The sequence below is a fragment of the Modestobacter lapidis genome (assembly GCF_054780755.1).
On the sequence record NZ_BAAGVS010000031.1, the window covers coordinates 1 to 44,751 of the forward strand.

The following is a 44,751-nucleotide window of genomic DNA, read 5'->3' on the forward strand; positions in this document are numbered from 1 at the left end:
GATCGTGACCCCGAGAGCCCGCGCCTACATCCGGAACACCCGCGACGACCAGCGACGACGTCCTTCAGGCCGCCGAACCTGGTGAGAAAACCTCACTACACCAAGCAGAGCGGCAGCGGCATCGAGCTGCGCGGCCCGCAGCGCTGGCGGGTCAAGGCCAACTGGAAGATCGGAGCGGAGAACTTCGCCGGCGACATGTACCACACGCCGCAGACCCACACCTCGGTGGTGGAGATCGGGCTGTTCCGGGAGCCCAAGGCCGAGAAGCGCAAGGACGGGGCCACCTACTGGGCGGGCGCCGGGGGCGGGACGACCTACAAGCTCCCCGAGGGCGACCTCGACGAGCGGCTGCGCTACGTCGGGTATCCGCAGGAAATGGTGGACCGGATGAAGCAGCATTTGTCGTCCGATCAGCTCAAGGTCATCGGCGACGACGGCTTCATGATCAGCGCGGCGTCCATCTACCCGAACCTCTCCCTCGTGCACAACTGGCCGCGGGTGGCCGACTCCGAGGACGTGCTGCCCTTCATCTCCATCCGGCAATGGCAGCCGATCAGCGAGGATGAGACCGAGGTGCTGTCGTGGTTCGCCGTCGACGCCGAGGCGCCGGAGGAATTCAAGGCGTTGTCCTACAAGGCGTACCTGATGTGCTTCGGCTCGACCGGCATGTTCGAGCAGGACGACGTCGAGAACTGGGTCTCGCTGACCAACACCGCGGCCGGCTCCATGGCCCGCCGGCTGCGGTTGAACAGCCGGATGGGCATCCTCGAGGACGACACTGAGGTGATCCCGCAGCTCACCCCCGAGCAGTTTCACGGCCCGGGGTCGGCGCACACCGGCTACAGCGAGTACAACCAGCGGGCCCTGCTCAACCGCTGGGCCGACGACCTGGAAAAGCCGATGTCCATCGCGGCCACGGTCGAGGTGGGTGGACCGGGGGAGGGCGCCCGGGACGCCTCCGCGAAAATCCCGGCCCCGGCCGGCGAGGTCACCGCCGCGTCGTACGGGACGGCGGCGCAGGCATGACCGACACTCATTCCGCGAGTTCTGTGCTCGGCCGGAACGCCTCCCGTGTTCAGCGGACCGGGCGGTCGCTGCCCTTCGGTGACGAGCGGCACCTGATGGCCCACCAGTGGCTGGTCGACGAGACGTGGATGCTCGACGCACAGTCGTACTCCGACTGGCTGGACCTCCTCACCGACGACATCCACTACCTGATGCCGGTGCGGGTCACGACCGCGCTGGGCGCCGGCTTCGACACCTCTCCGGGGATGGCCCACTTCGACGAGGACAAGTACTCACTGTCCCGCCGGGTCGCACGGTTCCTCACCGAGCACGCCTGGACCGAGGACCCGCCGTCCCGGCTGCGCCACCACCTCAGCAACGTGCGCACCTTCGCCGCCGATCTGGACGGGCAGCTGGTGGAGGACCACCTGGTGGTCGAGTCGGCGACCCTGCTGTTCCGCAGCCGCGGCGACGTCCGCGAGGGCTCGTTCGTCTCCGCCGGGCGCGAGGATCTCCTACGCCGGACTCCCGGGGGATGGAAACTGGCCCGTCGCACGATCCTCGTGGACGACTCGGTCATGCGGATGCAGAACCTGGCGATCTTCCTGTGACGCTGCACTGGGAGGGCGAGGAGGTCGATGCCCGGGCTGCGCGGCGCGCCGCAGCCGAGCGCGACGCGTTGCTAGCGGGCGTCCGCGGCGACGCGATCACCATCGCGAACGAGTTCGCCGAGGTGCGGGTGGTCCGCGTCGATACCCGCAACGGCTCCCGGCTCCTGGTCGAGTCACCGAAGTCCGGGCAGTGGGTAGCGCTGGACCCCCTGGAGCTCGAGGCCCTGACCTGGCAGAGCACCGCCACCTTCTCGGCGATGATCGGCAACCCCTTCGGGTCGCTGGTCGCCGACGGGACCGCAGGCATCCTCGAGGACGGCGCGGTCCTCGAGGGCGACAACGAGCCGGCGCAGCACCTGCCCGAGGGTGGCAGCCAGTGACCGCGGGCTGGCTCGAGGGGCGGCGAGCGCTGGTCGTGGGCGCGGGCTCGGGCATCGGCCGGGCGGTCGTGGACGCCTTCCTCGCCGAAGGAGCGCGGGTCGCGGTCCTGGAGCGCGATCCGGACAAGAGCGCGGAGATCGAGGCAGCCTTGCCCGACGTCCCGGTCACCGTCGGCGACGCGGTCACCCGTCAGGCCAACCACGCCGCGGTCGCCTCGGCAGTCGAGGCCTTCGGCGGGCTGGACGTTCTGGTCAACTGCGTGGGGGTGTTCGACTTCTACCGCAGTCTCCTCGACCTCGACGCCGACGTGCTCGAGGCCGCTTTCGACGAGATGTTCCGCACCAACGTGCTTTCCCACTTGCAGTCCGTGAAGGCGGCACTGCCCCATCTGCAGGCGTCGGGACGCGGAGTGGTGCTCCTCACAGAGTCGACGTCCTCCTACTTCCCGGGCCGAGGCGGCGTTCTGTACCTGTCCTCGAAGTTCGCCGTCCGCGGGATCGTCACGGCCCTCGCCCACGACCTGGCGCCGGAGGTGCGGGTCAACGGGGTCGCACCGGGCGGCACGCTGGGCACCGACCTGCGCGGGTTGCCCAGCCTGGGAACTGCGGGGCGCAGCCTGGGCGACATCCCGGGCCGCGCCGAGGAACTGGCGTCCCGGGTACCGCTGCAGGTCGCGTTGACGGCTGCGGACCACGCGTGTAGCTACGTGTTCCTGGCCTCCGACCGGTCCCGTGGCATCACCGGCGGGGTGGTCCACCCCGACGGCGGGATCGGTGTCTCCGCCTCCCCCAGAAAACGTTCCTGATCCACCCACCATCGAACAGGAGAGCTCATGCCCCGGTTGATGGCCGACGTCGAGGCCTGTCAGGGATACGGCAACTGCATCACCGGCGCATCCGACGCCTACGACATCGACGACGACGGCAAGGTTGTGCTCCTGACTGAGGAGATCAGCGACGCCGACCGGCCGCGGGTCGAGGAAGCCGCGCGCAGTTGTCCGGTCAACGCGCTGAGCATCGAGGACTGATGACGGATCCCCGGACCGTGGTCGTCGTCGGCGCGTCGGTCGCCGGCGTGCGGACGGCGCAGGCCCTGCGCACCGAGGGCTTCGGCGGTCGCATCGTCCTCGTGGGCGACGAGCCGGACCTGCCCTACGACAAGCCGCCGCTGTCTAAGCAACTCCTGGCCGGCAGTTGGTCCGAAGAGCGGATCGCGCTGCTGACCGCCGAGGCGGCGGCAGCAGTCGGGATCGAGCTGCGTCTGGGGGTCGCGGCGCAGCGTCTGGACGTCGCCGACCGGCAGGTGCTGCTCATCGATGGGAGCACGGTCGACTACGACGCTGCGGTGCTCGCCACCGGTGCCGCCGCGCGCCCCTCCCCGTGGTCGGCCACATCCGGGGTGCACGTCCTGCGCTCGATGGCCGACGCGCGCAGGCTGCGGAACGACCTGGAGGTCGACCGGCCAGTCGTGGTCATCGGCGGTGGCTTCATCGGCGCGGAGGTGGCCGCCACCGCGCACGCCCTGGGCCGGGAGGTCACCGTCGTCGATCCCCTTGCCGCTCCGATCGGACGCGTCGTCGGCCGAGAGGTTGGAGAGTTGTTCGTCGACCTGCACACCCGGCACGGCGTGAACACGAAGTTCGGGTTGGGTGTCGAGTCGGTCGAGGGCGGAGCCGGTGACCTAACGGTGCAGTTGACCGACGGTTCGCAGCTGACGGCGGGGACCGTCGTGGTCGGGATCGGGGCCGTTCCCAACGACGGCTGGCTGGCTTCCTCGGGCCTCCTCGTGGACAACGGCGTCGTCTGCGACCAGCACTGCCGAGCGGTCGACGCCGCGGAGGTGTACGCCGTCGGTGACGTGCTGCGGTGGTTCCACCCGGGACACGGAGAGCATGTGCGAGTCGAGCACTGGACCAACGCGGTTGAGTCCGCTGCCGTGGTGGCACACAACATCGCCCACCCCGAGGACCTGCGGTCCCACCGCCCGGTCGAGTACGTGTGGAGCGACCAGTACGACTGGAAGATCCAGATCGTCGGCCGGCCGGTCGGGGCGACCCGGCACGCGCTGGTGGGGGATTTGACTAGTGCCGATCGCCGCGGAGCCGCGGTCTACACCGACGACAGCGGGGTCCTGCGAGGAGCGGTCGCGGTCAACTGGCCCAAGGCGTTGCTGCTCTGCCGGAGGGCGGTGGGTGCGGGCGCGTCGTTCGACGACGTCGTCGCGCAACTCGACCGGCTGCCGGCCGCGGTGGCGGCGCCGGCATGAGCGGCGGCATCAGGGGCGACTACGCCGCTGAGCGGCAGCTCGTCGCGGATGCGTGTCGGGTCGCCGCAGCCCGTGGGCTGTCCGACGGGTTCCTGGGCCACGTCAGCCTGCGGATCGACGAGGAACGCTTGTTGATCCGCTGCCGCGGCCCTCAGGAGCGGGGCTTGGGCTGGACGACGGCCGCCGACGTCCACCTCGTCGACCAGGGGGGTGCCCCCGGAGCTCCGGGCGAGCTCGATGGGTGGTCCCCACCGAACGAATTGCCGCTGCACGTGGAGGTGCTGCGTGCCCGGCCGGAGGCCGCCGCCGTCGTCCACGTGCATCCGCCGGCGGTGGTCGCAGCAGACCTGGCCGGCCTCGCGATCCGCCCCATCGTCGGTGCGTTCGACATCCCGGGCGCCAAGCTGGCTGCCGGCGGGGTGCCCGTCTACCGGCGTGGCGTGCTGGTACGGAACCGGGGTCTGGCCCTGGAGATGGTGGCGGCCATGGGTGAGCGGCCGGTCGTCGTGCTCCGCGGGCACGGCCTGACCAGCAGCGGCGGATCGGTCCAGGAAGCGGTCCTGCGGGCGATCAGCGTGGACTCCCTGGCCCGGCTGTCCCTCCAGATCGCCTCGGCGGGAGGCACCCAGGCGGACCTGCCGGCCGAGGACCTGGCGGCGCTGCCCGACCTCGGACCGGGCTTCAACGAGGGCGTGGCGTGGCGGCATGAAGTCACCCGGATGGGGTGACCGCCGGGGCGGAGGCCGTCGGCATCGCTCTCTGCACAGCAGACACCCCGTAGCCTCAGACCCATGAGCGCGGTGTCGAACCTGCCCCCAACACCGGAGTTCGGCTCCGCGCCGCAGTACCCGATCGAGTCGGTCGACAACGCACTCCGGGTGGTGCTGCTGCTGGGGGAGCACCCCACCCTGCGGCTGACGGACGTCAGCCAGTACCTCGGCGTGGCATCGTCCACCGCGCACCGGCTGCTGGCCATGCTCCAGTACCGCGGCTACGTCCGGCAGGACGCCGCGACGCGCAGTTACGTCCCGGGGCCGACCCTGGACTCGCTGGCGTTCGGTCTGCTGCGCCGACTCGACGTCCGGAACCGGGCACGCCCGGTGCTCGAGCGGCTCAACAGCGACCTGGGGGAGACGGTGCACCTGGGCCGGCTCGAGGGGAACGAGGTCCACTTTATCGACTCCATCGAGAGCGAACGGGCCCTGCGGGTGGCCAACCGGCTCGGGCGCAGCATGCCCGCCCACTGCACTTCCACCGGCAAGGCGCTGCTGGCCATGCTGACTGACGACGAGCTGCGTCTGCTTTATCCCGACGAGCAGCTCGTCCAGCTGACCCCACATTCGCTCGGCACCCGGACCGAGCTTCTCGACGCGGTGCGCACGATCCGTTCCCGGGGGTTTGCGACGAGCAAGGAGGAGAGCGAGGAGGGTGTCGCCTCCCTCGCCGTCGCACTGGCCTCGACCAGCTCCCCGCGGTTGGCGGTTAACGCCTCCCTGCCGCTCAGTCGGATGAGCCCGGCGACCGAGCAGGACGTCCTCACTCGGCTGGCAGCTGCGGCGGAGGAGATCGACCACCTCCTGCTCTGACCAGCGTGGTCAGCCCGAGGTCGGCTGGGCCTCAGCCCGGACTGCGCTGGCCGCCGTCCCGGTCCAGCCGGTCGCCGGATCCCTGGACGTGGCGCACGAAGGACCGCACCGCCGGGGCGATGCCTCGTTCGCGTGACCAGTAGATCCACAGCGGGGCGCTCATCGGGGTGTGCTCGTCGACGAGCGCTGGCCAGCTGGCCGAGTCGTTGGCACCGAGGTTGTCGTCGGCGATGACGGCCACCCCCAGCCTGGCCCGGGCGAGCGCAACGAGTGTGGTGGCGTTGCCGCTCTCCAACGTGATGTCGAGCCCAAAGCCCCCTGCCCGCAGCGCCGGCTCCAGCAGGCGCCGGGTGAGGCTGCCGGCGTGCCCGGTCAGCACCGGCTGGCCGCGCAATTCAGCGGTCGAGACGTGGCGCCGGCCCCGCCACGGGTGGTCGTCGGAGGTCACCACCGCCAGCCGCACGTCGCCGAGCTGGTGGCCCGCTAGACGCTGTTCGGCCTGCGGGAGGCCTGTAACGAGATCGACGTCACCGTTGAGCACCTGTTCGATCGCGGGCAGGCCCGAGTACTCGTGGACGGCGACGTGGATGCCGGGATGCGTCGACCGGAAGGTGCCGATCAGGGGCGCGAGGAACCGTGGCACGTGCGGATGGGCGCACGCCACCGTGACGACGCCCGCCCGACCGTGAGCGAGTTCGCTGGCCAAGAGGGAGACCGCCTCCGCTCGATCCAGCAGGTGCTCGGCGCGGGGCAGCAACTGGTGCCCGGCACCGGTCAGCTGTACTCCGCGGCCGGACCTCTCGAAGAGGGCGATGCCCAGCTCCGCCTCCAGCGCCTTGACCGAACGCCACAGCGAGGGCTGCGGCACGTCGAGGGTGGCGGCGGCGCCGAGGAACGACCCCACGCGGGCAACCGCAACGAGATACCTGAGTTGACGCAGCTCCATGTGCGGCTCCTTGTTCCACCAGTGAATAGCAGGACTCCAGAACAATCTATAGACAGGGTGTGATGAGGGCCATACGTTCCTTCCAACGCGCACTGCAGCGCAGACAGCTGTCCTGCTATGAGGAGAATGAGATGTCAGAGTCTGGTGGAGGAGCCGCAGCCACTGCGCGGCAGCGTCAACTGGTGGAGCGGGCACTCGGTGAGTGGCAGGGCGAGGTGGCGGGTCGAGTCGTCGTTGTCACCGGTGGAGCCCGCGGCATCGGCCGCTCCCTCTGCGAGGGACTGCTCCGCGCCGGCGCCAAGGTCGTTGCCGCGGACCTGACGTGGGACGACGCTGACGACTTCCGCAAGCAGCTGGAGTCGGACGGCAGTGGCATGGCCGTCGACATGGACATCACCGACGACGCCGCCCTCGACGCCGCCCGAGACGCTGTAATCGACCGGTTCGGGACCGTCGACGTCCTGGTCAACAACGCGTCTCTGGTCTCCGAAACCCTCTTCGCCCCGACCGGCCACCGGAACACCCTCGACACGACCGACCGCGACTGGGAGGTGATGTTCGGCGTCAACGTGTTCGGCACGCTGAAGGCCATCCGCCGGTTCATCGAGCCGATGCGGGCCCAGCAGCGGGGCAGCATCGTCAACGTCGTCAGCAGCGGCGTCCTGCCCGTCGCCGCCGGCGGCGGCTACCACGGGCTGCGCCCGTGGACGGTCGAGATGCCCTACCAGGCCACCAAGGCCGCCGTGATGGCGCTGACCTTCTACCTCGCCGAGGAGGTGCGCGGCGACGGTGTCGCGGTCAACGCGATCATGCCGGGGCACACCCGCGCGTCGTGGTTCGACGCCACCGCCCGGGCCTTCAACGAGCAGGGCATCGCCTACTTCATGCGCCCGGCGATTCCCGAGCACCTGCTGCCGATCTCGCTCTTCCTCGCCGCGCAGGACAGCGCGGGGGCGTCCGGGCGCCTCTACTACGTGCCGGAGTGGAACTACGACCACGGCTACGGGGACTACGCCGCGTGGCAGGACCACGAGCTGCCGCCGGACATGGAGGAGATCTACAGCCGGCTGGAAGCCGCGACCCCCGTCTACGAGCGGGCCGGCGTGGCACATCTCCCCTTCGACGCGCAGGGCGCCCTGTACACGGCGGGCATGGCCAACCTCGGGGCCCAGAACAGCTGGGCCAGCACCGACAGCGCTCAGTGATCCCGGAGGGGGCCCGCTTGCAGGTGGGCCGCTCCGGTCCGCCCTCCCACCTCACCCCACGCAACCCGTCCGGCCCCGAGAGGACCCGACCATGACCAGCATCAGCGAACGCCCCGTTGACGTGGCCGCCGCAGGACTGCACGACCTGGTGAAGCCCGACGAGGGCGCCGTCAGCCGAACGGTCTTCGTCGACGAGGCGATCTACCGCACGGAGTTGGACCGGGTCTTCACCAAGACCTGGTTGTTCATCGGGCACGAGTCGCAGCTGAGCGAGCCGGGCGACTACCTGACGAACTTCATGGGCGAGGACCCGGTGATCGCCACCCGCGGTGCGGACGGAGCGATCCGGGTGATGCTCAACTCCTGCGCCCACCGGGGCATGGCCGTCTGCAGCACCGACGCCGGGACGTCGAAGTTCTTCCGCTGCCCGTACCACGGCTGGACCTACAGCAACAACGGCGACCTGATCGGCGTGCCCCGCGCGGACACCGTCTACAACGGCGAGCTGGACAAGTCCCGGCTGGGCCTGAAGGCCGTTCCGCGGGTGGAGACCTACAAGGGCTTCGTCTTCGCCAACTGGGACGAGAACGCCATCCCGCTGGTGGACTACCTCGGCGCCGACCAGCTCTGGTACCTGGACCTGGCCTTCGAGGCGCCGCTCGGCGGGCTCGAGGTGATCGGCCCCACGATGAAGTTTCGGATCAAGGCCAACTGGAAGCTGGCGGCGGAGAACTTCGCCGGCGATGACTACCACGTGCTGTACACCCACGGGTCGGCCTTCCAGATCGGCTTCCTCCCCGACTACGACATGCTCGCCGACTACATCGCGCACTTCGACCACGGCCACGGGATGGGCGACATCAGCAAGCCCGGCCGGGCCTACCAGAACGACGTCGGGATGGCCCAGTTCCTCGGGCCGGAGGCGATCGAGTACGTCACCGCCGTCCACGAGCGGCTGCAGGCCCGGGTCTCCCCGTTACAGGCGGAGATGCACGGTCTGGGCGAGGGCAACATCTTCCCGAACCTGTCCTGGATCAAGTTCGGCGTCTTCCACGTCTTCGGGCTCTTCCAATGGCACCCGAAGGGGCCGGGTGAGATCGAGGTCTGGCAGACGGCGCTCTTCGACCGCGGCGCGCCGCAGTCGGTCAAGGACTTCGCCCGCACCCAGATGTCCCAGGAGAACGCGGCGGCCGGGATCTTCGGCCAGGACGACGGCGAGAACTTCGAGCAGATCACCGAATCCGCCCGCGGGGTCGTCTCCCAGACTCGGGACTTCAACTACGCGATGGGCCTGGGGCACGAGGGCGAGGTCCACGAGGAGGGGTACCCCGGCCACCTGGGGCCGCACTACTCGGAGCAGAACCACCGCAACTTCTACCGCTACTGGCTCGAGCTCATGACCACCCCGGGAGAGCAGAAGTGACCAGTTCCCTCACCGATCTGCGCCGCGACGTCGAGGACTTCCTCTACCGCGAGGCCAAGATGCTCGACGAGCAGCGCTACGACGAGTGGCTCGGCCTGTTCACCGAGGACGTCCGCTACTGGATGCCGATCACCGAGACCCGTGAGGTGCGGCAGCACCGGGACCACGTCCCCGGCGAGTGGTCGCTCATGGAGGAGGACGCCCGCTTCCTCGCCAAGCGGATGGAGCGTTTGGCCGGCGGCCTTGCCCACTCCGAGCAGCCGCGGTCGCGGACGCGTCGGTTCATCAGCAACGTCCTGGTCACCCCCGGGCCGAACGGCGACCTGGTAGTGGAGTGCAACTTCATCGTCTTCCAGTCCCGGCGGGCCAACTCCGAGCAGTTCTTCGTCGGCTCCCGTCGCGACCGGATAGTGACCTCCGGTGAGAGCTGGAAGATCGCCGAACGGACCGTGCTCCTCGACCACCGGGTGCTGCCCCGTGCCATCTCCATCTTCTTCTGAGGTCCCGGCGGCCGATCCCGTCGGCAGCCGGGACGTCGGGGCCGGTGACGCACCGGAGCCGGGTTCGTGGCTGCGTACCGGGTCTGCCGACGGCGAGCTCGTGGTCAGCAACGAGTTCGCCCGGGTACGGGTACGCGCCGACCGCGACGGCAACGACCTTCGCCTGGCCATCCGGAGCCTGCGCACCGGCCGCGAGGTCTTCCTCGACGCACTGCAGCTGGAGAGCCTCACCTGGCTCGACGAGAGGGCGTTCACCGCGCTGCTCACCGAGCCGTTCGGACCAGAGTGACCGACCATCCCGCGCCTCCGCGCGGCCGAACGGAGAGGAGCTCGACGTGACGAGCGTCGACGGGGGGACGACCCCGCCGCAGGGGAACTCGTTCTGGGTGGACCTGCTGGGCACCGAGGTCCGGTACCGCCAGGCCGGCCCGTACCGCACCCGCAGCGTCGAGGCAGGCACCGGTGAGCCGGTAGTCCTGCTGCACGGGATCAGCGGGCACGCCGAGACCTGGGTGCGCAACGTCGCCATCCTCGGCCGGGACTTCCGCGTGCACGCCATCGACATGCTGGGCCACGGCTTCACCGACAAGCCGCAGATCGAGTACTCGATCCGCGCGCTCGCCCAGCACGTGCTTGGCTTCCTCGACGAGATCGGCGCCCCGCGAGCCCACCTCGTCGGTCAGTCCCTCGGCGGCTGGGTCGCGGCGTTTCTCGCCGTCCACCACCCCGAGCGGGTCGCCTCGCTCGTCAGCGTCACCGGGGCGGGCCTGCAGCTGGACGCCGACGGCGCCGCGCTGACCGAACAGGTCGGCCAGAAGGTTGCGGCCGCCACCACCAAGGCCCTGGATACCCCGACCCGGGAGAAGGTCCGGGCCCGGCTGGAATGGCTGGTCCATGACCCGTCCGTGGTCACCGACGAGCTGGTGGAGACCCGGTACCGGATCTACACCAGACCGGACTTCGCCGCCATCGCCGGTGACATGGTCGCCGGGTTCACCGCCCGGGTCCGGCCGGAGGAGATGCTGACCGCCGAGCGGCTGGCGACGATCAGCTGCCCGACGCTCGTGCTGTGGACCCGGCAGAACCCGACCATGCCGTGGCCGGTGGGGGAGGCGGCCAGCCGGATCATCCCCGATGCAGCGTTCCACCTGATGGAGGACGCCGGCCACTGGCCGCAGTTCGAGAAGCCGTCGGAGTTCCAGGCTGTCGTCGGCGGTTTCCTGCGCTCACTCACCGAGCAGTACCCGGCTGGCCGGACCGTCGGCGACGGTCGCCCTGACGATCGGGCCTCCGACCCCCTGCGAGCCGGCTGATGGGCAGGTTGGTGGGGGCGTACGCGACGTCCCACACGGCAATGATCATCCGCAAGTTCCAGCCGGACAACGACGTGCACGCCGCGGTCCACGAAGCCTTCGACCAGGTGCGCGCGGAGGTGGACCGGCTGGCCCCCGACGTGCTCGTCGTCATCGGCAGCGAGCACCTGAACTCATTCGGCTACGACAGCTTCCCGCAGATCTGCGTCGGCATCGGGGAGACGGCCACCGGCTGGGGTGACGGAGGCGTGGCCAGCGCCGAACTCCCGCTGGCCGGCGCCTTCGCCGCCCAGCTCCTCGCCGACGGCGTGGCCGCCGGCTTCGACCTCGCATTCTCCGCGAACCCCAAGATCGACCACGCCTTCATGGCGCCCCTGACGCTCATCCGACCGGAGATGGACATCCCGGTCGTGCCGGTGTTCCAGAACGCCAGCACCGAGCCGCTGCCGCCGCTGTGGCGCTGTGCCCAGCTCGGGGAACTGCTGCGCGACGTCATCGGCCGGCGCCCCGCGGTCGAACGGGTGGTCGTGCTGGGCACCGGTGGACTCTCCCACTGGGTCGGCACGCCGGAGATGGGCCAGATCAACGTCGACTTCGACGAGGCGTTCCTGGAAGACGTCCAGGCGGGTGACCTCGACTCGATCCTCGCCATGAAGACGGCCGACGTCCTCGCCGAGGCCGGCAACGGCGCCCCGGAGATCCGCAACTGGGTCACCGCGATGGCCGCCGCGACCGCCGGCGAGAGCCGGGCAGCGTCCGAGTCCGGGCAGGGGCCCGGCCAGGCAGCAGGACGGACGTCGCGCACGCCCCGCGGTGTAGTGCTGGCGTACCGGTCTGTGCCGGACTGGGCCACCGGGATCGCACTGGCCCGGTTGTTCCCCGAGCAGGAGCCGTGAACCTGCCGCTGGACCAGGTCATCCGCCAGGTCGTCCAGGATCCGGGGTTCCGTTCCGCTGCCGAGCAGGCGGGTCAGCGGGCGGCCGACCTCGCGGGTGTACCGCTGACCGATCTGACGGCCGTCCTCGAGGGCGACCTGGTCACCCTCCACTACCGGGGCGCCCACCCGCTGCTGGTGATGCAGCTGGCGGGTGCCCTTGGGATCGATCCGATGCAGCGCTTCGGTGCCGACCATCCGGCCCATGACCTGACCGAGAGAGAGACGATGAAGATCACGGTGGACCTCGAGCGGTGTGAGGGCTTTGCCTCGTGCGTCGTGTCCGCGCCCGAGCTCTTCGACCTCGACGACGAGCGCAACGTCGCCGTCGTTCTGGAGCCCGTTGCCGGTGACGCCCGCGCCCTGGCGCTCGAGGCCGCCGCGAGCTGCCCGGTGCGGGCCATCACCGTCCTCGACCCCCCGGTGGACGAGCCACAGCTGCCCGCGGCGCGGCCGGTGACCGACGGAGTGTCCCCGGACGCGGTGGCGACCGCGGTCGAACGACTCCACCAGGCGGCGGTGACCGGTACGCCCTGTGCCCCGGTTCGTGACGTGCTGCCACCGACGTTGGCGGCCGGCTACGCCGTTCAGCAGGTGCTCTCCGCTCGCGCCGTCGCCGTCGGCCGGAAGGTCGTCGGCCGGAAGGTGGGCCTGACGAACCCCGTGGTGCAACGTCAGCTAGGCGTCGACCAGCCCGACCTGGGCGTGCTGTTCGAGGACATGGCCGTGGCCGACGGTGGGACGGTCGACGCCGGCCGGCTGATCCAACCGCGGATCGAGGCCGAAGTGGCCCTGATCCTCGGCGCTGACCTGGCTGGGCCCGACCTCACCAGCGGACACGTCCGTGCGGCCGTGGCCGAGGTAGCGGCCGCCCTGGAGATCGTGGACAGCCGCATTGCCGGCTGGGACATCAGTTTCGTGGACACGGTTGCCGACAACGCCTCCAGCGGGCTGTTCGTGCTCGGCTCGCGGCGCCGGCCGTTGGACGACCTCGACCTGCGAGCGGTGCGGATGACGCTGTGCGAGGACGACGACGAGGTGTCCACCGGCACCGGTGCCGACTGCCTGGGGGACCCGCTCGCGGCCTTGGCATGGCTCGCCGCGGCCGCCCGCGACCTGGGCCAGCCGCTACGGGCAGGCGACGTTGTTCTCTCCGGAGCCCTCGGACCCATGGTGCCGGTCCGGGCGGGTGCCACGTATACCGCCGAGGTGAGCGGACTGGGGCCCGTCGCCGTCACGTTCGGCGCCGGGGAACCGGCGTGACGGAAGGAACAGCCACTCGACGACGACGGCCGGGACCCGGCTGGCGACCGGGGAAGTAGAACCGATTGTTCGCGCGCGCCAGCGCCCTTGATGGGCTGCCGCGGGCACCCACGACCGCTACCGGCCGAGAGCGCCGGCACACGAAGGAGGAGACATGGCAGGCAGAGTCGAGGGCAAGGTGGCATTCATCTCGGGGGCGGCGCGAGGTCAGGGTCGCGCGCACGCCGTTCGGCTCGCCGAAGAGGGCGCGGACATCATCGCGTTCGACGTTGCGGGCCCGGTGCCCGCTCAGGGCGCGCCGGCGGCAACGCCCGAGGACCTCGCCGAAACGATCCGGCTCGTCGAGAAGTTCGACCGGAGGATCATCGCCACACGGGCCGACGCCCGTGAGCCCGAAGCTGTCACCGCGTTGCTGGCCGACGGTGTGGCCCAGCTCGGCCGACTCGACATCGTCGTCGCCAACGCCGGGATCCAGGGCATTCCGGGCTCGGTCGCGGAAACGTCGGCGTCGGACTGGCAGGCGGTGCTGGACACCAACCTCAGTGGTGTCTACAACACGGTCAAGCCGGCGATCCCGCACCTCATCGCCGGTGGCGGCGGAGGTTCCATCACGATCATCAGTTCGTCGATCGCACTGAAGCTGGTACCGGGTCTGGCGCCGTACGGCGCCGCCAAGAGCGGCCTCGTCGGGTTGATGAAGACACTCGCTCTCGAGTTGGCCGCGCACTCCATCCGGGTCAACTCGATCCACCCGACGACGGTGCAGACGCCGATGCTGATCAACGACGTCAACTTCCGGTTGTTCCGGCCCGACCTGGACGACCCCACGCTCGAAGACGTCGAGCCGGTCTACCGCTCGCTCAACGCCCTTCCCGTGCCCTGGGTGGAACCGTCCGATATCGCCAACGCCCTACTGTTCCTGGCCTCCGACGAGGCGCGGTACATCACCGGTATCACGCTGCCGGTCGACGCTGGGTACGCGCTGAAATAGCACCGTCTCCGCCGAGGTGACCTGCCTGGGTTCGGTTTCCGTCACATTCACCGAGAGGAGCGCGCAGTGACCACGAAGGTGGCCATCATCGGTTCGGGCAACATCGGCACCGACCTGATGATCAAGATCCAGCGGTTTTCGGAGGTACTCGAGGTCGCGGCGATGGTCGGGATCGACCCGGACTCCGATGGTCTGGCCCGCGCGCAGCGGATGGGCGTGCCGACGACCGCCGACGGCGTGGCCGGGCTGATCGCGATGCTGGCCTTCGACGGTATCGAGATCGTCTTGGATGCCACGTCGGCCCGCGCGCATATGGCCAACGCCAACGCCCTGGCCCCGTACGGGAAGCGGTTGATCGACCTGACCCCGGCCGCGATCGGGCCCTACGTCGTGCCGACAGTCAACCTCGACGACCACCTGGCCACCGGCAACGTGAACATGGTGACCTGCGGTGGGCAGGCCACCATCCCGATCGTGGCGGCGGTCGCTGCGGTCGCCCCGGTGCACTGGGCGGAGATCGTCGCCTCCATCTCCTCGCGCTCGGCCGGTCCCGGCACCCGGGCCAACATCGACGAGTTCACGGAGACCACCGCGCGGGCGATCGAGGCCGTCGGTGGGGCGACCAGGGGCAAGGCGATCATCGTGCTGAACCCCGCCGACCCGCCGCTGATCATGCGGGACACGGTGCTGTGCATCGTCGACGACTGTGACCGCGACGCGGTCACCGCGTCGGTGGAGCAGATGGTGGCGCGGGTACAGGAGTACGTGCCCGGCTACCGGCTCAAGCAGCAGGTCCAGTTCACCCCGCTGCCGGCGTCGGAATCGTTGCGCGTGCTGCTCGGCGACGACGCGGCCGACATCGACCGGGTGCAGGTGACGGTGTTCCTCGAGGTCGAGGGTGCCGCGCACTACCTCCCGGCTTACGCGGGCAACCTCGACATCATGACCTCGGCGGCCGTGCGGGTGGCCGAGCGGATCGCCGATCGGACGGCCTCCCGTTCCGCCGAGCTCGTGGAGACCCCCCGATGACCGCCGTCTACATCCAAGACGTCACCCTCCGGGACGGCATGCACGCCGTCCGGCACCGCCTCTCCGTCGACCAGGTGCGGGCGATCGCCGCCGCGCTGGACGCCGCCGGCGTAGACGCCATCGAGGTCGCGCATGGTGACGGTCTCGCCGGCGCCAGCCTCACCTACGGGCCGGGCAGCAACACCGACGACGAGTGGATCTCCGCCGCCGCCGACGTGGTGAAGAACGCGCGGCTGACCACGCTGCTCCTTCCCGGCATCGGCACGATCGAGAACCTCGAGCGCGCGCACGGCTTGGGCGTCACCTCCGTGCGGGTGGCCACCCACGCGACAGAGGGCGACGTCGCCGCCCAGCACATCGGCAAGGCCCGCGACCTCGGCATGGACGTGTCGGGGTTTCTGATGATGAGCCACATGACGCCGGCGGCGGAGCTGGCCCGGCAGGCGAAGCTGATGGAGTCCTACGGAGCGCACTGCGTCTACGTCACCGACTCCGGCGGCCGGCTCACGATGGACGGCGTCCGCGAGCGCGTGCGCGCCTACCGCGACGTCCTCGACGAAGGCACCCAGATCGGCATCCACGCCCACCAGAACCTGTCGCTGTCGGTGGCCAACTCCGTCGTCGCCGTCGAGGAGGGCGCCTACCGGGTCGACGCCTCGCTCGCCGGCATGGGCGCCGGAGCCGGGAACTGCCCCATCGAGCCGTTAATCGCCGTCGCCAACATTCACGGTTGGCAGCACCACTGCGACCTGTTCGAGCTGCAGGACGCCGCCGACGACCTCGTCCGGCCGCTGCAAGACCGGCCCGTCCAGGTCGACCGGGAGACGCTGACCCTCGGGTACGCCGGGGTCTACTCCAGCTTTCTGCGTCACGCGGAAAAGGCCGCCGTGCAGTACGGGCTGGATACCCGCGACATCCTCGTCGAGGTAGGCCGCCGTCGACTCGTCGGGGGCCAAGAAGACATGATCATCGACGTGGCCCTCGACCTTCTCTCTACTCGGGCCACTACGGTCGCCAACCGGGACAGGACTTCCACCAGAGCCGGCTGATTCCGTCCTCCGGCCCTCTCGTAGCCCCGCGGCATGGCCGGCCGGCTGCCAGCCGGGAAGCATCATCGGCCCCTGGCCCCAGCGAAGCGGCCCAGCCAGCCTGTGCGTTCCGCGATCGGGAGCGCCCCCGAATCTCTAGCCTCGATCTTTCGTGCGCCCAGCAGAACAGGGAGGTGACCTCGTGATGAGGTGATCTCGCTGTCCGTGCTCGTCGTCGCTTGCCGGTGGAAGTCCGGTCCGGGTAGCTGCCAGGAGGCCCGGTAGCAGACTGGCGGCTCGGTCTGGAAACGGGCCGGGTCGAAGCCCAGTGTCGAGAGCCCTGCAAGGGGGAGCGACTGGACGGGTCCGCAGCATCACGCGAAGTCTGCAGCGTCGTTAGAGGTCCCGCTCGTGAGGGTGGGAGCACGCTCAGGGCAGGCTGGATCATCACCCAGCGCGACCTCCTCCACTGGGTGAGGCAACCCTCGACACCGATCTTCGGTCTGCTGTTCTCGCTCATGCTGCTGCTGATCTTCGCCCTGTTGTTCGGCGGCGCCATCGGGGTGCCGGGAGGCGGCGACTACCTCGGTTTCCTGGTCCCCGGGATGCTGACGATGGCGATGATGTTCGGGGTCGAGGCGACCACCTCGGCCATGGCGCGCGATGCCAGGAAGGGCATCACCGACCGCTTCCGCTCGATGCCCATCGGCAGTGCATCGGTCTCGCTCGGGCGGGTCGGCGCCGACATGGCCAACTCGGTGGTCGAGCTCGTTGTGCTCATCGCCGCCGGGCTGCTGATCGGATGGAGCGTCGACGCGGATCCCGGTTCGGCTGTGCTGGCCGTGGTGCTGTTGCTGGCGCTGCGCTTCGCCGTGCTCTGGGTGGGGATCTTTCTCGGGCTCAGCTTCCGCGGAGAAGGCGCGACCACCGCCGTCCAGGTGCTGGTCTGGCCTTTCGGGTTCTTGTCCGCCGCGATCATCCCGGTGGAGACGATGCCCGACTGGCTCGGTGCGGTCGCGGCGTGGAATCCGATCTCGGCAACAGCTACCGCCGTCCGGCAGCTGCTCGGCAATCCGACCGGGTTTTCCGAGGGGCCGCTGGTCGACGGGGCCGTCCTGTTGGCCGTGGGGTGGCCGCTGCTCATCACCGCGATCTTCCTGCCGCTGTCGTCCCACGCGTACCGGAAGCTGCGCCGCTAGTGGTCCTGCTTCTCGTTCGGCGTCTAACGGGCTGCCGCCAGGCGTTGCGGTCGTCGTTGAGGTAGAGGCCGCAGTGCAGTCGAGGGCTTCCTCGGGGCTGCCGGTGGTGACGCCGCTGGGCAGGAAGTTGTCCTGGTCGTCGTCGTGGCTGGCGCGGTAGATGACGAAGCCCCGGCGGCTGACGACCGCCGTAGCGCAGTGCTCGAGCGCTTCACCGCCGCCCAGCGCTGACTGCCCATGTCAGAGGGAGCGCCGTCGGAACGCCTGCCGACGCCACGACTGCTGCGGTCCGGACACTGTTGCCGTCCGCGCGTCGGCACGAGCGAACCGAGCCGGCGCTGCCGGACGGTATCCGGCGCTCCTCGTTCTGAGGGCGGGTGGGCGTCCGATGGCCGCCGACCACAGTGGCGCCGAACTGCAGCGTTCACCCGGCTCCTGGCAGAGACCACCGCGAGTACAGGATTCGCCGCCGTTGCGACGGCGGTCAGTCACCTGGCCCGGCTGATCCGGGCCCCTTGAGGATCGTTGACAGCTGATTCAGTGGACATCTGACCTGGCTCGGCTTCTTCACGTGGACGTCCGTCAGTCAACCGGAGGGAACCGCCGCGGAGAGGTCTTCGTCGGCTGACGGCGTGGCCATCGTGGTGTTGTGCTCGTGGATGAGCTCGAGCGCTCGATCGCTGTCCTTCTCGGTGATCGCCTCAACCAGGGCCGCGTGCAACTCGTAGCGGCTGCGGATGTAGTCGGGAAGGGGTTGTCCGTCCACCGGCTGGACCGACAGCACGTGTGACTCGATGAGGTCCAGCAGACTCGTGTAAAAGGAGCGGAGCATCGCGTTCGGACTGATCGCGGCGATGCGGGCGTGCAGCGCCCAGTTGGCATGGATGAACGCCGTTCCGTCGAGCTCCTCGGCAGCGGCGTGCATCTGCTGGAGTTCGACGCGCATGGCCGTGATATCCAGGCGGGAGGCATGCTGGAGGGCATCCTCGACCAACAGCGGGTCGAGCGCGTCGCGTAGCCGGATGGCGTCGGCAACCGAGGCGGTGTCCTCATCGAGGGCCAGCACAGAGTTGCCCAACCTCACCATGGGCGACTGCCGGCTGGCGAACAGACCGCCTCCGGGACCGGGCCGTACCGTCACCACCCCCCGGGCCTGGGCGAGCCGCAGGGCCTCGTTGAAGGTGCCGACCGATACGCCGCACTCAGCGCGGAGCTCGTCCTTCGTGCCGAGGCGGTCGCCGGGTTCGGTGGCGGCGGCCAGCGCGGCGATCCGTTCGGCTGCCCGCTCCGGCCGGGTCTGTGCCGAGGACCGGCCGGCCGGCCGTGGCTCCCAGTCAGCTCGCCGCAGGGCAGGAGCATCCGCAACCATCAGCGCCTCCGTTTCCACGGTCGACCCGAGGGCACCGCAGCTCGCTCCAAATCCAGCATGCTGAATTGTGCCAGACCCCTTGACAGGTGACCACCGTCATGCCCAACCTGGACGCAGCAATTCACCATGATGGATTGGGGCGACGATGCTGGATCAAGAGTTCCGCGACCTCATGACGGGGGTATGCGCGCCGGTCACCGTCATCACCACCGCCGACCAGGACGGCCCCCACGGCGCGACGGTGAGTTCGTTCGCGTCGCTGTCCCTTCGGCCGCCGTTGATCTCCATCGCGCTCGACCGCACCTCCAGCCTGCTGGCCCGAATCCAGCGGGCGGGCCGCTTCGGCGTCAACGTTCTCGGATCGGCCCAGGACGAGTTGGCGCTCCTGTTCGCCCGGCGGGGCGCGGACCGCTTCGCCCAGGTCTCCTGGTCCTCCTCACGCGGCCTGCCGCGGCTCGACGAGGCGGCCAGCTGGGCGGTCTGCGACCTCTGGCAGGTCATCGAGGCGGGCGACCACTTGCTGCTCGTCGGTCTGGTCACCCGAGCGGTGCCCGGTCAGCAGCCACCGCTCGTTTACGGCCACCGCACCTTCGGCACCCACTCGCGCTTCTCGGAGCGCCCCCGTAAGCCCATCGTCGACCACATCGCTGCCTGCGCACGCTGAGCGGCGCTTCCACCCAACCTCACGAAAGAGACCGAGATGACCACCGTCCAGGACATGCCCGTCAGCACAGAGGCAGCCCCCAGCGCCGCCGAGCTCGTCGCCCGCGTCAAGGAACTGCACCCGCTGCTGAAGAAGAACGCCGCTCAGGGTGAGCAGGACCGGCGCGTGGTGGAGGAGAGCATCCAGGCGCTCACCGACGCGGGACTGTTCAAGGTGGCCGTGCCCAAGCGCTACGGCGGCTATGAGACCTCGATGCGGACGATGCTCGACGTCGCGGCCGCCGCGGGCGCGGCCGACGGGGGCACCGCCTGGGTACTCACCCTCACCAACGTCTGCGCCTGGCTCGCCAGCCTCTTCCCGGAGCAGGCCCAGGACGAGGTGTTCGGGGCCGATCCGGACGCCAAGGTGTCCGGGGTCCTCGCCCCCACCGCGGAGACGCAGAAGGTGGACGGCGGCTGGCGGGTGAGCGGCAAGTGGTACTACAACTCCGGCTCCTGGCACGCCACCTGGGCCGTCCTCGGCATGCCGATCACCGACGAGGCCGGCGAAGTCGTCAACCAGGGCCTGGCTTTGATCCCGCGCGGGGACATGGACCTCGAGGACACCTGGTTCGTGGCGGGCATGAGGTCGTCGGGGAGTAACTGCCTGGTGGCCGAGGACGTCTTCGTCCCCGAGCACCGGGTCATGCTCGTCCCGCCGGCGATCGGCGGGGAGTACCCCAACGAGCACACCGGCACCGAATCCTTCTACCGCTCGGCGTTCGTCCCGATCCTCGCGCTCGTCCTGGTCGGTCCCCAGCTGGGCATGGGCACGGCGGCGCTCGAGTACGTCATCAGCAAGGCTGCGAAGAAGCCGATCTCCTACACCTTCTTCACGCGCAGACCGATTCCGTGGCCTTCCAGCTGCAGATCGCCGAGGCTGCCCGACTCATCGACACGGCGTACCTGCACGCCTATCGGGCCGCCGCGGACATCGACGAGGCCGCCGGCCGAGGCGGCTACCCCGACTACGTGACCCGCGCCCGGGTGCGCTCGGACACCGGTTACGTGGCCGAGAGCATCACCCGCGCCATCGACATCCTGCTCTCCGCCCACGGTGCCGCGTCCTTTGCCGAGTTCAGTCCCCTGCAGCGCCTGTGGCGGGACTCGGCGACCGCCGCCCGGCACGCCATCGTCTCCCCGGCCGTGAGCTACGAGGTGTACGGCAAGGCCCTGCTCGGGGTCGAGGAGCGCATCACCCCACTGGTCTGACCGGGCTGCGGCCGTCATCCCATTCATCCGAGGAGTTCCACCCCATGCGTATCGCCAACCTCTCCGGCCGACTGATCCTGGTCACCGCTGACGGCACCGGTGCCGTAGATGTCGAGGCGGCCAGCAGTGGCCGGTTCGGATCCAACCCGCAGGCGGTCTACGACCGGTGGGACGAGTTCCGATCGTGGGCCGCCGACGCGGACCTCTCGACGGCCACGCCGTTCGCTGTCGAGGAGCTGGGGCCGCCGACTCCGGCCCCGCGGCAGGTGCTGGCCATCGGCCTGAACTACAGCGAGCACGCCGCCGAGTCCGGGTTCACCGTGCCCCACGCGCCCACGGTGATGTTCACCAAGTGGGTGTCGTGCCTGACGGGTCCCGTGACCGAGGTGGCGCTGCCCGAGGGCGGCCACACCGACTGGGAGGTCGAGCTGGTCGCGGTCATCGGGAAGACGGCACGCGACGTCAGCGAGGCCGATGCGTGGGACCACGTCGCCGGGCTGACCGTCGGCCAGGACCTGTCGGAGCGGATAACGCAGTCGGCGGGTCCGTCCCCGCAGTTCAGCCTCGGGAAATCGCTGCCGGGCTTCGGCCCGACGGGGCCGTGGCTGGTCACCCCCGACGAGGTCGCGGATCGGGACGACCTGGAGCTCGGCTGTTCGATCAACGGCGAGCAGATGCAGAAGGGCCGGACCCGCGACCTGATCTTCTCGGTGCCGGCCATGATCTCGAGGCTCTCGCAGAAGCTGCCGCTGCTGCCAGGTGACGTGCTGTTCACCGGCACCCCGGCCGGCGTCGGGGTCGGGCGCGAGCCGCAGCGGTTCCTGGCCCCCGGTGACGAGCTCGTCAGCTACGTCACCGGCATCGGTGAACTCCGGCAGCGCTTCGTCGCCACCCCCACCACCTGACATCCCCTGATTCCCGCAGACCCCTGAAGGAGGCCACCGACATGGCCCTGCACCGACTCACGTCCGTCACCATCGGCGTGCCCAACGTCGAGGAGACCGTCGCCTACTACACCGAGTTCGGTCTCAGCCCGCAGGAGGACGGCTGGTTCACCACGCGCGACGGTGGCCGCCAGATGCGCATCGTGCACTCACCCACCCGCCGGCTGGTGGAACTGCACGTCGGGGCCGACGACGCCGACGACATCGGCCGGGTCGCCGACAACCTGCACCGGCTGGGCATCGACGCCGCACGGGGGCCGCAGAGCGTGACCGCGGTGGAGAAGGCCACCGGGGTCCGGGCGACGGTGGAGGTGGCCCCGCGGGTCACCCAGGCGCCGGTACCGGCCACCACCTACAACGGTCCCGGCCGGGTAGAACGCACGGGCGCCCGCGCCCCGGGCGTGCTCCGCACCGAGCGGATCCAGCCACGCAAGCTCGGCCACACCGTTCTCGGGACGACGGATTTCGGCGTCACCCGGGCCTTCTTCGTCGACGGCCTCGGCTTCAAGGTCAGCGACATGGTCAAGGACGCCGGGGTGTTCCTGCGCTGCTCCACCGACCACCACAACGTGCTCGTGCTCAAGGCGCCGGTGAGCTTCCTGCACCACACCTCCTGGCAGGTCGACGATGTCGACGACGTCGGCCGCGGCGCGATGGCGATGCTCGAGAACAATCCCGAGCGGCACGTGTGGGGCCTGGGCCGGCACCACGCCGGCTCGAACTTCTTCTGGTACCTGAAGGATCCTGCAGGCAACTTCAGTGAGTACTACTCCGACATGGACTGCGTCGTGGACGACCAGCTGTGGACCCCGGAAACCCTCGAGGGCGCCAAGGGGCTCTTCAGCTGGGGCCCGCCGCCGCCCCCGTCCTTCCTCGCCCCCGACGACCTCGCCGCGCTGATGACCGGCGCCCACAGCCAGGGCTGAGTCTCGCCATGGGGGTAGGCGCGCACGGTGCCCCACTGCGCCAGACCAGGAAAACGGCCCAGTGATCGGCCCCTTGACCGCGGGATGGCGCACCCGTGCGCTACCGAGCACTCAGCCGGCCAGGTCGTCGATGGCCAGCGCCAGCACGGGTGCGGTGTGCCGGTCGGCGGGGAGATGTCGCCGATCAGCTCCTCGATCCGCTGCAGCCGGCCGTAGAGTGTCTGGCGCCGCAGCCGCAGGGCCTCCGACGTCCGCACCTTTGACGACGAGTGCGCCAAGTAGACCCGCAGCGTCCGCACCAGGTCGCTGCCGTGCGCCGCGTCGTGGTCGGTCAAGCAACCGATCTCCTCGCGGACCAGTTGGCGGGCCAGCGATGAGTCGCGGAGGCCGGCCAGCAGTATCGAGGCGGTCATGCCGGCCGCCGAGACCACCCGCTCGCCGCCGACGGTCAACGCCAGCGCAGCCCGGGCCCGGGTGATTGACCGGTCGACGTCCTCCAGCCGGTCGGCCACCGGGCCGGCGACCACCCGTGGGGAGGTGGTCGTACCCAGCTCGTCGACGGCACGGAGGACGGCGTGCGCGGCGGCCATCACCGCCGACGTACGGACCACCGCCACCACATCCTCGCCCACGTCCGCCACCAGCGCCGTTTCCGGCGCCACCGCGCCCACGGCCGCCCGGAGACGGCGTCGGGATCGGCCGCCCCGAGGTCGGTGACCACCAGGGCCGCGTAGCGGCGGGCGGTGAACGACAGCCCGAGCACGCGCGCCCGGGCGACCAGCTCGCCCGGCGAGCGCCAGCGCGGCTCGGTGAGGTCGTCGACCAACTGCCGGCGCTGCACCTCGAGGTCACCACCGGCGGCCGAACGCAGCAGCGCCAGACCGAGGGCCTCCGCGCCGTAGGTGCACGCTGCATGGACGAGTGGGTCGTCGGCGCGGGCCGGCGGCAGGACGGCGACATGGCCCCAGTGCCGGTCCAGCAGGACGACGTCCCGGCGGGCAACGGGGCATCCTCGTCGCGCCGACCCGTCGCCAGGCAACCCCGTCCGACCAGCGTCCCGGAGGCGCTCGACTGCCTGCGCGAGTACGGCGACGACGCGAAGGTGCTCGCCGGTGGCCAGAGTCTGGTGCCGATGCTCAACTTCCGGCTCGCCCGGCCGGCCCAGCTCGTCGACATCAACCACGTTGCCGGCCTCGACGGGATCGGGGTCGATGTCGGCACGCTCCGCATCGGTGCGATGACCCGGCACCGAGCCTTGGAGACGCACCGTCGGCCGCCGAGGGCGCGTGTGGGGCCCGTTGCACGAGGCGGTCGGGCACGTGCACATCCGCCCGCGGGACCGTCGGCGGCAGCCTGGCCCACGCCGAACCGGCCGCGGAGCTCCCCGCGGCGGTCAGTGTTCTGGGCGCCACCCTGGTGGTGCAGAGCGCCGACGGCACCCGGGAGGTGGCCCCGGAGGAGTTCTTCGAGGGGTTCTTCACCACCTCCCTGGCCGCCGACGAACTGCTCACCGAGATCCGGGTGCCCGCCTGGCCGGCCGGCACCCCCGCAGTTCCTTCCTCGAGGTCAGCCGCCGACGCGGCGACTTCGCCCAGGTCGCGGTGGCCGCGGTGGTGGCCCTGACCGACGGGCGAGTCACCCGGGCCGGGATCGCCCTCGCCGGCGCTGCGGCCGGCACCGTGCAGGCGCACGGTGTCGTCGAGGATCTGCTCGGCCAGGAGCCCGATGCGGGCACCATCGCCGAGCTTGCCGGGAACTTCGCGGCCGACCTCGACCCGCCGCCGGACACCCACGCCCTCGCCGGGTACCGGCGTCACTTGGCCCGGCACCTCCTGCAGCGGGCGCTCACCGAGGCGACCGGGCCGGTCGGCTCGGCCCAGGTGTCGGCGGCCTGACGACGCCTGGACCACCGCCCAGACCTGACGACGACACGACGATCAGGCCGGACCACGACCGGCCGGGAGAGCGAGACACCGATGGAGGTCCAGGAGCGCGCAGCGGCCGACAACGTCGGCCTCCACGAGCGAGGAATCACGGTCACGGTCAACGGGACCGTCCACGAGCGGACGGAGTCGGTCCGGCGCTCGCTGGTGGAGTTCATCCGGGAAGACCTCGAGCTCACCGGGTCGCGGCCGAACTGCCGCCGAAGCAGTGCTCGACGATCGCCTGCACCCTGACCGATGAGTAGATCCGCCTCTACCAGGACGCCGTGGACAGCGCCTCTCCGACGGGCTGGGGCGTGGCATCGAGCGCAGTGGCCGGGTGCTGGCCCTGTTCACCTCGCTCAAGCAGATCTGCAACCACCCCGCTCAGTGCCTTCGCTCCCATCGCGCGGAGTGCGGTCGGTCCGGCAAGTTCGACCGCGCGACCGAGATGCTGGCCGAGATCGTCGACGATGGCGATCGGGCGCTGGTCTTCACCCAGTACCGGCGATGGGCGAGCTGCTGTCAGACCATCTCGGCGTCGCGCTGGGCACCAGCTCGGTCCCGTTCCTGGACGGTGGCCTCTCCGCTGAGCGACGCGACCGGCTCGTGCGTGCGTTCCAGGAGGACGACGACGCGTCGCCCATCCTGTTGCTGAGCCTGCGCGCGGCCGGGTTCGGGCTGAACCTGACCCGCGCGGCCCACGTCATGCACTACGACCGCTGGTGGAACTCCGCCGTGGAGGAGCAGGCGACCGATCGTGCGCACCGGATCGGTCAGCAGCGCACGCTCAGCGTGTACACACTCGTCACCGGCGTCATTATCGAGGACCACATCGCCCAGATGCACGACACCAAGCGTCAGGTTGCCAGGATCGTCGCCGGCGAGACCGGACCTGCACTGGCCGCGTTGTCCGACGACGAGCTGCACACCGTGCTGGATCTGGACCTCGGAGTCGGGTGACGCCGGAGGAGTTCGGGGCCACCCCGTGGGGCCACCCCGTGGGGGCGCGCCTGGGTGCGGACGATCGAATCGATGAGGACGGCGTGGCCGAACCGGCTGCTGCCGCGGGCACGCAGCCTCGCGCGGAACCACGCCGTCACCCTGACCATCAGGACGCACCGCCTCGATGCCGATGTGGTGGACTCCGGCGCCGTCCACCGGGTCCGGATCGACCTGCCGATCTGGCCCGAGAAGACCCAGACCGATGCGGGGCGGCTCATCGCCCGCGCGAGGGCGGTCACTCGGGGATTGGGCCCGGGGGATCTCCCCGACGCGCTCGACGCAGAGTTCCGGCAGCACGGGATCCGCGTCGCAGTCGCACTCGACCAGCAGACAGCCGCCTGCGACTGCCGGAGCCGACGGCGACCCTGCGTCCACGTCCTGGCCACCGTCTACGCCCTGACGCAGCTCATCGACGAACGTCCCGTCCTGACCATCGAGCTGCGCTCTTCCCGCGCGGAGGTCGCCGAGCCGACGGGCGCCGGCTGGATCGCCTTGAGCGACCTCGACCCGGCGGGCTTATACGGGTAGTGAGCGATCGCGTGCAACCGGCTCGCCGTCATCGAGACGAGGACATCCGAGGACCAGCCGTCGCTTCGAGTCGAAGCCAGGCACCCGCTGCGCGTCGAACTGGACGTGATCGCAACGAGAGAGGCCGACGCCTCGGCGGCGGGCCAGGGTGATTCGCCGCTGCCGTGCCTGGCGGTTCAACTGCCTGGTGACGCCATCAGCACCCGCAGACGGGTGATCTGAAGCGATCGCCGTACGGTGCGGGACCCACCGCGCAACTCGAGATGGATGCCGTCGGCGGCGGCCCGGTGGTGAGCCTCGGCCAGGACGGTCAGGCCGGCGGAGTTCAGGAACGTGACTGCGGCGAGATCGACGACGATCTGCGTGCAGCCGGACGTCAGGCACTGCAGCAGCACGGAGCGCAGCACCGGGGCGGTGACGCAGTCGATCTCTCCGGTGGGCGACACGGCGACCATGCCGTCTGCGCTACCTGGGGCGACGTCAACGGACAGGAGGTCATCGGCCACGATCCGCCGACTGGCGGCCCCACGAGTGGCGAGAAAGGGGTCCCTTACCGACTCCACGAGGAGTTACCTTTCGACCGGCGCCTGCTCGAGGAGCGCTGCGCGGGCCTGGCGGAAGAAAAGCCTCGCGGTGACCTAGCGCACCCGGTGGCAGTTGCGTCTGATCACGGCTGTCGGCCCAACCGCTGGCGCGACGTTACCGCCGCGGTGGTCTACGGCGCCAGTGCGGATTGCACACGGCAGAAGGCAGATCTCGTGCAGCGCAGTCCGTCCCGAGAGACCGTGTGCACCTCGCTCCTACTGGCGGGCGTTCCCGGTGTGCCCCCCGCTGCCGACGGCTTCGACGATGTCGGCGGCGATGGTGCGGAGCTTGACGTTGCGGCCCTGGGAGGCGGCGCGGAGGACGTCGAAGGCGGCATCGGCAGAGCAGCGCTGCTGCGCCATGAGGATGCCGATTGCTTGGTCGATGACCGAGCGAGAGGTCAGCGCCTCCGACATCTGCTGGCCGTAGCGGGTTCGCTCGGCCAGGCGCACGGCGACTCCGACCGCGCCCGAGGCCTGCTGGGCCCAGCGGGCGGCAGCCGTCCGGGCCGTGTCGTCGAAGGCGTGTGGCGAGGTGGCGTAGAGGTTCAGCGCACCAAAGTGTTCACCGTTGACGCCCATCGGGGTGGAGAGCACCGACTGCAATCCCTGCGCGAGAGCGTAGGAGCGGTAGCTGTCCCACCGATCATCTGCGGCCAGGTCGGGCACGTCGACCACTTCGCCGGTGCGCATGGCTTCCAGGCAGGGCCCCTCGCCCCGGGCGTACTGGATCTCATCAGCCCGAGCGGCCAGAGCGTCGCTGCTGGCAACGGTTCGAGCCTTGTCGTCCAGTCGCACGGTGATCCCGCAGGACCGGTGCCCGGCCGCAGCCAGCTGCACCAGCTCGTCGAGAAACTCCGTCATGCCCGCGGTGCTGAGAATCAGTTCCTGCAGTGCCGCCTGATCGACGAGGGAATCCATCCCTGTGCTGACGGTCCTGGTCGCGCCGTTGCCTGGGTCGGACATGAGTCCGTCCCTCTCTGCAGCACCGAAGAGCGCTGCTCACCGTTGTTCACCAAGGGCGGCGAGCCACGGTCTGGCGCACGCGAGTAGGCCCCGACAGCTCTCACGCTACGCGTCTTCGCAGTGCCGACGGGAACTCCGTTCGCACCGGTTTTCCGCCAGCGAGGCCCACAGCCGTGCAGTGGGCCTCGGCTCTGGTTGGCACCGTTACCGCCGTCTCGACAACCTGGTTCAGCGACGAACGAGGTGGGCGTCCCGGGTGCCGGACACACCCGGGACGCCCTTCGTTCAGCTGCCGGTCTCGTCGAGCAGGTTCCACCGGCCGTCGGCGTACTCCTGCAGGCGGTATCCGTGGATCGGCGGCTCGGAGGACGACGTCCCGTCCAGCGTCACACCGGGCAGCAGCATGGGGATCTCGCCCTCGAGCTGGTGGATGGAGTCCATCAGCCCCTGCCGGCTGAGATCCTCCATGCCTTCGAGCGCCGCCACGAGGGTGGCCGCCGCTCCGTAGCCCCAGGCGGCGTTGGCCAACTGAGGATCGGCGTCCGGGCTGTACTGCTCCATCCGGCTGACGAACTCGGCCACGTCGTCGTCCTCGGCCCACTGCGGGTCATCCGGCGCCTTGACGAAGTTGGCGCTGATGACGTCGTCCTCATCGGTGACTCCCGCGGGCTCGACGACCTTCTGGATCGAGGACGTGATCGTGATCACCGCGATCGTGGGCGACCAGCCGATCTCCCGCGCCCGCTTCAGGAGGCCCGTCTGCAGATTGGGGAAGGCGACCGCGGAGAACAGGACGTCGGCGTCGGAAGAGGCCAGGTTGGTGATCTGGCTGTCCAGGGTCGCGTCGGACGGCTCGTAGGTCTGCTCCGCGACGATCTCGACCTGCGAGCCCTCGATCGCCTCCTCGAAACCGCTCAGGTAGGCCTCACCGAGGTCGTCGTTCTGGCTGAGCACGGCGACCCGGAGCGGCCGGTCCTGGGCGGCGAAGTACTCGCCGTAGGCAGCGCCTTCTCCCGCGTAGGTGGGCCGCCAGCCGACCGTCCAGGGGTGGGCCTCCTGGTCCCCGCTGAGCGCGGGGGCGCCGCTGTGGGTGAAGACGTGCGGCACCTCGAGCTGCTGCGCCCGCTCCATGATCGCGAGGTTCGTGGCCGTCCCGAAGGTCTGCATCACCCCGAACACCTCGTCCTGGTCGACCAGGCGCTGGTAGTTCTGCACGGCACGCGCCGGGTCGTAGCCGTCGTCGTAGTCGACCAGCTCGATTTGGCGGGCGACGCCGTCGGAGAGCGTGACCCCGCCGGCGTCGTTCACCGCGCCCAGGTAGGCGAGGACACCCCCGCGCGCGGCGGTGCCGAGCCCGGCGAGCGGGCCGGACAGCGGGAAGCTGGAACCGACCTTGATCGTGGTGTCGGTGATGCCGGGGGCGGCGGAGGAGTCGTCACCCCCGCTCTCTTCCCGGCCGCACCCGGCGATCGCGGTGACCGCGGCCAGGCCGACGACCAGTGCCTTGACGGACGTTCTGTGCCTCATCGGACTTCTCTCTCTGGAAGGGGTGGGGCGGGTATCGGGTGCTGCGAGGGGAGATCGGGGACTGCTGGCCGGCTGCCCGGCAGGACACGTGCCGCGCCGGCCAGGACCCGGTGGACGGCCGAGGCGAGGCCCCCGGGGAGCAGGAACATGACCAGCAGGACGCAGAGGCCGTACAGGAGGTAGGACTGTCCGGCGTCGACCGCACCGGTCACGTTCGGGACCAGGACGTAGAACGCGGCACCGAGCAGGGGCCCGAGGGTGCTGCGCAGCCCGCCGATGACGAGGACGGCCAGCAACGAGATGCTGAAGGTGACGATCAGCGTTTCCGGCGAGATGAACTGCACCGCCACGACGTAGAGCCCACCGCCCACCCCGCCGCAGGCGGCCGCGACGACGAACGCCCCGACCTTGTACCGCTGCACCGGGATGCCCATGGCCGTCGCCAGCACCTCGCTGGAGCGGATGGTCGCCAGTGCCCTGCCGTGGCGGCCCTTCAGCACGTTGCGCACCAGCAGGAAGACCGCGGCGCTGATCAGGGCGATCACCAGGAAGCGCCACTGGTCGTTGTCGAGCCCTGACCACTCGGGCGCGGAGACCGTCCTGGTGGCCAGGCCCGGTGAACCGCCGGTGAGCCCGTCGAGGCGCTTGGCCAGCGGGACCGCGACCACCGGCAACGCCAGGGTGACCATGGAGAGGGCGTAGCCCCGCAGCCGCACCGCCGGTATCGCGATGATCGCGCCCACCAGTCCGGCGATCAGGACCGTCACGGCGAGACCCACCAGCAACGGCCAGCCCCGGGCAGTGCACACGGCCACCGCGTAGGCGCCGATGCCGTAGAACGCGCTCTGCCCCAGGGACACCTGGCCGGTCCAGCCGGTGAGGACGTCGAGGCCCAGGAGGGCGACCGCGGTGGCGAGCACGATCGACAGCTGCAGGTTGACGAAGGGGCTGGCGTTGAGCGGCAGCGAGACGACGGCGACGACGAGGAGCGCGGTCGCCGTGAGACGTGCCCACCGGGGGAGTCCGGTCATGGGCCGAGAGGTGCCGAGGGAGCTCATACCCGCTCCACCTCCACGCGGCCGAACAGACCCTGGGGGCGGAAGAAGAGGACCAGGCACATGAGCACCAGCGGGACCGCGATCTTCAGGTCGTTGCCGATGGCCGGGATGAAGGTGCCGGCGAGGTTCTCCACCACCCCGATGAGCCAGGCCGCGACGACGGCGCCGAAGGGGCTGTCGAGACCACCGAGCACCGCGGCGGCCAGCGCGTAGATGAGGACCATGTCCATCATCCCGGGCTGCAGGTACAGCGCCGGGGCGACGAGCGTGCCCGCGAGCGCCCCCAGCGCCGCGGCCAGTCCCCAGCCGGTCATCAGCAGTAACCCGACCGGCAGACCCGACAGGGAACTGGACTCGGGGTTCACCGCTACCGCCCGGAACCCGAGCCCGAGCCGGGTCCGCATGAAGAGCAGCTGGAGCGCGGCGATCACCAGGAGCAGGACGACGACCGTCCCCAGCGCCACGTAGGTGATCCCCACGTCCCCGAGCTCGATGCTTCCGGCCGGGAACACCGCGGGGAACTGGGTCAGGCTGGTTCCCCAGATCAGGCTCACCAGGCCGTTGACGCTGATGAACAGGCCGATGCTCACGACGATCCCGACCAGCGGCTCCGCGCTCTCGAAGCGGCGCATCACGACGCGTTCGAGAAACGCGCCCACGACCACGGACAGGAGCAGGGCGCCGGCGATGGCCAGCCAGACCGGCAGGCCGATCGTCGTCAGGCTCCAGGCCAGATAGGCCGAGAACACCGCCATCTGGCCCTGGGCGAAGTTGATGACGCCGGTCGCCCGGTAGGCGAGCACGATGGCGAGCGCCAGCGCCGCGTAGATCGAGCCCGATACGAGCCCGTCCAACACTTGGTAGAACAGCAGCACGGGGTCCTCCTCAGTCGCCCAGGTAGGCGCGCCGGACGTCGTCGTGTCCGGCGATGTCGGGTGCCGGGCCGGCGAGGACGACCTGGCCGGCCTCCAGGACGACGGCGTGGTCGGCGATGGCGAGCGCGAGATTGGCGTTCTGCTCCACGACCAGGACGGCGAGGCCCCAGTCCTGGCGCAGCCGCGGCAGCATCTCGAACAGCTCTTGGGTGATCCTGGGCGCGAGACCCAGGGACGGTTCGTCCAGGAGGAGGAGCTTCGGGCGGCTCATGAACGCCCGGCCGATGGCCAGCATCTGCTGCTCCCCGCCGGAGAGCTCGCCGGCCTGCGAGCCCCGTCGCGCCCGGAGCACCGGGAAGAGGTCCTCGCAGTGCGCCATGTCCTGGGCCACGCCCTCCCGGTCGCGACGCAGCAGCCCGCCGACGGCGAGGTTCTCCCTCACCGTGAGCTGCCGCAGGGTTCCCCGCCCCTGCGGCACGTGCGCGATCCCGGCGCGGGCGACACGCGACGGCGATCCCGAGGGCAACGGGTGCCCGTCGAAGACCAGCTGACCCTGCCGACGGAGGAAGCCGCTCAGGGCACGCAGGACCGTCGTCTTGCCCGCCCCGTTCGCGCCCAGGAGGGCGGTCACCCCGTGCGCGGCGACGTGCAGGTCCACGCCGTGCACCACGGTGCTCGACCCGTAGCCGGTGGTGAGGCCGGTGACCTCCAGCAGGTTCATGCCGCCGTCCCCAGGTAGGCGGCGACCACGGTCGGGTCCCGCTGCACCTGCGCCGCGCTGCCTTCGGCGACCTTGCGGCCCTCGACCAGCGCGACCACCTTGTCCGTGACCGTCGAGACCAGACCCATGTGGTGCTCGACCAGCACCACGGTGAGCTCCAGGGCGTCACGGAGGGAGCGGATGACCGCGCCGAGCTCGTCGACCTCGGAGTGGGTCAGCCCGCTGGCCGGCTCGTCGAGCAGCACGAGCCGTGGCCGCAGGAGCAGGGCCCGCGCGATCTCCACCCGCTTCTGGGTGCCGTGCGGCAGGTCGCCGGTGCGTACGTCGGCGACCTCGGCGATCGCGAGCCGATCCAGCACCTCCAGGGCCGCGGCACGCAGCTCCCGCTCCTCCCGCCGGGCTGACCGGAGGCCGAGGGCGTGCGCGACCGCCGGTGCCCGCAGGTGGGGGTGGGCGCCCACCAGCACGCTCTCGAGGACGGTCTGTTCGGGCAACAGCACCGGGTGCTGGAACGTGCGCGCCACCCCGGTGGCGGCGATCCGGTGGACCGGGAGCGCGAGCAGGTCGACGCCGCCGAGGGTGATGCTCCCCTCGGTGGGCACGTAGGCGCCGCTGATGCAGTTGAACAGCGACGTCTTGCCGGCCCCGTTGGGCCCGACCAGCCCCACGATCGTCCGTTCGGCGACATCGAGGTCCACCGCCCGCAGCGCCGCCAGGCCCCCGAACGCGAGGGAGACGCCCCGCAGCTGGAGCAGGGCCTCAGACACCGGTGTCCACCGTGATCGTCTTGCGGCTGGTGAACCCCTCCAGGGCTCCCTCCAGCGAGAACTCCCGGCCGATACCGCTCTGCTTGACCCCGCCGTAGCTCATGCCCGGCAGCTGGCCCGTCCCACGGTTGACCTGCACCCAGCCCGCCTCCAGGGCGTGTGCCGTGCGCAGAGCCTTGCCGATGTCGTGGGTCCAGACGTAGGCGGCCAGGCCGAAATGACTGTCGTTGGCCATCTCGATGGCCTCCTGTTCCTCGGTCCAGGGGATGGCGACGAGCACGGGGCCGAAGATCTCCTCCCGGGCGATCCGCCAGGACGGGTCGACTCCGCGCATCAGGGTCGGCAGGTGGTAGAGGCCCTGTCCGAGCGGACCGGCGGGGTCGGGGAGACCGCCCGTCACGATCTCGGCGCCGTCCCGCTGCCCGCCCTCGACGTAGTCGACGACCTTGTCGAACTGGGTCCGGTTGACCAACGTGCCCATGTCGGTCGCCTCGGCCAGCGGGTCTCCGACCACCAGGGCCTCCACGCGGGTCCGGACCCGGTCGAGGAAGGAGTCGAAGATCGACTCGTGGACGAGCAGCCGTGAACCAGCGGTGCAGGACTGGCCGTTCCGGGTGAAGCGCATGCCGGCGACGACCCCGGCCGCGACGTCGTCCTCGTCGGCATCCGGGAACACGATCGCCGGGCTCTTGCCGCCCAACTCGAGGGAGACGGGGAGAATCCGCCGGGCCGCCTCCGCCATGGCCAGCCGGCCGACACGGGTCGAGCCGGTGAAGGAGACCTTGGCGATGCCGTCGCTGCGCAGCAGCGCCGCCCCCGCCTCCTCGCCGAGCCCGGTCACGACGTTGAGGACCCCCGGCGGGAGGTGCCGGGCGCAGTGACGGGAAAGCTCCAGGACCGCCAGCGGGGCGTCCTCGGCGGTCTTCAGCACCATGGTGTTGCCGGTCGAGAGGGCCATGGCGATCTTCACCGCGGCCAGCTGCACCGGTGCGTTCCAGGGGATGATCGCCCCCACCACGCCCAGGGGTTCGCGCAACGTGTAGTTGAGCAGCCCACCGCCCAGGGGCACGGTCTCGCCCTTGTGCTCGCCGACCGTGCCGGCGAAGTACCGCAGCAGGGCAACGGCGCTGGCGATCTCCGGCCTGGTCTGCGGGCGGATCGCATTGCCCGTCTCGGTCGAGAGCAGGCGGGCCATCGGCTCCGCCGCCGCTTCGACGTCATCGGCGATCGCACCGAGCACCCGCGCCCGTTCCGCGGGGACCGTGGCGCGCCAGGCCGGGAAGGCCGCGGCGGCCGCCGCCACGGCGTGCCGGACGTCTGTCTCGTCAGCGCGAGGGGTGCGACCGACCACCTCGCCGGTGGCGGGATTCGAGACGTCCAGCCAGCGGTCGAGAGCGCCGGGGGTCCACCGACCGCCGACCAGCATCGGGCTGTCGGCCGCGGCCGGCGGGGCGACCCGGCGGGTCGCGGTCGTACTCGTCGTCGACATGGCTGGCGCTCAGGGCCGCGCAGCGGCGTCGACGACGGTGTTGCGCAGCGTCCCGATCTGCTCGATCTCGACCTCGACCACGTCACCGGACACGAGGAGACGAGGGGGTGTGCGCACAAACCCGACACCGGCGGGCGTTCCGGTCGCCACGACGTCACCCGGCTGCAGGGTCGTGGTCTGACTGATGTAGGACAGGATCCGACCGACCGAGAAGAGCATGTCCGAGGTGCTGCCGACCTGCATGACCTCGCCGTTGACCCGGGTCTCCAGCTTCAGGCCACCGGGCTCGCCGAGCTCCTCGGCGGTCACGATCACCGGGCCGATCGGCCCGCTGCGGTCGAGGTTCTTTCCCAGCATCCACTGGGTGGTGTCGAACTGGCGGCTGCGGCCGGTGATGTCGTTGAACACGGTGTAGCCGAAGACGGCCGCTGCCGCGGTCTCCTCGTCGGCGTCGGTCAGGGTCCGGCCGACGACGACGGCGAGCTCGACCTCCCAGTCGAGCCCCGGCTCCGAGGGTGGGACCGGGATGGTGTCCCCGTCCGAGATCAGCGTCGAGGGCCAGCGCCCGAAGACCGTCGGGTGGTCGGGGACCACGGCGTTGGCCTCGTCGGCGTGGTCGCGGTAGTTGAGCCCGACGCACACGACCTTCGCCGTGCCGGGCACGGGTGGCCGCGGCTCGAGGGACGAGCGTGCCTGCGCCGGACGTGCTGAGGCCGGTTCCTCGCTCGTCCACCGGGGGAGATCGGCGTAGAAGTCCGACACCTCGGCCACGGGAATGACCTCGTCGCCGCGGACCAGGCCCACGGTGACAACTGCGCCGTCCTGGAAAGCGATGTACCTCATGCTGTGTTGAGCTCCTCGAATGGGGGCCTGACCAGGGCAGCGGTCAGCGCCCAGGGACCGCCGTCGGCGGTCTCGGGTATGGGTGTTGGGGTCCGGGTGGTGCGAGGGGCTCAGCTCTGCGCGCGCACCCGACGCTGGTGCTCGATGGCCTGCATCGTCTGCGGGATCGCGGTCACGACGGCGACCACGATGACGACCACCGGGGTGAGGGCGGGAAGATCAGGGAGCACCACGGCGTCCAGGGAGTACTTCCCGGGGCCGCTGAAGGCCAGCACCCCGGCGACGAGAGCCAGGACGAACGGGTACTCGCCGCCGCCCTGGGTGTTCCAGAACGAACGCGCCTTGGCCATCGTCGAGGTCGCGGCCACCAGCATGGTGCCGGCCGCCACGGCGGCCGCCAGCGGCGTCGCCAGACCCAGCAGCAGCAGGATCCCGGAGCCGATCTCGCAGGCGATCGCGAGCTTCGCCTTGGTCAGCCCGGGGCGGTGCCCCAGCGATTCCATGAACGCCGCGGCGCCGGTGAGCCCCGGCCCCTGGAGCCAGCCGAGGGCCTTCTGCAGGCCGTGGCAGACCAGCACCACGCCGAGCACCACACGCAACAGGAGCAGGGCGAGGTCGATCATCTGCGCGTCGTCCATCAGCGCGTCGCCGCCGTCTCCACGTCCATCGTCTCCAGGAGCGAGGCGTCGATCACCCCGGTCTCGCCGTACTGGTCGACGCCGCGGCGGACCCCCTCGATGATCTCGGCGGGGGACTGCGTGAGGTCGACGGCCTGCAGGTAGCCCTGCCGGGCGACGAGACCGGTCGGCCAGTAGACCTCGCACCGGTTGCCGTCGGGGTCGTAGAAGTACACGCCGATGGCGTTGCCGTGGGTCACCGTGTACTCGATCTTGACGCCGTGCTCCACGAAGCGCTGGTGGAACTCGATGACGTCCTCCAGCGTCGAGCACCGGAAGGAGATCTGCTGCAGCCACAGCTCGCCGGCGGCGGCCGTGCGGCCCTCGGTCAGCAGGATCTCGTGGTGCTCGATGTCGGGCCGCGAACTGAGGAACGTCAGCCCGTGCTCGCGGTCGTCGTCGCTGACCTGCAGACCCAGGATGTCGCGGTAGAAGGCGAGGGATCGTTCCAGGTCCAGGACATGGATCCCGACGTGGGCGAGTCGCTCGATTGAAGGCACGGTCCACTCCCGTTCAAGCTGTAATCAATAGGTTCATTGGGATGCTGCAGGTCACCCACTGGCTTGTCAATGACCTCATTCGTTATAGTCGACCCGTGTTCGAACCGGGGCAGTCCAAGGCCGAGGCGCTCGCCGCGCACGTCGATCGACTCGTACGGGAGCGGCGCCTCCGATCGGGCGAGTGGATCGCCACCAAGGCCGAGCTGCGCGAGCAGACCGGCCTGGCCGCGGCCACCATCAGCGAGGGCATCCGGCTCCTCCAGGCCCGTGGCCAGGTGACCGTGCGGCCCGGTCCGGGCGGCGGCCTGTTCGTCGCCTCGGTGAGTCCCCTGGTCCGATTGGGGCACACGCTGGTCTCCGTCCAGGGCGAAGCCGTCGACCTGCTCGACGCCTTGACGGTGCGCGAGGGGCTCGAGCCGCTCGTCGCCGTCGATGCGGCTCGGCACCGCTCGGCAGCCGACATCGTGGAGCTGCGCGCACTGGTCGCTCGGATGGCCGAGGCCCTGCACGACCCTGAGGGCTTCCTGCGGGCCAACTGGCGGCTGCACGAGCGCATCGCCCGGATCAGCGCGAACGTGGTCCTGCGCACTCTCTATCTGGGTCTGGCCGGCTTCCTGGAGGAGCAGGCGTTGGCGATCGCCGCCGGAGTGGACGAGGAGGAGCACGCCCTCCACAAGGAGCAGCGGCTTCGTCTGCACCAGGACCTCGTGGAGGCGATCGCGGCAGCAGACGTCGAGGAGGCCGAACGGGTCGGGCGCCGGCACGCCGTCCATCTCTCTGTTGCCGATCGGGCCGCCGATCGGGCCATCGATCAGGTGCCCAGCGCCACGTAGGGACGGCCGCGACCCGCGGCATCGGGAACGGCGCCGACGGGGAAGTCGACGGGGTCGGTCATGCCGGCGCAGACCTCGAGTACGCGATTGCGCAACCAGCGATGTGCCGCATCGGCGGTGTTGCGGGGGTGCCACCACATGCGCTGCGTCAGCACGGGCAGGTGCACCGGTGCGGGAAGCAGACGCACGCCGGCGCTGCGCTCGACGTAGGGGCCCGCCCGATCGAGCACCAAGGTCACGAGGTCGGTGTCCTGCACCAGCAGCGGCGCCAGGAGAAAGCTCTCGACGACGAACTCCACCCGCCGCGGCAGCCCGATCGCCTCCAGGTGACGATCGGCCAGCCCCAGCGGCTGACCCCGCCCGCGTGAGTAGATGACGTGACCGAGGTCGAGAAACATCTCGAGGGTCATGACGTCGCCGACGGCGGGGTGGGATGCCGACACGCAGCAGGACCACCGGTCCCGGAACAGGGGCCGCGACTCCAGCGTGCCCGCCGGGAGGATCTCGGTCGGTTCGATGACGAGGTCGACGTCGCCGTCGCGCAGCATGCGCACCGCATCCGGTGACCGCGGCAACACCTGGATGGCGATGCCGGGTAGGTGCACGGCGTATCGGGCGATCAGTGGCGCCACGACCAGGAGCAGGCTGTAGTCCGAGCAGCTGATCGTGAAGGTCCGCGCGTCGCGGGCGGGGTCGAAGTCCCGTCCCCCGTCGACGACCTGCTGCGCGATACCGAGCAGCTCGCGCACCGGATGCACCAGCGCCTCGGCCCTCGGTGTGGGCGTCAGGGCGACCCCCTCCCGGACGAAGAGCGGGTCGTCGAGCAACCTGCGCAACCGGGCCAGGGCGTTGCTCATCCCGGGCTGGCTCAGGCCCACCTTGCGGGCCGCCCGCGTCACGCTCCGCTCGGTCAGCAGGGCGTCCAGTGCGACGAGCAGGTTGAGATCGACGCCGGCGAGGTTCGTCACTTGGTCACCACCATGCTGGCAGCGTGACCCATCACGCAGACTGATACAAGGGATTGACACTAATGAATTGAGCTATTGAGGGTTTCGTCCCTACAGTCCCGTCATCCCTACCGATGGCGCTCTGTCGATGACTTGAGGAGAGACCCATGACCCGTCCGCTCGAGACACCCCCTGACATCGAGGTGCCCGTCCTCATCGTGGGCGGGAGCATGGTCGGACTGTCCACGGCGTTGTTCCTCTCCCACTACGGCATCCAGGCGATGGCCGTGGAGCGGCACGAGCGGACCGCCATCCATCCCCGGGCGGGGCACTTCCACCTGCGCACCCTGGAGCTGCTCCGCTCCGTGGGCCTCGAGGAGGTCGTCGCGCGGACCAGTGCCGAGGCCTTCTTCCCGAACGGGGGCATCAACGCCGTCCAGTCCCTCGCCGGTGGGGAAACGGCCAGCTTCATCAGCAACCTGAACGCCGGGGTCGAGGAGTTCAGCCCCACGCGTCGGCTGTTCGTCGCCCAGCAGGCCCTGGAGCCGATCCTGCGCTCGCGCGCCGAGGAGCTCGGCGCCGACCTGCGCTACTCCACCGAGGTCGTCTCCGTCGTCGACGACGGGGAGGGCGTCACCACCGTCATCCGGGACAAGGCATCGGGTCAGGAGCGCACGGTGCGCTCGCGCTACCTGGTCGCCTCGGACGGCTGGCGTAGCCAGCGGCGCGCCCAGCTGGGCATCGAGACACGCGGCCAGGGCCTGCTGTCGCGCAGCGCCACCATCTACTTCCGGGCGGACTGCCGGGAGCTGCTGGCGGGCACCCACCTCGGCGTCATCTACGTGCTGAACGAGAGGCTGCGCGGGTTCTTCCGCTTCGAGAAGTCACTGCAGTCGGGCTTCCTGGGCGTGGCGACCCTCGGCGATCCCACCCGTCCCGGCGCGCTGGACGTCAGCGCCGGCTTCACCACCGACACCGCCGTCGAACTCGTCCGGGCGGCCATCGGCGTCCCCGACATCGACGTCGAGATCCAGGACGTCGCCCACTGGGAGGCGACCGCCGCCCTGGCCGACCGGTACCGGGGTGGGCGGATCTTCCTCGTCGGCGACGCGGCCCACGTCGTCCCGCCCTACGGGGGCTTCGGCGGCAACACCGGCGTCCAGGACGCCCACAACCTCGCCTCGAAGCTCGCCCTCGTCCTCGACGGGACCGCCGGCGAGGCGCTGCTGGACACCTACGAGGCCGAGCGCCGCCCGGTGGGCGCACTGACCGTGGACCAGGCCTTCAGCCGCTACACCCGCCGGCTCGCACCCGAGTTCCTGGACGAGCAGACGCCGGAGCTCGTCGACGACTTCAGCATGGAACTCGGCTACCGGTACCACTCGGCCGCCGTGCTGACCGAGGACGACGACAAGGCTGTGCACCAGGCGGTGGTGGGGCATCCCCGCGAGGCGCTGGGCCGACCGGGCAGCCGGGCTCCCCATGTCGCTCTCCGGGTCGACGACCACGACCGCTCGGTCCTGGACCTGCTGGGCCGCGACTTCGTCGTCCTCGCCGGGCCGGCCGGCCAGGTGTGGGCGGAGGCTGCTGAACGGGCGTCCAAGGAACTCGGTCTCCCGCTGAGCGCCTACGTGGTCGGCAGTGACACCCCCGTCGCCGACGGTGAGGGCCACTTCGCGGACGCGTACGGGCTCTCGGACGCCGGAGTGGCGCTGGTCCGTCCGGACGGCTTCATCGCCTGGCGGAGCCGGGACCTCGCGGAGGACCCCGAGGCAGCGCTCACCGACGCGCTCCGCGCGGTGCTCTGCCGCTGAGCCGACGCGCTCTGCCGCCGAGCGGAGCACTCCAGCCGCCCGCCGATGACAGGTGCGCAACGCCCTGTCATCGGCCCGGGCCCGGCCATCAGACCGGACATCAGACGCAACCGGAGGGGGACCATGGCCGCCAGCCGTGATCGACGAGGGCAGGAGCCTGTCGAGTACTTCAGTGAGGAGCGGTCGGCGGAGGTGGTGGCGGCGAGCTTCGCCGATACCCCCGATCCGCGGCTGAAGCGGGTGCTGACCTCCCTGGTGCGGCACCTGCACGACTTCGTCAAGGACGTCGAACTCACCGACGAGGAGTGGGGCACGGCGATCGCCTTCCTCACCGCCACCGGGCAGAAGTGCGACGAGGTGCGGCAGGAGTTCATCCTGCTCTCCGACGTCCTCGGCGTCTCGATGCTGGTGGAGACGATCAACCACCGCACCGGCGGGCAGTCCACCGAGTCCACCGTGCTCGGCCCCTTCCACATGGTCGAGTCCCCGCCCCGGGAGCTGGGCGCGGACATCGCCCTGGACGGCAAGGGCGAGCCGTGCCTGGTCACCGGGCGGGCCACCGGCCCGGACGGACAGCCCCTGGCCGGCGCGGTCGTCGACGTCTGGCAGGCCAACGAGGACGGCTTCTACGACGTGCAGCAGCCCGGCATCCAGCCCGAGCGCAACCTGCGCGGCCTGTTCACCGCCGACGACGAGGGCCGGTTCTGGTTCCGCAGCATCGTGCCCAAGTACTACCCGATCCCGGACGACGGCCCGGTCGGCGAGCTGCTCGCCGCCACCGGCCGGCACCCCAACCGCCCGGCGCACGTGCACTTCATCGTGACCGCTCCGGGGCATCGGCCGGTGACCACCCACCTGTTCGTCGACGAGAGCCCCTACATCGACTCCGATGCGGTGTTCGGGGTCAAGGAGAGCCTGATCCGGGAGTTCCCCGAGGTGGACGACCCCGCGCGGGCCGTCGAGGTGGGGTTGCCGAACCCGTTCCGCGCGGTGCACTTCGACGTCACCCTGCTGCGCGAGGGCCAGGCGCAGACCTCGGGGCCGTCGTGAGCCTCGCCTTCACCTACCAGGCGCTGCCGATGCGGGTGCTCTTCGGCGCCGGGATGCTCGCGAGGCTGCCCGAGGAGGTCGCCGCGCTGGGGCTGCGCCGGGTGCTCGTCCTCTGCTCACCGGAGCAGGAGGACACCGGCCGCCGCGTCGCGGCCGCGCTGGGGGATTGCTCGGCCGGCGTGCTGGCCGAGGCGACGATGCACGTCCCGGTCGAGGTCGCGAAACGCGCCCGCGCGCTGGCCACCCAGCTCGGCGCCGACGGCTGCGTCGCGGTCGGCGGTGGCTCGGCGGTCGGTTTGGGCAAGGCGATCGCGCTGGAGCACGGACTGCCGGTGATCGCGGTGCCGACCACCTACGCCGGCTCGGAGATGACGCCGGTGTGGGGGTTGACCGAACACGGGCGCAAGCGCACCGGTCGCGACGAGCGGGTGCTGCCGCGCAGCGTCCTCTACGACCCCGAGCTCACCCTCAGCCTGCCCGCCGGGTTGTCGGTGACCAGCGGCATGAACGCGATCGCGCACGCCGTCGAGGGGCTCTACGCACCGGACGCGACGCCGGTCATCTCGCTGATGGCCGAGGAGGGCGCACGAGCGCTGGCCACCGCACTGCCGTGGGTCGTCGCCGACGGCGCTGACCTCGATGCCCGGGCGGAGGCCCAGTACGGGGCCTGGCTGTGCGGCGCGGTGCTGGCGGCCACGACGATGTCGCTGCACCACAAGCTCTGCCACACCCTCGGCGGCACTCTGGACCTGCCGCACGCCCCGACCCACACCGTCGTCCTGCCGCATGCGTTGTCCTACAACCAGCCCGCTGCGCCCGGGGCCCTCGCCGCGCTACGCCGCGCGCTGGGCCACGACGACCCCGCTCGCTGGCTGTGGGACCTCGCCGGCCGGCTCGGTGCACCCCGGTCGCTGCGCGAGCTGGGCATGCGGGAGGACGACATCCCGCGGATCGTCGAGCTCGCCGTCAGCGACCCCTACGCCAACCCACGGCCGGTCACCGCGCCAGGCGTCGAAGCACTGCTGCGGGCCGCCTGGGCGGGCCGGCCACCGGGGTGAGGGCACCGGGTTCCAGTCATCGCGTAGTCCGAAATCGCGCCGCCGGGACCCGGTACGGACCGCCGGTGCCGGACGCGACCGGGACGTAGAGACCCTCCCGCTCGGCGCGCACGGCCGCCAGCGTCCTCGTCGGAGCGGACAGCTTGGCGAGGATGTGCTCCAGGTGCGCTGCGACGGTGCGCTGCGCCACGACCAGCGCCGCCGCGATCTGAAAGTTGGACCGACCGTCGACCAGGAGTCCGAGCACCTCGAGCTCTCTCGGCGTCAATCCCCGGAGGGTGCCCGGTGGCGAGACGAGCACCATGCCGGCCAGGGCCGCCGGTACGTCCTCGGTACTGGCCATGGCGGTGATGCGGGCATGGCCCTCGGGCGCGTGGCGGCCACCCAATGGCCAGAGGAAGGACGTGTAGACGTGCCCGGAGGTGATCGCGTCCCGTGCCGCGTGCACCGCGGGGGAGTCGTCTGCGAGCAGCGGATGGCCCGCCAGTCCCGGTAGCGGGTCCATCCGTCCGTCGTCGTGCAGGACCGCGCCCGCGATCGCCCCCTGGACGAGACGTGCGGCCGCCAGCAGGGACCGCATCGGGTCGACGGCGAGGGCCAGCACCGGTGTCAGCCGGCGGAGCAGCCGGCGACTCCGCGCCGGCGGCGGGCGCACGACGGCACGGCAACCCCTCGGCCGCGAGCAGCCGAGAAGGCGTGACAGAGGTGTCAAGCATCAACCGAGACACCGCCAACGATCAGCCGAGATCGGACGGATTCGTAGTGGGGCGGGTGGGGCTCGAACCCACGACCCAGGGATTATGAGCACTTCCCGCCGAAGCGCTGTGCTGACCTGTGAAGACGCAGGTCGCTAGCGAGCGTGCAGCGCCTAGTACCCGGCTGTAACGCGACCAGGAGACCGCCCGGCCTCTGCGTCCCCTGCGGGGGTCCGCTGGTTGCATCGACATCGATGTACGGCACGGAGCTTTGCCCGGTGCCCCGCTCGCCACGATGTACGAATCGATCACCCTGTTGCCGTCCGGCCCTCATCTCGTTCCAGACCGCGGCCGTGTGGCGCTCAGTCCGAACTCAGCCGATGTCGTCCAGAAGCGGCGCCAACTGGTTGTCGACGATGTCGCGGATCATGTCCGCGTTGACGCGAAAGTACTCGTGGACAACTACGTTGCGAAGACCAGCGATCGAGTTCCAGGGCGTGTCCGCGTGTTCCCGCTTGAAATCTTCCGGCAGGGATTTCACTGCCTCACCGACGACGGCAAGGTTGCGGAGCACGGCGTCATAGGCCATCGAACCGAGTTCCGCCGAGTCGAGATAGTCGCGGTAGGCGATGCAACGCGAGATCGCGATCCGGATGTCCGCCAGGCGCTCCTCGTCCGAGCGGCTCACACTGCCACCGCGTCTGCGAAGGCGGTGGCCGAGACTTCATCGCGCATGAGCGTTGCCGCCACGACATCGACTCGGACGCCCAGGAGCGCGCTCAGTTCCTCGGCGAGCCCGGCCACGCGCAGCAACTCGTTACCGGCGCCTGGAGCCAGGTCGACCAGGAGATCCAGATCGCTGTCCTCTTGAGCGTCGCCCCGGGCCACTGATCCAAACAGGCGTGGGTTGGTAGCGCCGTACCGACCCAGCACCTCCGCGACACGGCTCCGCTGCCGCTCGAGGGCAGCACGAAGCCGCAGCGTCGCGGCGGTCGGCTCACTCCCCATGGCTGAAGGGTAGCGAGAGACCCGCCAGGCACCGCTCTCGTCGAGCCAGGCGACCACGTTGGCCTTCGTGCGCCCGGACGCCTGTCCCAGCAACCCCTGGGAGCCGCCCAGGTCGACGAAGTTGGTCTCGAACGTTTCATACTTCGTCCAGGTTCCGCTGTCGGCGTCATGCGTCCAGCGGCGGCGACGAACGCGGAGTGCGTGGTCAGACTCAGCCGCTGCTCACCGCAGGCCCGACAGCACGCCGGTTATGGTCGCCGCGATGGCGTCGTCCACACCGCGATGGCCGCGGCCTGCCACGCCAGTACCCGGACGCCGGACGTGACCAGCGCTGTCGCGGTGAACTGCGTGGGCACCAGCAGAGGTCCGAGCAGGCTGACGCCGGGCACGCCGTACCGCTCGAAGGCGTGCTGGAACTTCTGCCGACGCTTCGATCGTCGCCCGTCGCTGGTGTCGTAGGAGCGCCCGACGAGCGCGGTGCGGGCCCGCGACCCGAGGAGCACCAACAGCGTCACGCACAGGAAGTTGCCTGTGGCGGCCGCGATCGCTGCGACAACGGGGTTCAGGCCGCCGAAGATGCCGATGGCCGCCGCGCCCTCGCCCTCGATGAAGGGGACGGCGCCGGCGGCGGCGACGATGACGGGCTGGAGCGCCTCGGGCACCTGGGCGACGAGCTGCTGGAAGTCCTCGAACAAGGAAGTGGCGGAGCTGGACACGGGATCCTCCGATACGGGTCGTGGTCGTCGAGCCGCTCCTGGCGGCGGTGTCCATCCCACTGGCAACGAGGCCAATGGTTAGCAAGCTTGATCGGCTGTCTCGGTCCGTCAAGGACTTCGGTGGGCTGCTTGAGCGGGCTGGCAAGCGGAAGCGGTCAGTTCTCTGCCTGGACTTGGGTGTGGACACCACGACGCCGGTGGGGGAGTTCACCGCCAACGTCGTTGTGTCGGCGAGTCAGTGAGGTTTTCTCACCTGGTTCCGCGGTCGAGTGAAGTCAGGACAAGGGCGGCGGCGGCAATAGCGGTGATCCGTTGTGGGCAGACGGTCACGCGATC

50 protein-coding genes and 3 pseudogenes are annotated in these 44,751 nt (G+C 70.4%); 34 read left to right on the top strand and 19 right to left on the bottom strand.

Annotated elements, in window-relative coordinates; all coding sequences use genetic code 11:
• Positions 1–81: 81 nt before the first annotated feature.
• The 8 genes from ACYVG5_RS19990 (at position 82) to ACYVG5_RS20025 (ending at position 5,848) form a co-directional block, all read left to right on the top strand.
• Positions 82–1,026: an RHO alpha subunit C-terminal catalytic domain-containing protein gene (locus tag ACYVG5_RS19990; RefSeq protein WP_460683479.1), complete on the top strand. Its 945-nt coding sequence runs from the start codon at positions 82–84 to the stop codon at positions 1,024–1,026.
• Positions 1,023–1,616 carry a 3-phenylpropionate/cinnamic acid dioxygenase subunit beta gene (locus tag ACYVG5_RS19995; RefSeq protein ID WP_222050452.1) on the top strand — a complete coding sequence of 198 codons (594 nt, stop codon included), beginning with the start codon at positions 1,023–1,025 and terminating at the stop codon, positions 1,614–1,616. The genes ACYVG5_RS19990 and ACYVG5_RS19995 overlap by 4 nt, the downstream gene beginning before the upstream one ends.
• Positions 1,613–1,996, top strand: coding sequence for a hypothetical protein (locus tag ACYVG5_RS20000; protein ID WP_222050451.1), 384 nt, complete (start codon positions 1,613–1,615; stop codon positions 1,994–1,996). Before ACYVG5_RS19995 ends, ACYVG5_RS20000 begins: the two co-directional genes overlap by 4 nt.
• Positions 1,993–2,802 carry a 3-(cis-5,6-dihydroxycyclohexa-1,3-dien-1-yl)propanoate dehydrogenase gene (hcaB, locus tag ACYVG5_RS20005; protein ID WP_222050450.1) on the top strand — a complete coding sequence of 270 codons (810 nt, stop codon included), beginning with the start codon at positions 1,993–1,995 and terminating at the stop codon, positions 2,800–2,802. Before ACYVG5_RS20000 ends, hcaB begins: the two co-directional genes overlap by 4 nt.
• Positions 2,803–2,829: 27 nt before the next feature.
• Complete coding sequence (locus tag ACYVG5_RS20010) at positions 2,830–3,024, top strand: ferredoxin (RefSeq protein WP_222050449.1); 195 nt, start codon at positions 2,830–2,832, stop codon at positions 3,022–3,024.
• Positions 3,024–4,262 carry an NAD(P)/FAD-dependent oxidoreductase gene (locus ACYVG5_RS20015; RefSeq protein ID WP_222050448.1) on the top strand — a complete coding sequence of 413 codons (1,239 nt, stop codon included), beginning with the start codon at positions 3,024–3,026 and terminating at the stop codon, positions 4,260–4,262. The genes ACYVG5_RS20010 and ACYVG5_RS20015 overlap by 1 nt, the downstream gene beginning before the upstream one ends.
• On the top strand, positions 4,259–4,990 hold the full coding sequence (locus ACYVG5_RS20020) for a class II aldolase/adducin family protein (RefSeq protein WP_222050447.1): 732 nt from the start codon (positions 4,259–4,261) through the stop codon (positions 4,988–4,990). The genes ACYVG5_RS20015 and ACYVG5_RS20020 overlap by 4 nt, the downstream gene beginning before the upstream one ends.
• A gap of 63 nt (positions 4,991–5,053) precedes the next feature.
• A complete protein-coding gene (locus ACYVG5_RS20025; protein WP_222050446.1) occupies positions 5,054–5,848 on the top strand; it encodes an IclR family transcriptional regulator in 795 nt (264 codons plus the stop codon).
• Positions 5,849–5,879: 31 nt separating this feature from the next.
• Here the strand turns inward: ACYVG5_RS20025 and ACYVG5_RS20030 are convergent, their stop codons facing one another.
• Positions 5,880–6,794 (bottom strand): LysR family transcriptional regulator, encoded by a 915-nt coding sequence (locus tag ACYVG5_RS20030; RefSeq protein WP_222050445.1) that lies wholly within the window; start codon positions 6,792–6,794, stop codon positions 5,880–5,882.
• Positions 6,795–6,976: 182 nt separating this feature from the next.
• Here ACYVG5_RS20030 and ACYVG5_RS20035 point away from each other — a divergent pair, with 182 nt between their 5' ends.
• From ACYVG5_RS20035 to ACYVG5_RS20085, 11 genes are all read left to right on the top strand, one after another.
• Positions 6,977–7,999, top strand: a complete 1,023-nt coding sequence (locus ACYVG5_RS20035) for an SDR family oxidoreductase (protein ID WP_222050444.1) — start codon at positions 6,977–6,979, stop codon at positions 7,997–7,999.
• 91 nt (positions 8,000–8,090) lie between these two features.
• Positions 8,091–9,422 (top strand): aromatic ring-hydroxylating dioxygenase subunit alpha, encoded by a 1,332-nt coding sequence (locus tag ACYVG5_RS20040; RefSeq protein ID WP_222050443.1) that lies wholly within the window; start codon positions 8,091–8,093, stop codon positions 9,420–9,422.
• A complete protein-coding gene (locus tag ACYVG5_RS20045; protein WP_222050442.1) occupies positions 9,419–9,922 on the top strand; it encodes an aromatic-ring-hydroxylating dioxygenase subunit beta in 504 nt (167 codons plus the stop codon). Before ACYVG5_RS20040 ends, ACYVG5_RS20045 begins: the two co-directional genes overlap by 4 nt.
• Positions 9,923–10,022: 100 nt before the next feature.
• Positions 10,023–10,211, top strand: coding sequence for a hypothetical protein (locus ACYVG5_RS20050; protein WP_460683480.1), 189 nt, complete (start codon positions 10,023–10,025; stop codon positions 10,209–10,211).
• 46 nt (positions 10,212–10,257) lie between these two features.
• A complete protein-coding gene (locus tag ACYVG5_RS20055) occupies positions 10,258–11,235 on the top strand; it encodes an alpha/beta fold hydrolase (protein ID WP_222050441.1) in 978 nt (325 codons plus the stop codon).
• A complete protein-coding gene (locus ACYVG5_RS20060; protein WP_222050440.1) occupies positions 11,235–12,131 on the top strand; it encodes a DODA-type extradiol aromatic ring-opening family dioxygenase in 897 nt (298 codons plus the stop codon). Before ACYVG5_RS20055 ends, ACYVG5_RS20060 begins: the two co-directional genes overlap by 1 nt.
• Positions 12,128–13,432 (top strand): fumarylacetoacetate hydrolase family protein, encoded by a 1,305-nt coding sequence (locus tag ACYVG5_RS20065; protein WP_222050439.1) that lies wholly within the window; start codon positions 12,128–12,130, stop codon positions 13,430–13,432. Before ACYVG5_RS20060 ends, ACYVG5_RS20065 begins: the two co-directional genes overlap by 4 nt.
• A gap of 154 nt (positions 13,433–13,586) precedes the next feature.
• Entirely contained in the window at positions 13,587–14,423 is an 837-nt protein-coding gene (locus tag ACYVG5_RS20070; protein WP_222050438.1) for a mycofactocin-coupled SDR family oxidoreductase, read from the top strand.
• 66 nt (positions 14,424–14,489) lie between these two features.
• A complete protein-coding gene (locus ACYVG5_RS20075) occupies positions 14,490–15,452 on the top strand; it encodes an acetaldehyde dehydrogenase (acetylating) (RefSeq protein WP_222050437.1) in 963 nt (320 codons plus the stop codon).
• Positions 15,449–16,501 carry a 4-hydroxy-2-oxovalerate aldolase gene (gene dmpG / locus ACYVG5_RS20080; RefSeq protein WP_222050436.1) on the top strand — a complete coding sequence of 351 codons (1,053 nt, stop codon included), beginning with the start codon at positions 15,449–15,451 and terminating at the stop codon, positions 16,499–16,501. The genes ACYVG5_RS20075 and dmpG overlap by 4 nt, the downstream gene beginning before the upstream one ends.
• A 425-nt stretch (positions 16,502–16,926) precedes the next feature.
• Positions 16,927–17,679, top strand: a complete 753-nt coding sequence (locus ACYVG5_RS20085; RefSeq protein WP_460683485.1) for an ABC transporter permease — start codon at positions 16,927–16,929, stop codon at positions 17,677–17,679.
• A gap of 586 nt (positions 17,680–18,265) precedes the next feature.
• Here ACYVG5_RS20085 and ACYVG5_RS20090 read toward each other — a convergent pair.
• Positions 18,266–19,066 (bottom strand): FCD domain-containing protein, encoded by an 801-nt coding sequence (locus ACYVG5_RS20090; protein WP_222050434.1) that lies wholly within the window; start codon positions 19,064–19,066, stop codon positions 18,266–18,268.
• A 127-nt stretch (positions 19,067–19,193) separates the two neighbouring features.
• On the opposite strand from ACYVG5_RS20090, the gene ACYVG5_RS20095 reads away from it, so the two are divergent.
• From ACYVG5_RS20095 to ACYVG5_RS20115, 5 genes are read left to right on the top strand one after another with little or no spacing between them, the layout of a single operon-like run.
• Positions 19,194–19,712, top strand: a complete 519-nt coding sequence (locus tag ACYVG5_RS20095) for a flavin reductase family protein (RefSeq protein ID WP_460683481.1) — start codon at positions 19,194–19,196, stop codon at positions 19,710–19,712.
• A gap of 54 nt (positions 19,713–19,766) precedes the next feature.
• Positions 19,767–20,726, top strand: coding sequence for an acyl-CoA dehydrogenase family protein (locus ACYVG5_RS20100; protein ID WP_222050432.1), 960 nt, complete (start codon positions 19,767–19,769; stop codon positions 20,724–20,726).
• Positions 20,642–20,962, top strand: a complete 321-nt coding sequence (locus ACYVG5_RS20105) for a hypothetical protein (protein WP_460683486.1) — start codon at positions 20,642–20,644, stop codon at positions 20,960–20,962. The genes ACYVG5_RS20100 and ACYVG5_RS20105 overlap by 85 nt, the downstream gene beginning before the upstream one ends.
• 44 nt (positions 20,963–21,006) lie before the next feature.
• Positions 21,007–21,867, top strand: a complete 861-nt coding sequence (locus ACYVG5_RS20110) for a fumarylacetoacetate hydrolase family protein (RefSeq protein ID WP_222050431.1) — start codon at positions 21,007–21,009, stop codon at positions 21,865–21,867.
• A gap of 41 nt (positions 21,868–21,908) precedes the next feature.
• Positions 21,909–22,832, top strand: coding sequence for a VOC family protein (locus tag ACYVG5_RS20115; RefSeq protein ID WP_222050430.1), 924 nt, complete (start codon positions 21,909–21,911; stop codon positions 22,830–22,832).
• Positions 22,833–23,023: 191 nt separating this feature from the next.
• Here the strand turns inward: ACYVG5_RS20115 and ACYVG5_RS20120 are convergent.
• Positions 23,024–23,632, bottom strand: a pseudogene (locus ACYVG5_RS20120) (PucR family transcriptional regulator); the annotation flags it as partial.
• 158 nt (positions 23,633–23,790) lie between these two features.
• Here ACYVG5_RS20120 and ACYVG5_RS20125 point away from each other — a divergent pair.
• The 5 genes and pseudogenes from ACYVG5_RS20125 to ACYVG5_RS20145 all read left to right on the top strand — a co-directional run.
• A pseudogene (locus ACYVG5_RS20125) lies at positions 23,791–24,033 on the top strand (FAD binding domain-containing protein); the annotation flags it as partial.
• 143 nt (positions 24,034–24,176) lie between these two features.
• Positions 24,177–24,455: pseudogene (locus tag ACYVG5_RS20130) on the top strand (FAD binding domain-containing protein); the annotation flags it as partial.
• Positions 24,443–24,727 carry a hypothetical protein gene (locus ACYVG5_RS20135; RefSeq protein ID WP_222050457.1) on the top strand — a complete coding sequence of 95 codons (285 nt, stop codon included), beginning with the start codon at positions 24,443–24,445 and terminating at the stop codon, positions 24,725–24,727. The pseudogene ACYVG5_RS20130 and the gene ACYVG5_RS20135, both read left to right, overlap by 13 nt.
• A 537-nt stretch (positions 24,728–25,264) precedes the next feature.
• Positions 25,265–25,717, top strand: a complete 453-nt coding sequence (locus tag ACYVG5_RS20140; RefSeq protein WP_222050428.1) for a helicase-related protein — start codon at positions 25,265–25,267, stop codon at positions 25,715–25,717.
• Positions 25,718–25,789: 72 nt separating this feature from the next.
• Positions 25,790–26,287 (top strand): SWIM zinc finger family protein, encoded by a 498-nt coding sequence (locus ACYVG5_RS20145; RefSeq protein ID WP_222050427.1) that lies wholly within the window; start codon positions 25,790–25,792, stop codon positions 26,285–26,287.
• Positions 26,288–26,463: 176 nt separating this feature from the next.
• On the opposite strand, the gene ACYVG5_RS20150 is transcribed toward ACYVG5_RS20145, so the two are convergent.
• The 11 genes from ACYVG5_RS20150 to ACYVG5_RS20200 all read right to left on the bottom strand — a co-directional run bounded on the left by ACYVG5_RS20150 (position 26,464) and on the right by ACYVG5_RS20200 (position 36,294).
• A complete protein-coding gene (locus ACYVG5_RS20150; RefSeq protein ID WP_460683482.1) occupies positions 26,464–26,793 on the bottom strand; it encodes an STAS domain-containing protein in 330 nt (109 codons plus the stop codon).
• Positions 26,794–27,087: 294 nt separating this feature from the next.
• Positions 27,088–27,837: a GAF and ANTAR domain-containing protein gene (locus ACYVG5_RS20155; protein ID WP_460683483.1), complete on the bottom strand. Its 750-nt coding sequence runs from the start codon at positions 27,835–27,837 to the stop codon at positions 27,088–27,090.
• A gap of 285 nt (positions 27,838–28,122) precedes the next feature.
• On the bottom strand, positions 28,123–29,364 hold the full coding sequence (locus tag ACYVG5_RS20160) for an ABC transporter substrate-binding protein (protein WP_222050424.1): 1,242 nt from the start codon (positions 29,362–29,364) through the stop codon (positions 28,123–28,125).
• Complete coding sequence (locus tag ACYVG5_RS20165; RefSeq protein WP_222050423.1) at positions 29,361–30,395, bottom strand: branched-chain amino acid ABC transporter permease; 1,035 nt, start codon at positions 30,393–30,395, stop codon at positions 29,361–29,363. Before ACYVG5_RS20165 ends, ACYVG5_RS20160 begins: the two co-directional genes overlap by 4 nt.
• A 23-nt stretch (positions 30,396–30,418) precedes the next feature.
• Positions 30,419–31,297, bottom strand: a complete 879-nt coding sequence (locus tag ACYVG5_RS20170) for a branched-chain amino acid ABC transporter permease (RefSeq protein ID WP_222050422.1) — start codon at positions 31,295–31,297, stop codon at positions 30,419–30,421.
• 10 nt (positions 31,298–31,307) lie between these two features.
• Positions 31,308–32,018: an ABC transporter ATP-binding protein gene (locus tag ACYVG5_RS20175; RefSeq protein WP_222050421.1), complete on the bottom strand. Its 711-nt coding sequence runs from the start codon at positions 32,016–32,018 to the stop codon at positions 31,308–31,310.
• Positions 32,015–32,785, bottom strand: a complete 771-nt coding sequence (locus tag ACYVG5_RS20180; protein ID WP_222050420.1) for an ABC transporter ATP-binding protein — start codon at positions 32,783–32,785, stop codon at positions 32,015–32,017. The genes ACYVG5_RS20175 and ACYVG5_RS20180 overlap by 4 nt, the downstream gene beginning before the upstream one ends.
• The gene (locus tag ACYVG5_RS20185) at positions 32,778–34,274 is read right to left on the bottom strand and encodes an aldehyde dehydrogenase family protein (protein ID WP_222050419.1); all 1,497 of its coding nucleotides are present in this window, start codon (positions 34,272–34,274) and stop codon (positions 32,778–32,780) included. Before ACYVG5_RS20185 ends, ACYVG5_RS20180 begins: the two co-directional genes overlap by 8 nt.
• A 9-nt stretch (positions 34,275–34,283) precedes the next feature.
• Positions 34,284–35,117 carry a fumarylacetoacetate hydrolase family protein gene (locus ACYVG5_RS20190; protein WP_222050418.1) on the bottom strand — a complete coding sequence of 278 codons (834 nt, stop codon included), beginning with the start codon at positions 35,115–35,117 and terminating at the stop codon, positions 34,284–34,286.
• 110 nt (positions 35,118–35,227) lie between these two features.
• Entirely contained in the window at positions 35,228–35,755 is a 528-nt protein-coding gene (locus tag ACYVG5_RS20195) for a DoxX family protein (RefSeq protein ID WP_222050417.1), read from the bottom strand.
• Positions 35,755–36,294, bottom strand: a complete 540-nt coding sequence (locus ACYVG5_RS20200; RefSeq protein WP_222050416.1) for a VOC family protein — start codon at positions 36,292–36,294, stop codon at positions 35,755–35,757. Before ACYVG5_RS20200 ends, ACYVG5_RS20195 begins: the two co-directional genes overlap by 1 nt.
• Positions 36,295–36,335: 41 nt before the next feature.
• Here ACYVG5_RS20200 and ACYVG5_RS20205 point away from each other — a divergent pair, with 41 nt between their 5' ends.
• A complete protein-coding gene (locus ACYVG5_RS20205; protein WP_246631038.1) occupies positions 36,336–37,127 on the top strand; it encodes a FadR/GntR family transcriptional regulator in 792 nt (263 codons plus the stop codon).
• On the opposite strand, the gene ACYVG5_RS20210 is transcribed toward ACYVG5_RS20205, so the two are convergent.
• A complete protein-coding gene (locus ACYVG5_RS20210; RefSeq protein ID WP_222050414.1) occupies positions 37,106–38,095 on the bottom strand; it encodes a LysR family transcriptional regulator in 990 nt (329 codons plus the stop codon). The two genes, ACYVG5_RS20205 and ACYVG5_RS20210, sit on opposite strands and share 22 nt — an antisense overlap.
• 146 nt (positions 38,096–38,241) lie before the next feature.
• Here ACYVG5_RS20210 and ACYVG5_RS20215 point away from each other — a divergent pair, with 146 nt between their 5' ends.
• The 3 genes from ACYVG5_RS20215 to ACYVG5_RS20225 all read left to right on the top strand — a co-directional run bounded on the left by ACYVG5_RS20215 (position 38,242) and on the right by ACYVG5_RS20225 (position 41,996).
• Positions 38,242–39,888, top strand: coding sequence for an FAD-dependent monooxygenase (locus ACYVG5_RS20215; RefSeq protein ID WP_222050413.1), 1,647 nt, complete (start codon positions 38,242–38,244; stop codon positions 39,886–39,888).
• A gap of 123 nt (positions 39,889–40,011) precedes the next feature.
• The gene (locus ACYVG5_RS20220; RefSeq protein WP_222050412.1) at positions 40,012–40,938 is read left to right on the top strand and encodes an intradiol ring-cleavage dioxygenase; all 927 of its coding nucleotides are present in this window, start codon (positions 40,012–40,014) and stop codon (positions 40,936–40,938) included.
• Positions 40,935–41,996: a maleylacetate reductase gene (locus tag ACYVG5_RS20225; RefSeq protein ID WP_222050411.1), complete on the top strand. Its 1,062-nt coding sequence runs from the start codon at positions 40,935–40,937 to the stop codon at positions 41,994–41,996. Before ACYVG5_RS20220 ends, ACYVG5_RS20225 begins: the two co-directional genes overlap by 4 nt.
• Before the next feature lie 16 nt (positions 41,997–42,012).
• Here the strand turns inward: ACYVG5_RS20225 and ACYVG5_RS20230 are convergent, their stop codons facing one another.
• From ACYVG5_RS20230 to ACYVG5_RS20245, 4 genes are all read right to left on the bottom strand, one after another.
• Entirely contained in the window at positions 42,013–42,651 is a 639-nt protein-coding gene (locus ACYVG5_RS20230; protein ID WP_460683484.1) for a helix-turn-helix transcriptional regulator, read from the bottom strand.
• A 413-nt stretch (positions 42,652–43,064) separates the two neighbouring features.
• Positions 43,065–43,379, bottom strand: coding sequence for a HepT-like ribonuclease domain-containing protein (locus ACYVG5_RS20235; RefSeq protein ID WP_222050410.1), 315 nt, complete (start codon positions 43,377–43,379; stop codon positions 43,065–43,067).
• Positions 43,376–43,756 carry a nucleotidyltransferase domain-containing protein gene (locus ACYVG5_RS20240; RefSeq protein WP_222050409.1) on the bottom strand — a complete coding sequence of 127 codons (381 nt, stop codon included), beginning with the start codon at positions 43,754–43,756 and terminating at the stop codon, positions 43,376–43,378. The genes ACYVG5_RS20235 and ACYVG5_RS20240 overlap by 4 nt, the downstream gene beginning before the upstream one ends.
• A gap of 191 nt (positions 43,757–43,947) precedes the next feature.
• Positions 43,948–44,415: a hypothetical protein gene (locus ACYVG5_RS20245; protein ID WP_222050408.1), complete on the bottom strand. Its 468-nt coding sequence runs from the start codon at positions 44,413–44,415 to the stop codon at positions 43,948–43,950.
• A 74-nt stretch (positions 44,416–44,489) separates the two neighbouring features.
• Here ACYVG5_RS20245 and ACYVG5_RS20250 point away from each other — a divergent pair, with 74 nt between their 5' ends.
• Positions 44,490–44,657 (top strand): recombinase family protein, encoded by a 168-nt coding sequence (locus tag ACYVG5_RS20250; RefSeq protein ID WP_460683487.1) that lies wholly within the window; start codon positions 44,490–44,492, stop codon positions 44,655–44,657.
• Positions 44,658–44,751 lie beyond the last annotated feature (94 nt).

Bases quoted from the DNA above. Each gene is read 5' to 3' on its own strand.
- ACYVG5_RS19995 (WP_222050452.1), top strand. From the start codon at position 1,023: ATGACCGACACTCATTCCGCGAGTTCTGTGCTCGGCCGGAACGCCTCC.
- ACYVG5_RS20010 (WP_222050449.1), top strand. From the start codon at position 2,830: ATGCCCCGGTTGATGGCCGACGTCGAGGCCTGTCAGGGATACGGCAAC.
- ACYVG5_RS20015 (WP_222050448.1), top strand. From the start codon at position 3,024: ATGACGGATCCCCGGACCGTGGTCGTCGTCGGCGCGTCGGTCGCCGGC.
- ACYVG5_RS20020 (WP_222050447.1), top strand. From the start codon at position 4,259: ATGAGCGGCGGCATCAGGGGCGACTACGCCGCTGAGCGGCAGCTCGTC.
- ACYVG5_RS20025 (WP_222050446.1), top strand. From the start codon at position 5,054: ATGAGCGCGGTGTCGAACCTGCCCCCAACACCGGAGTTCGGCTCCGCG.
- ACYVG5_RS20030 (WP_222050445.1), bottom strand. From the start codon at position 6,794: ATGGAGCTGCGTCAACTCAGGTATCTCGTTGCGGTTGCCCGCGTGGGG.
- ACYVG5_RS20040 (WP_222050443.1), top strand. From the start codon at position 8,091: ATGACCAGCATCAGCGAACGCCCCGTTGACGTGGCCGCCGCAGGACTG.
- ACYVG5_RS20060 (WP_222050440.1), top strand. From the start codon at position 11,235: ATGGGCAGGTTGGTGGGGGCGTACGCGACGTCCCACACGGCAATGATC.
- ACYVG5_RS20070 (WP_222050438.1), top strand. From the start codon at position 13,587: ATGGCAGGCAGAGTCGAGGGCAAGGTGGCATTCATCTCGGGGGCGGCG.
- dmpG (WP_222050436.1), top strand. From the start codon at position 15,449: ATGACCGCCGTCTACATCCAAGACGTCACCCTCCGGGACGGCATGCAC.
- ACYVG5_RS20095 (WP_460683481.1), top strand. From the start codon at position 19,194: ATGCTGGATCAAGAGTTCCGCGACCTCATGACGGGGGTATGCGCGCCG.
- ACYVG5_RS20100 (WP_222050432.1), top strand. From the start codon at position 19,767: ATGCCCGTCAGCACAGAGGCAGCCCCCAGCGCCGCCGAGCTCGTCGCC.
- ACYVG5_RS20110 (WP_222050431.1), top strand. From the start codon at position 21,007: ATGCGTATCGCCAACCTCTCCGGCCGACTGATCCTGGTCACCGCTGAC.
- ACYVG5_RS20115 (WP_222050430.1), top strand. From the start codon at position 21,909: ATGGCCCTGCACCGACTCACGTCCGTCACCATCGGCGTGCCCAACGTC.
- ACYVG5_RS20140 (WP_222050428.1), top strand. From the start codon at position 25,265: ATGGGCGAGCTGCTGTCAGACCATCTCGGCGTCGCGCTGGGCACCAGC.
- ACYVG5_RS20145 (WP_222050427.1), top strand. From the start codon at position 25,790: ATGAGGACGGCGTGGCCGAACCGGCTGCTGCCGCGGGCACGCAGCCTC.
- ACYVG5_RS20155 (WP_460683483.1), bottom strand. From the start codon at position 27,837: ATGTCCGACCCAGGCAACGGCGCGACCAGGACCGTCAGCACAGGGATG.
- ACYVG5_RS20160 (WP_222050424.1), bottom strand. From the start codon at position 29,364: ATGAGGCACAGAACGTCCGTCAAGGCACTGGTCGTCGGCCTGGCCGCG.
- ACYVG5_RS20165 (WP_222050423.1), bottom strand. From the start codon at position 30,395: ATGACCGGACTCCCCCGGTGGGCACGTCTCACGGCGACCGCGCTCCTC.
- ACYVG5_RS20175 (WP_222050421.1), bottom strand. From the start codon at position 32,018: ATGAACCTGCTGGAGGTCACCGGCCTCACCACCGGCTACGGGTCGAGC.
- ACYVG5_RS20185 (WP_222050419.1), bottom strand. From the start codon at position 34,274: ATGTCGACGACGAGTACGACCGCGACCCGCCGGGTCGCCCCGCCGGCC.
- ACYVG5_RS20190 (WP_222050418.1), bottom strand. From the start codon at position 35,117: ATGAGGTACATCGCTTTCCAGGACGGCGCAGTTGTCACCGTGGGCCTG.
- ACYVG5_RS20195 (WP_222050417.1), bottom strand. From the start codon at position 35,755: ATGGACGACGCGCAGATGATCGACCTCGCCCTGCTCCTGTTGCGTGTG.
- ACYVG5_RS20205 (WP_246631038.1), top strand. From the start codon at position 36,336: ATGCTGCAGGTCACCCACTGGCTTGTCAATGACCTCATTCGTTATAGT.
- ACYVG5_RS20215 (WP_222050413.1), top strand. From the start codon at position 38,242: ATGACCCGTCCGCTCGAGACACCCCCTGACATCGAGGTGCCCGTCCTC.
- ACYVG5_RS20220 (WP_222050412.1), top strand. From the start codon at position 40,012: ATGGCCGCCAGCCGTGATCGACGAGGGCAGGAGCCTGTCGAGTACTTC.
- ACYVG5_RS20250 (WP_460683487.1), top strand. From the start codon at position 44,490: ATGGTTAGCAAGCTTGATCGGCTGTCTCGGTCCGTCAAGGACTTCGGT.